Source organism: Streptomyces sp. NPDC006733 (assembly GCF_040636125.1).
Classification (GTDB): Bacteria; Actinomycetota; Actinomycetes; order Streptomycetales; family Streptomycetaceae; genus Actinacidiphila.
This window is the reverse complement of the sequence record NZ_JBEYJD010000062.1, coordinates 1-42,113: the sequence shown is the minus strand read 5'-3', so window position 1 is coordinate 42,113 and position 42,113 is coordinate 1. Positions and strand designations below refer to the sequence as shown.

Below are 42,113 nucleotides of genomic sequence, written 5' to 3'. Positions count from 1 at the left end.
CCTCTCCCCCGCCCCCCCGCCCGCCCCCCCCGCCGGCGGGGTGCGGGCGGGCGTCCGCGCGCCCCTCGCGGCGCCGGCCGCCCCCCCCGGGGGCGCCCCCGGGGTCGCGGAGCCCCCGAAGGCCCTGGCCGCGACCCTGCGCGACTACCAACTGCGCGGCCTGACCTGGCTGCACCGGATGACCTCCCTCGGCCTGGGCGCCTGCCTCGCCGACGACATGGGCCTGGGCAAGACCGTCACCCTGATCGCCCTCCACCTGCGCCGCCAGGAAGCGGACGCGAGCGCGGGACCGACGCTGGTGGTCTGCCCCGCGTCGCTGCTGGGCAACTGGGAGCGCGAGATCCGGCGCTTCGCACCCGACAGCGCGGTCCGCCGCTTCCACGGCCCCGGCCGCGATGTGGAGGGCCTGGACGCGGGCGCCGGCGGCGGCTTCGTGCTGACGACCTACGGGACGATGCGCCGTGACGCGGGCCGCCTGGCGCGGCAGCCGTGGGGGCTGCTGGTCGCCGACGAGGCGCAGCACGTGAAGAACCCGCACGCGCACACCGCGCAGGCGCTGCGCACGATCCCCTCGCGCGGGCGGGTCGCGCTGACCGGGACCCCGATCGAGAACAACCTGTCCGAGCTGTGGTCGCTGCTCGACTGGACCACCCCCGGCCTGCTCGGCACCCTCACCGCCTTCCGCGAGCGCTACGCCAAGGCCGTCGAGGGCGACCGTGACGAGCAGGCCGCCGCCCGGCTGACCGCGCTCGTCCGCCCCTTCCTGCTGCGCCGGCGCAAGTCCGACCCCGGCATCGCGCCGGAACTGCCGCCCAAGACCGAGACCGAGCAGCCGGTCCCCCTCACCAAGGAGCAGGTCTCCCTCTACGAGACGCTGGTGCGCGAACTCATGGCCGAGATCCAGGAGAAGGAGGGCATCGCGCGGCGCGGGCTGGTGATGAAGCTGCTCACCGGCCTCAAGCAGGTCTGCAACCACCCGGCGCAGTTCCTGAAGGAACCGGCGGGCGCGCGGCTGCCGGGCCGTTCGGGAAAGCTGGAACTGCTGGACGAACTGCTGGACACCGTCCTGGCCGAGGACGGATCGGTCCTGGTGTTCACCCAGTACGTCGCCATGGGCCGGCTGATCGAACGCCACCTGGCCGACCGCGGTGTGCCGAGCCTGTTCCTGCACGGGGGCACCACCGTCGCCCGCCGCCAGGAGATGGTCGACGCGTTCCAGGCCGGCGAGCGGAAGGTGCTGCTGCTGTCCCTGAAAGCGGCGGGCACCGGGCTGAACCTGACGCGGGCCGGCCACGTCGTGCACTACGACCGCTGGTGGAACCCGGCCGTGGAGGACCAGGCCACCGACCGCGCCTACCGCATCGGGCAGACCCAGCCCGTCCAGGTCCACAAGCTCATCGCCGAAGGGACCGTGGAGGACCGGATCGCCGAGATGCTCCGCCACAAGCGGGAACTGGCGGACTCGGTGCTCGGCTCCGGCGAGGCGGCGTTCAGCGAGCTGAGCGACAGCGAACTGGCCGAGCTGGTCACCCTGCGCGGGGCCGGACGATGAGCCGGCGCACCCCGCCCGGGCCGGGCACGACCCCCGCCCGCACCTTCGACGCCCTCCCGCCCACCCGGCGCAGCCGGGCGCCCTTCGCCGAGTCCTGGTGGGGCCACGAGTGGCTGCGCGCCCTGGAGGAGTCCTCGCTGGACAGCGGCCGTCTGCAGCGCGGCAGGACCTACGCGCGCGGTGGTGCGGTCGGCGCCGTCACCGTCGCCGCGGGCGCCGCCACCGCCCCCGTGCAGGGCAGCCGCCCGTCGCCCTACCGCTGCCGGGTGCGGGTCACGCAGCTGACGGCCCGGCAGTGGGACCGGCTCCTCGACATGATCGCCGAGCGGGCCGCGAACATCGCGGCGCTGCTCGACGGCGAGATGCCCGCGGCCCTCGCGGACGACGCGGCGGCGGCCGGCGTCCCGCTGCTGCCCGGCCCCCGGGACCTGGACCCCCAGTGCAGCTGCCCCGACTGGGGCTATCCCTGCAAGCACGCCGCCGCCCTGTGCTACCAGCTCGCCCGCCTCCTGGACCGCGACCCCTTCGTCCTGCTGCTCCTGCGCGGCCGCGGCGAGCAGGAGCTGATGGACGAACTCGGCCGCCGCAACTCCGCCCGCGCCGCCGTCGAAGCCGCGGCGAGCGCCGGTGCGGTCGTGGACGCACCCCCGGCCAGGACCGCCGATCCCGCCGCGGCCGCCTTCGCCGCCCGCACCGCGCTGCCGCCCCTGCCGCCGCCACCGCCCGTGCCCGAACGGCCCGGCCGCGGCCCCGCGCTGGTGGACACGGCCGTCCCCGCGCCCGGCGTGGACCCCGCCGGGCTCGAACTGCTCGCCGCCGACGCGGCGACGCGCGCCCACCACCTGCTCGCCGCGGCCCTCGGCGCCGGCCATGCCGACACCGCCCCACCCGCGCCGCTCACCGCATGGCAGGACGCCATCCGCCTCGCCGCCGCCCACCCCACCGCGGAGGTCCTCGACCGCATCGCGTCGGCCTGCGCCCGCACCCGCGACGAGGTCGCCGCCGCCGCCCGCGCCTGGCGGCACGGGGGCGCGGCGTCCCTGTCGGTCCTCGACGAGGCCTGGACCCCGCCCCCGGGGGTGCTGGCCCGGGCGCTCGCCGCCGTGCGCGAGGAGTGGCCCGAGGCCATCGCGCTGCCGCGGCTGCGCACCTGGCGCAACCGCTGGACCGTCGAAGGCCGCTTCGCCCAGGTCCGCTACGGCCGCGACGGCCGCTGGTATCCGTACACCAACGACGGCCGGACGTGGTGGCCGGCCGGGCCCCCCGACCCGGACCCGGCCGTCGTGCTGACGAGTCTGCTGCGCCCGGAGGCGGGCGCCCGCACCTGATCCCCAGCGGGACGGGCCGCTGTCAGGCAGCCGTCAGAGCGCCGCTCGCACGGTCTCGGCGAGGGCGGTGCCGAAGGCCGCCGAGCCGGCGGCGTTCGGGTGCAGGGGCAGCGCCGGGCTGCTGGGGACGAGGCCTTCGAGGTAGCGGGTTCCGGCGGGGGCGCAGCTGTCGTGTCCGGCGCTGAGGGGGGCGGTGTCGACGAACACCGCGTCGTGGGCGGCGGCCTGGGCGCGCAGCGCGTCGCCGAGCCTGTTGACGGAGCCCTGGATGTACGTCGCGTCACGGGCCCAGATCGGCTGGCGGGGGAAGCAGCCGCCGTCCTGGATGTAGCTGCCGTAGCCGACGACGAAGACCTTGGCGTGCGGGGCGCGGCGGTGGATCTCGTCGAGGGCCCGGCCCAGGGACGGAGCCCAGCGGTCGATGTCCGCCGCGATCTGGTCGCGCCCGCCGGCGGTCAGGCGGTCGGCGCAGCTGGTGCCGACGGGTTCGGGGAGCAGGTTCACGCAGCTGATCGCCCGGGTGACCAGATCGGTGTCGTTCCCGCCGATGGTGAGGCTGACGACGTCGGTGGTCTCCGACAGCGCCTGGTACTGGGGCGGCACGAGGCCGAACTGCCGGCCGCCGAAGTCGGTGACCTTGGCGCCGGAACAGCTCACGTCGGTGAGCCGGGCGCCCAGCGCCCGCGCCGCGACGTGCGGGTAGTTCGACAGCGAGCGCAGGCAGGCGAGGTTGGCCGGGTCGGGCTGCGGCACCAGGGGAGCGGCGGCGAAGGAGTCACCGAGGGCCACGTACTCCAGCGGCTGCGCCGACTGCGCCTGGGCGGGGCCCCAGGCACCGGCGGCTATCAGTCCGGCGCAGCCGAGGGCGGAGGCGAGGAGGCGGGAGAGCCATGTCATGCGAGCTCCAATGCTGGGAACGGAGGCCGGCGGCGCGACCGTGCGGCGGCCGCACACCGTCCTCCGTGTTACTGGCAGGTAAACCGTGGCATCATGCTCGCGCACGACGAATCGCCGGGAATACAGGACCGGAACCAGCCTCAGCGCGGAGAAGTTGTGACGGATGACAAAGGCCCCAGCACCCCGCGCAGCGCCGAACTGGACGTACCCGGGTGGCTGACGGCGAACCTTCCCCGCCTCATCAAGGCCGTGGTCCATGAGCTGACGGCACAGATCCCCGCCTACCAGACACTGCCCCGCGAGGAACTCGGCGGCGACATCAGCTACGTCGTCGGGCAGAACCTGCGCGCGTTCATCGCGGTGCTGCGCACCCGCTCCCTGCCGGACGAGGACGAACTCGCGCACCTGCGGGTCTCGGCGGCCCGCCGGGCGGAGGAGGGGGTCCCCGTCGAGGTCGTCCTGACCGCCTACCACCTGGGCGCGCAGAAGGTCTGGGAACTGCTCGCCGCCGAGGTCGGCCCCGAGGTCATCGCCCGCCTGCCCGAACTGCCCACCTTGATCCTGCGCTACCTGCAGCGGGTCGTCCCCGCGGTCGCGGCCGGCTACCTCGAGGCCCGCCAGACGATCCACGGCGAGGAGGACGCGGCCCGCCACACCCTGCTCTCCGCCCTGCTGAACGGCACGGACGCCGAGGAGACCGCGACCCGCCTGGGCCTGCAACTCCCGCCCGCCTACCTCGTCCTGGCGCTCGCGACGGGCACCCACCCGGACGAGACCACCGCCGGAGTCGACCCCGCCATCGCCGGCCGCCGCAAGGCCCGGCGCCTGCTGACCGAACTGGAGCGCCACACCCGCACGCAGATCCTCGCCGCCCTGACGGCCGACGGCGGCATCGCCCTCATCCCCTGGCCCGTCGCCCCGGACCACCTGACCGACGCCGACTGGCAGGGGCTCACCACCCTGGTGGCGGCCCTCAGCAGGTCCGTGGGCGCCGCCGTGACCGCGGGCGCGGTCTGCGCCGCACCGGCGGGCGTCGCGGAAGCGGCCTCACTGGCCCGCGAAGTCCTCACCATCGCGCAGGCCTTCGACCGGCCCCCCGGAGCCTACCGCCTGGACGACCTGCTGCTCGAATACCAGCTCTCCCGCCCCAGCCGCGCCCGCGACGGCCTCGCCGCCCTCCTCGACCCCCTCGCGGACAGCCCGGAGATCCTCCGGACCATCGACGCCTACCTGCGCCTGGGCAGCCGCCGCCCGGTGGCGGCGCATCTGCACATCCACCCCAACACCGTCGACTACCGCCTCCAGAAAGCCACCACGCTCACCGGCCTGGACCCCACCCGCCCGGCCGACATCACCCTCATCAAAGCCTCCCTCGCCGCCCGCCGCGACCGGCCCTGACCCCCACCACCGGAGCGGTCAGCCGGAACGCCGACGGGACAAGACCCTGCGCCCCCTCGTTCCGCTCACAGGGCGGTGGCAGGGTCCGCCGCCTCCTGCTGGGGTTGGTCATGCTGTGTCAGGGCGGGCCAGCGGATCTGGGTGGCGCATACGGCGACCAGGGCCGCCGAGGCGGCGACGGCTGCCATGCCCCAGGTCAGGTTGGTACCGCTCGCGATGAAGCCGATCACGGGCGGGCCGGCCAGCAGGCCGATCGTGCCCATCGCGGCGACCAGGGCCAGTGCGTCCGGGCCCTGGCGGGCGGCGGCGACGTAGACGCACGGCGTGACGGCCGCGACGCCCAGGCCCACGCAGGCGAAGCCCAGCAGGGCGGGGAGCACGCCGCCGGCCAGCAGGGCGACCGCCAGGCCGGTTCCCGCGAGGGCGCTGCCGGCCACGACGATCCGTCCGTCGCCCCAGCGGGCGCGCCAGCCGTCGGCGAAGATGCGGGCGAGCACCATCATTCCGGAGACCACGGCGATCCCCAGCGGTGTCACCTTCGGCCCGGCCTCGGCGATGTCCTTGAGGTAGAGGGACGACCAGTCGTTCATCGCGCCCTCGGTCACGGTGCCGAAGACCATGGCGAGGCCCATCCAGATGGTCACCCGGGACGGCAGGACCATCCGGCGCTTCGGCTTCTCCGCCTGCTCAGCCGGCTCCGCCACCGCGTCCGCCACCGCGTCCGTCTCGGGGACGGCCTCCGGCTGCTGGTCCTCGGTCAGCAGCCCGGACTGCGTCAGGCCCACCGCGAGCAGCAACAGCACCGTGGCCGCCACGAAGTGCACCGCCAGCGAGGACGTGAACAGGTTCACGCCGACGGCCAGCAGCGCCGCCGCGAGCGAGCCCGCGCTGAACGTGGCGTGGAACCGGGCCATCACCGTCCGCCCGTACGCGACCTCGAGCGCGGCCCCCTGGGCGTTCATCGCGACGTTGAGGAAGCCCACCGCCACGCCGTCCAGGCAGATGACGAGCAAGGTGACCGGGTAGTTCGGCGTCAGGGCCAGGACCAGCAGGATCAGGCCCAGGGCGAGGGCGGACACCAGCGCCAGCAGCCGGGAGCCCAGGCGCTTCATCGCCAGCGGGACCAGCGGGAAGGAGATGACCGCCCCCGCGCCGCCCGCCATCAGCAGCAGGCCGACCTGCGCCTCGCTCAGGTCGAGGTGCGTCTTCAGCGCGGGCAGCCGCGAGACCCAGGTGGCGTACTGGAACCCGAGGAAGAGGAACAGCGCGGCGATGGCCAACTGCGCTCTGCGGAAGGGGTCGTGCATGCGAAACATGAGTGGATCAGCCTACTTCGTCCGACGATGGAGATCCGCGCGGCGGATCCGCTGGGTACTTCTGTCCCGGTCCCGGTCCCGGTGTCCGGTTCCTGACCTGGGCCCGCTCCGCGGGGCCGCGTTACAGCGCCTTGGACATGTAGACGGCCTCCGTGCCGTAGCTCTCGGGAAGGCCGACCTCCGCCTGGGCGACCCAGCCGAGGCGGCGCCACAGCACGTGGCTGCGCTGGACGGCCACCATGGAGATCCGGTCGTACCCCTGCGCCCGTGCCTCCTGCTCGATCTGCCGCACGAACAGCGGTGTCAGGCCCCGGGCGCGGAGCGCCTCGGTGATCACGAAATCGTGCGCGTGCAGATTCGCGGACGCGTAGCCGGACGTCTCCGTCAGCGTGAGGTCCGGGCACCGGCCCGACGGGTAGGGAAGGGCCAGCAGGTAGCCCCCGAACTGCCCGGCGTGCTCCAGCACGAAGCAGGTGGCCGGCGAGACGCGGCCCCGGGAGCGCAGCACCTCCCGTCCTTCGGACAGGCCGCTCTCGGCGTAGGCGCGGGCCTCCAGCGCCACGACGTCGTCCCAGTCGGCTTCCTCCAGCCGGCGGAGGCGGACGGTGTCCCCAGTCAGGGTGTCTTCAGCCACGGTGTCGGTCATGGTCATGCCCTTCCGGAGGTCCGGCCGACGGCCCGGCTCGCCGTCACCAGCGGACGCCACGCGTCGATCAGCAGCGCGAAGTGCTCGATGTCGGCCTGGGCCCGGTCGAGCAGTTCCTGCCGCAGCGGCAGCAGGTGGTCGGCGAACTCGGCGTACTTGCCGCCCAGGTGCCGGTAGCAGCGGTCGATGGCGTCCAGCCGCCGGACGTTCTCCGCGCGGTCCGCACCGGCGGTCCGCCGGGCGAATCCGGCGATCGTGGCGGCGCGCACCCGGTGCTGCGGGTCGAGCAGCGCCGGGCCGGCCTCCTCCAGGTCGAAGTAGACGGGGTGGAGGTAGAGCATCGACAGCAGGAACTTCACGAACCGCAGCTGGTACGCGGTGAACCCGCTGCCGGTCCGCCGCTCCGGTGTGTAGAAGTTGACGATGTGGCGGTTGTGCACGACCGCGGGGAGCGGGGCGTGGCGGACGACGTGCAGGAGGAAGTAGTCGCTGCCGATGGTGTCGGTGGCGGGCGGCAGCGGGACGCGCTCGTACAGCTCGCGGTCGAAGCCGATGTTGCACATGTCCAGCCGCCAGATGTCCGGGACGTCCAGGACCGACCGGTCGACGCTGAACGGCTCGGTGCCCGCGCCGATGAACGACTCCTCGACCAGGCCCTGGACCTCCTCCTGCGGCCACTCGGGCGGGGCCCACAGGCTGACCACGTCACGGTAGACCGCGGGGTCGATCTCCTTGATCTCACCGACGTCGACCGACAGTTCCCCCACGAAGGAGCCGCCGACCATGGAGACCGGCTTGCGTCCGTGCACCGGGTCCAGGGCGTTCTCGGTGACGCCGTCGGCCGCCTCGGCGCCGGACCTGCCGAGGGACAGCAGCTCGTGGTGGATCGGGAAGACGGGCTCGCCGTCCAGGGTCTGGTAGCCGCTGTCCGAGTCCCGGCGGTGGATCGACGCGCAGCCCAGGGCGGCCGCGAGCAGGAAGGCCCGGTTGGTGCAGGCGCCGTAGGAGACGGCGTCCGGGAGCATCAGGTCGAGCAGCAGCTCGGGCTCCGCGTGGCCGGAGCGCCCGATCACCTCCCGCAGGAAGGCGCGCTGCCGCTCCTCGTCGAAGTGGTGCACGATCACGTTCGGCACGGCGGGGAGCACGTCGACGGCCTTGGCGTGGTCGGCGAACGTCGCGTCGTCGGAGGAGTCGAGGATCAGCAGGTGGACCTCGACGTCGAACCGCCCGGCGGCGTAGGCGGCCTCCGCGCCGATGTCGGCGATGGTCGCGGTGCAGGCGCGGTTGGTGGGGAGGGTGAGGCAGATCCTGCGCGGGCTGCCGGGGCCGCGGCTCACTGTCCGGACTCCGCTCCGTGCCAGGAGGTGAGGCCCAGCAGCTTCTCCCCGAGCTCGTCGAGTTCGGCGGTCTTGTAGCGGAGCGACTCGTGCGTGACGGCGTCGCCGACCAGGGTCCCGTTCCAGTCCGGGGTGGAGAGGTTCTCCCAGGAGCTGATCCGGGAGCGGCGTATCTGCTCGCTCTTCTCCAGTGCGGGCATCATCGAGAGGTACTGGACCGCCCGGACGCCGCGCTCGGAGGTGTTGCGGGCGACGCCGTGGGCCAGGGCGCCGTTCCAGATCAGCAGGTCGCCCGCGGCCAGCTCCGGCCGGACCACCGGGTACTCGTCCCGGTCGACGGCGGGCCGGATCGGGTCGCGGTCGGCCGGCTGGCCGAGCTTCCACTCGTCGAAGCGGCGGAACAGCTCGGGGTTGCACTGGAAGCCGCCGTGGTCGGCCTGGGTGTCGGTGAGCGCGATGATGCCCTGGACCCGCTGCGGGATCACGCTGAGGGTGCTGTCGATGTCCCAGTGGAGTTCGATGTCGAAGCCCGTCTCCGTGGGCTCGATGATGGCGCGGTCGCGGTTCTTGATGTTGGGCGGGTTGAGGTTGAGGCGGTCGAGGCTGACCCACAGCTCCTCGCAGTCCCAGACGTCGGCGAAGGCGTCGTAGACGCGCCGGCTCTGCCGGCTGTCCCAGAGCAGCTGGTGGTGGTACGCCTCGACGAAGCCGTAGACGTGCAGGTGGCGGTCGAGCTCGTCACGGTAGGGCCGCGGCTCGTACCAGGTCTCCGGGTCGTCGGGGTCGAGGTCCTGGAAGGCGAAGGCGAAGTCCAGCAGGCGCTGCGCGGACTCGGCGGGGATCGCCTCCTTGACCACGACGTAGCCGTAGGTCCGCCAGAAGGCGAAGTCCTCCTCGGAGAGCACGCGCAGGGGCTGCTCCTTCTCGAGGTCCCTGAGCGGGGTCGGCGCGAGGTACGTCTCGCCGTCCGCGCTGAAGTACGGGCGGCGCGAGGCGGCTCGGTGGAGGTACTGATCGTGGGCCGGCATGTGTGCACTCCAGAAAACCGGATGGGTGGGGAGGGGATGAGGGTGGGGGCATGCGTACTGCGGCTCCCCGGCCGCACGGGCGGCCGGCGGAGCGGGCACGCGGGGGTCAGGCCGGACGACTCGCCCCGTCGCCCGCCGGCGCGAGAGCCTGCGGCTCGCCGGCTGTCCAACCGCAGGGAAGCGGATCGAAGCCGTTGAACCCCTGCGTCATGTAACTGGTCGCGTAGGCACCGCTGGACAGGATCCACACCGGATCGCCGGAGGCGACCGCCCGCGGGACCCGCACGCGGCTGTGTCCCTGCGCGTAGGCGTCGTCGCTGTCGCAGCTGGGGCCGGCGACGACGGCCGGAACGTCCTCCCCGTCCGGGTGGGACGGAAAGACCAGCCGGTACTGCAGCTCGTCCATCTCGTACAGGCCGTTGAACTTCCCGCAGCTCAGATAGAGCCAGTACTCGCGCTCGCCGCCGAGCTGCCGGCGTGACGACAGCCGCAGCACGTGCGCCTTGATCGCGCCCTGGTCGGCGACCAGGTAGCGGCCCGGCTCCATGACGAAGTCCAGCGCGGATCCGGAGAGCTCGCGCAGCCGCTGCATGCCCTCGCGGATCACCAGGAACATCTTGTCCAGCGGCGGGTCGAGCGGGTTGCCGCGCCGGTCCAGGTAGCCGAGGGCGGGCAGGCCGCCGCCGAGGTTGACGTGGTCCAGCACGATCCCGCTGTGCCGCAGGTCCGCCATCACGTCGCCGATGCGCTCGAAGGCCTCGGCCCAGGCGTCGGTCGTCATCTGCTGCGAACCGACGTGCACCGACAGGCCGGACGGTGTCAGGCCCGCCGCCCGCGCGGCCTCCAGGACGAGCGGCGCGTCGTCGGCCGAGCAGCCGAACTTCCGGCTGAGCCCCCAGAGCGCGCCGTCCCCGCTGGTGGCCAGCCGGCAGAACACCCGGGAGCCGGGAGCGTGGGCGGCGATCGCGGCGACGTCCTCCAGGCTGTCCGTGGCGAAGTCCCGGATGCCCAGGCGGTACGCCTCGGCGATGTTCCGGTCGGACTTGACGGTGTTGCCGTAGTGGATCCGGTGGGCCGGCACGCCGGTCCTGACCGCCTGCGCGATCTCGTTGGGGCTCGCCGCGTCGAATCCGGCGCCGTGCGCCGCCAGGTGCGCCAGCACCTCGTCGACGGGGCACGCCTTCATGGCGAACCGGACGTCGATGCCGGGCAGTTCCTCGACCAGCGACCGGTACCGCGCGCCGATCCCGGCGAGGTCGTAGATGATCCGGTCCTCGGACTCGGCCGCGAGGGCGGCGCGCAGAGCCGCGCTGACCGGCGGGCCGGCCGGCCGGTGACCGTGGCCCGGGCTTACGTCCGATCTTGATATGTGTTGGCGTGCCATGTCTCTCTCCGCAGTTGGTTCAGGTTCTCGTTCAGTGCGAAGGCGGACATCTTCGCGAGTCCCCGGACCGACCGGACGGCAGCGACGGGCGCGGGTATCGGTCGGACGCGGTCATGCGGTCCTTCCAGAGTGGGATCGTGGAACGTGGGTCTTCGGCGGCGAGACGGATCGAGGGCACAGCAAATCCAGGGCCGACTGCCGATGTGGTGGTCAGATCGTGCTCATGCTCGTACGCGTGCTCATGTTCGTGTTGGTGCTCGTTCTTTGCGGTGCCCGTGACGATCGAAGAGCCGCGAACCGCACCCTCCGAGGGGTTGACACGCGCACGAACCCTGGCCCCAACATTGGACTAGACCACGTTTCGACGTCAACCCTTTGCGGTGGGCAACTCGGCTTGTTGGACGGCAATTTGAGCCCATGCGTTGCGTCGCGGCAAATATGTGACGCTGTGTGATGTCCGCTGGTCAGAAAGTTAGATCGATGGGTGCCACACGCACGAACGCCCCGGCGGGAAGCTCGGCTCGCTACGGGCCGAGCGAGCGGATCGCGCCGGGTTGCCGAGGCGTCGAGTCGTCAACATGGGAGGTGCCCTGTGCTGGCGCCATTCCGCTGCCACCAAGTAGCGCTTATCGCAAGGACTTTCAGGCCATTATTAGGTATTTCAAACTACTTAAGGCCATTTCGTGATCAAAACGTACAGTCGTGAGCAAATCACTGCCTAAGGTGTGGCTTGTCAGGCGGAGATCTTCTTCGGCTGCACAACGAAAGGCACCTCATGCGCTGTACGCGCACTACCGCCATTCACCAAACCCTCCTCGTCGCCGCGCTCGCTGTCGCCGGCCTCGTCGCTACCCCTGTCCTGGCCTCGGCATCGGCGCAGTCCGCCGGCAGCAGCGCTCGGACCCACATCAGCCTGGGCGTTCTCGGACTCCCCGGTGGCAACGGAACCAACGGCGTGGGAACCAACAGCGGCCTCGGCGGCCTGGGCGGTACCGGTGGCGCGGCCGGCGCCAACGGCAACGGCGGCAACGGCGGTAACGGCGGCAACGCCGACGGCAGTTCGAGCGTGGGCGGGGCCGGCGGTACGGGCGGCGCCGGCGGCGCCAACGGCAACGGCGGGGCCGGCGGCGCGGGAGGCGCGGCCACGCTCGGCGGCACGGGTGGCAAGGGCGGCGTAGGCGGGGTCGGCGACGCCGGGACCGGCATCGCCGGCGGCAAGGGCGGCAAGGGCGGAGCCTCCACAGCGGGAGGCGGCCACACGGGCGGCAAGGGCGGCGCCGGCGGCGCGGCCAGCCCGGTCTGCCCGGGCAAGCCCGGGGGCGACGGCACCGCGGCCACGTTCGGTGCCGACGGTACCATCGGTGCCACCGGCGCTGCGGGGAACACCACCCTGCCCTGCTGAGCACACCACATCACCGGCGACGGGCCCGTTTCCCATCCCTTCCGGGGTGGGGAACGGGCCCGTCGTCCGCGCGGCCTGCCGGCAGGCAGAGTCCGGTCACGACTCGGATGCGGGCACAAGCGTGGTGCTGCGCCCGGTCACCGGATCGGTCTCAGTGAGCGGATCCGTAGCCGCCCTGCGGTGCGCCCTGGCCCTGGTGGGCCGGAGGCTGGTCACCGTAGCCACCGCCGCCGTGTCCGCCGTGGTCGCCGCCATGGTGGCCGCTGTGGTCATCGCCCGGGTAACCGCCGCCGGTCTGGCCGCCGTTGTCACCACCCGGGTAGCCGCCGCCGGTGGTACCCGCCGTGGGACTGCCGGTGCTGCCCACCGTCGCGTTGCCCGTGGTTCCGGCGATGAGACCGCCGGGAGTGCCTCCGATGAGGCCACCGGTCAGGACCCCGCCGAGCAGACCGCCGCCGTTGGTGCCTCCCGAGGTGACCCCAGCGATCAAGCCGCCTGTCGAGCTTCCGGCGGTTGTGGTGCCACCGGTCGTCGTGCCACCGGTCGTCGTGCCGACGATCGTTCCACCGGTGATCACGCCGCCGGCGGTACTGCCCGCCGAGCACGTCGCCCGGGTGATCCTGTTGGTGTCCAGCGACACCGTGCCGTTGCGGGCCAAGGCCCGGCCGTCGATGCTCGCACCCGTGGTCGCGCTGATCGACGTCAGCGCCAGGATGGTGCCGACGAAGGTGGAGTTGGTACCGAGGGTGGCCGAACTTCCGACCTGCCAGAACACATTGCACGGCGCGGCACCGTTGATGAGGACGACCCGGCTCGCCGAAGCGGTCGTCAGACCCGAGCCGACCTGGAAGACCCAGACCGCATTCGGGTCGCCCTGGGCATCGAGGGTGAGAGTGCCGGTGAGGTTGAGTGTGGAGGACGCGGTGTAGACGCCCGGAACCAGGGTGAGGCCGCCGGCGTCCGGGGGAAGGGCGCTGTCCGTGGCCTGCCCGGCGGCATTGTTGTAGGCCGCGACCAAGTCGCTCTTTACTTGGAGTGCGACCCCGTCCGCGGAATGCTGGGTGCCGTTCACCTGGCCGGGCGGGAACCCGGTGATCGACGTACCCGGACTCACGCCGAGATCTCCGGTGATCACCGAAGGACCGGTATTGGTGACCGACTCGCCGGCCAGTACCGCGAAACTCTCCGCCGTTGCCAACGGCACGGGTGTGGCGGTGGCCTGGGCCGGGCTGGACGCCAGAGCGACCATGACCGCGGCCATGACCGCGGCGATCACCGTCGCGATCCAGGCGGAGATGATGCGTGCATTGGGAACTGCGGGGGCATTCGGTGTCATCGAGGGGCCAACTCCTTGGTGTGGTGGTGGCGCGATCGGTGCTCCTTTGCCAATGGGGGCGCCGACTTCTTTCATCGGCATATTACGGAGTCATGCGACGCATCAGGAATGGCATTTGGGTGACGTGGGAATGCGACTCGGGTGCATCTATTCTGCGATGAGAATATGAACTCTTTCGTGAAAGGGGACTTCGTGCGGGCGGATACCGCATCGCGGTATCCGCCCCCTGCCGTGCGCTGATCCGGACGCCGGGCCGTCCGGTCGGTGCGGCTGATCGCCGCGGTCGTCGTCAGCCGGTCCAGGTCCAGTCCGCGACCTCCGGCAGGTCCACCCCGTGTTCACGGATCCAGGCGTGGTGGCGCAGCCGGATGTCCTCCATGGCCTGGCGGACGGGGGCGGCGCGGACCGCGAGGCCCGGCACCCGGTCGATGACGTCCATGACCAGGCGGTAGCGGTCGAGGTCGTTGCGGACCACCATGTCGAAGGGCGTGGTGGTGGTGCCCTCCTCCTTGTAGCCGCGCACGTGCAGGTTCGCGTGTCCGGCCCGGCGGTAGGCCAGCCGGTGGATCAGCCACGGGTAGCCGTGGTAGGCGAAGACGACCGGCCGGTCGCGCGTGAACAGGGCGTCGTAGTCGGCGTCGGGCATGCCGTGCGGGTGCTCCTCCTGCGGCAGCAGCCGGGCCAGGTCGACCACGTTCACCAGCCGCACCCGCAGGTGCGGCAGGTGCTCGCGCAGCAGTTGCGCGGCGGCGAGGACCTCCAGCGTGGGCACGTCCCCCGCACACGCCAGCACCACATCGGGTTCGCCGGTGCCGTCCTCGGTGCCGGCCCACTCCCACACACCCGCGCCACGGGCGCAGTGCGCGCGGGCCTGGTCCAGGGCGAGCCAGTCGAAGCAGGGCTGCTTGCCGGCCACCACGACGTTGACGTAGTCACGGCTGCGCAGCACGTGGTCGGCCACCGCCAGCAGCGTGTTGGTGTCCGGCGGCAGGTAGACCCGCACGACTTCGGGGCTCTTGCTCAGGACGTGGTCGATGAAGCCGGGGTCCTGGTGCGAGAACCCGTTGTTGTCCTGCCGCCACACGTGGGAGGTGAGCAGGTAGTTCAGCGAGGCGATGGGGCGGCGCCACGGCAGCCGCCGGGTGACGCGCAGCCACTTGATGTGCTGGTTGACCATGGAGTCGACGATGTGGACGAACGCCTCGTAGCAGGAGAACAGGCCGTGCCGGCCGGTCAGCAGGTACCCCTCCAGCCACCCCTGGCAGGTGTGCTCGGAGAGGATCTCCATGACCCGGCCGTGCCGGTCCAGGTGTTCGTCGACCGGCAGGGTCTCGCCCTGCCAGGCCTTGCCGGTCGCCCGGTAGACGCTCTGCAGGCGGTTGGACGCGGTCTCGTCGGGGCCGACGAGGCGGAAGTCACGGCGGTCCGAGGTCGCCTCCATGATCGTCTCCAGCAGGTCGCCGAGGACGTGGGTGGGCTCGTGGAGACTCGCGCCGGGCTTGTCGACGGGAACGGCGTACCGCTCCAGGGCCGGGAGCGGCAGGTCGCGCAGCAGCAGCCCGCCGTTGGCGTGCGTGCTCGCGCCGAGTCGCTGTGCGTCGTCCGGCACGCACGCCAGCACCTGGTCGCGCGGGCGGCCGTGCTCGTCGAACAGCTCCTCCGGGCGGTACGACTTGAGCCACTCCTCCAACTGCCGCAGGTGCTCGGGGTTGTCCCGTACGCCGGACAGCGGCACCTGGTGCGCGCGCCAGGTGCCCTCCACCGGCAGCCCGTCGACCTCGGCCGGACCCGTCCAGCCCTTGGGGGTGCGCAGGACGATCACCGGCCACCGGGCGCGTTCGCCGATGCCCTCCTCACGGGCGGTGCGCTGGATGAGTGCGATGCGGTCCAGGGCGGAGTCCATCGCCCGGGCCATGGCATGGTGCACCTGCGCCGGGTCGTCCCCGGTGACGTGGATCGGCTCGTGGCCCAGTCCGTGCAGCAGGTCGTCGAGTTCGGGCTCGGGGATCCGGGCCAGCACGGCCGGGTTGGCGATCTTGTAGCCGTTCAGGTGGAGGATCGGCAGGACCGCCCCGTCGTGCACCGGGTCGAGGAACTTGTTGGAGTGCCATGAGGCCGCCAGCGGGCCCGTCTCGGCCTCCCCGTCGCCGATGACGCAGGCGACCAGCAGGTTCGGGTTGTCCAGGGCGGCGCCGTAGGCGTGGGAGAGCGAGTAGCCCAACTCGCCGCCCTCGTGGATCGATCCGGGGGTCTCCGGGGCCACGTGGCTGGGGACCCCGCCGGGGAACGAGAACTGCCGGAAGAGCTTGCCCATGCCCGCGGTGTCCCGGCCGATGTCGGGATACGTCTGGCTGTAGGTGCCCTCCAGCCAGGAGTTGGCCAGCACCGCCGGCCCCCCGTGGCCCGGCCCCCACACGCACAGCGCGTCCTGGGAACGTGCCTTGACGACCCGGTTGAGGTGGGTGTGGACGAGGTTCAGGCCGGGCGAGGTGCCCCAGTGGCCGAGCAGCCGGGGTTTGATGTGCTCCGGGAGCAGGGGTTCGGCGAGCAGCGGGTTGGCCATCAGGTAGATCTGGCCGACGGCCAGGTAGTTCGCAGCGCGCCAATGCGCGTCCAGCGCGGCCAGTTCGGCGGCCTCGAGGTAGGTGTCGGTGGGCGTTGCTGAGCTGGTGCCAGGCATGTGCGTCTCCTCCGCGGACGCCGAGGCGGCGTCGCCCTCAGCCTGGGGTGCGGCAGTACCGCACCTCTTGGGCCGATGAGGGACATTCGCAGGGCCGAACGGCCCTCACGCCCCTGCACCCCCGGTGAACGGGCAATCCGGCGCCCGTCGGGGCGGCCGTCACCGCCCCGACCGTCCGGGCCTGCTCCGCGTCACGGGGTCACCGTCGGTGTCCGGCCCCGTGCCGGCCCTCCTGGTCCAGGCGGTCCGGTCGGTCCAGGCGGTCCTGCGCCTGGGTGGCGATCACGGCGGCCTGGACCCGCCGTTCCACTCCCAGCTTGGCGAGCAGCCGTGAGATGTGGTTCTTGACGGTCTTCTCCGCGAGGAAGAGCCGCTGTCCGATCTGCCGGTTGGTCAGACCCTCGCCGACCAGGGCCAGGATCTGCCGCTCCCGGTCGGTCAGGGTGGGCAGTGCCACCAGTTCCCGCGCCGGTTCTGCCCCGCCGCGCAGGTTGGCCATCAGCCTGGCGGTGGCACTGGGGTCGAGCGTGGACTGCCCGGACGCGACGGTGCGGACGGCCGAGACGAGGTCGGAGCCGCGGATCTGCTTCAGCACGAACCCCGCGGCGCCGGCCATGATGGCGTCGAGGAGCGCCTCCTCGTCGTCGAAGGACGTGAGCATCAGACAGGCCAGGTCGGGCATCCGGGAGCGCAGCTCGCGGCAGACCGTCACGCCGTCACCGTCCGGCAGCCGCACGTCCAGCACGGCGACCTGGGGGCGCAGGGCGGGGACGCGGATGAGGGCGTGCTCCACGGTCCCGGCCTCGCCGATCACCGTGATGTCCGGTTCGTCGTCCAGCAGGTCGCGCACGCCGCGGCGCACCACTTCGTGGTCGTCGAGCAGAAAGACCGTGATCCCGGCCGTGGGGTCGGGATGGTCGCCGTCGGACATCAAGAGCTCCTGAATCCCGCGCCGGGATCCCCGTCCGACGGACAGGTCCCGGACCGCGTTCACCCGCCAGTGTGCCGCCGGCCGTGCGGCGGTGCCAGGGCCGGGTGGCCCTGATACCGATGGCGGCGCCGCCACCGCACACTTCCAGGGCCCCCGACCCCGCGTCCAGCAGGGGGCCGGCACATCCGGCCGGCGCCCGCGGGGGCCGTGCAGGCCCTGGGGAGTACGGTGGCAGAGCTGGAAAGGCAGGTGTCCGGCCTGTCGCCACGCACCTGGAGGCATATAGGTGGCTGACGCCGACGAGGGTCTCGCTCAATCCCCGCAGATGCGGATCGACGAACTCCTGGAGGAGCTGCAGTCCCGGCTGGACGTGGCACGCGGCACCCGGGACCAAGTGCGCAGCCTGCTGGAAGCGGTCCTCTCCGTCGGGCGCGAGCTGGATCTGGAGCAGGTGCTGCGCAACATCGTCGAGGCGGCCGCCGTGCTGGTGAAGGCCGAATACGCGGCGCTGGGGGTGATCGGTCCCGACGGCGAGCGGCTGGCCGAGTTCCTGACCGTCGGATTCACGCCCGAGCAGACCTCCGCGATCGGTGTGCAGCCCTCGGGCCACGGCATCCTGGGCCTGCTGATCCGTGAGCCGCACCCCCTGCGGCTGCCGCGCATCGCGGAGCACCCCGCGTCGCAGGGTTTTCCGCCGAACCATCCGCCGATGGACTCCTTCCTCGGCGTGCCGATCCGGGTGCGCGACCTCGTCTTCGGCAACCTGTACCTGACGGAGAAGCGCGGCGGCGGGCAGTTCGACGCGGAGGACGAGTCCGTCCTGGCCACGCTCGCGGTGGCCGCCGGTGTGGCGATCGACAACGCCCGGCTGTACGAGGAGTCCCGGCGGCGTGAGCGGTGGCTGCAGGCCACCGCGGAGGTCACCCGCACGCTCATGGCCGGCAGCCCGCGCAGCGCGGTCATCAGCCTCATCGCCGGACGCGCCCGTGAGATCACCGGTGCGGAGGTGGCCGTCGTCGCGCTCCCGGCCCCGGATCCGCGGATGCTGCGCATCGAGCTGGCCATCGGACGGGACGCGGCCGCGATCCGCGGTCTGACGATGCCGATCGAGGGGACGCTGGTGGGCGCGGCCTACACGGCAGGGAAGTCCCTGACCAGCGCGGACATCAACGTTGACGAGCGCACGACGGCCAAGGTGCCCCGCATCGCGGGGCTGGGGGCCGCCGTGGCGGTTCCCATCGGGATCGGGGACGGGCTGCGCGGAGTGCTGCTGCTGGCCCGCCGGTCCGGAGGGACAGCGTTCCTCGAGGACGAGATCGAGCCGCTGCAGGGGTTCGCCGGACAGGCGGCGGTCGCGATGGAGCTGGCCGAGCGCCGTACCGGCGCCGAGCAGATCGCACTGCTGGAGGACCGCGACCGGATCGCCCGCGACCTGCACGACCTTGCGATCCAGCGCCTGTTCGCCACCGGGATGACGTTGCAGAGCGCGGGCCGGTTCATCGAGCACCCCGAGGCCTCGGAACGGGTCCGGCGCGCCGTCGACGACCTGGACGAGACCATCAAGATCATCCGGTCGACCATCTTCGGCCTGCGGTCCCGCGAGACCGGTGCCGAACACACCTTGCGGGCCCGCGCGGTGCGGGGTGCCTCCGACGCCATCGCCGTCCTCGGCTTCACGCCCAGCGTGCGCCTGGAGGGGCTGCTGGACACCCAGGTGCCGCGGAACGTCGCCGACCAGGTGCTGGCGGTGCTGGCGGAGTCCCTGACCAACGTCGCGAAGCACGCGCACGCCACCCGGGTTCAGGTGGCCCTGGAGACCGACGGCCGGCAGGTCGTCCTCACGATCACCGACAACGGCGTCGGCCTGCCGGCGGAACGCAGCGGCAGCGGCCTGCCGAACCTGCGGGAGCGCGCCCTGCAACTGGGCGGCGGGATGGAGTTGGCCCGCCCTCCGGGCGGCGGGACCACTCTCGTCTGGCACGCACCGATACCGAGGGGGTAGCCGGCCCCGGTCGGATGGTCCCTCCGTCGCGGCCGCCGTTACGGCATGTCGGCGGGCGACACGTGCACCTGCTCCGACGGAACGTATCCGTTGCGGTCCACGACGCGCCCCGCGACGAGTTCGGGACCGATGCGGATGAAGACGCCGTCATCGGTCTCCAGCCAGGGCCGCGGCCCGTTCGACCGCAACCTCTCCTGCTGGACCGGGTTCGTGACCACGGACGCCCGGCCGGTGACCACGACGCTCCAGCCGGTGTGGCCGGCCTCGTCGAAGTGGTCCGCTTCGAAGGCGACCACCGCCCCCTGCACCGCACGCGCCATGTGCGAGGCAGCCGACGCCTGGAAGAGCACGGCGCCGTCCGCGTCCAGATGGAAGTGCACCGGCAGGATGGAGGGCAGGGCGTCCTCGGTGTAGATGACCCGCCCGAGCGTCGCCAGCGACAGCAGCCGCAGGCACTCCTGGCGATCCAGCTCCCGGAATCCGTTGTGTCGGTGCATCGTTCGTTCCTCAATACCGCCCATAAGTCATGGCCGGCCTCTCCGGCCGCGTGCGGTGGTAGGTGCGTTGCAGGGCTGTGAGCGCGAGCCGATCCCAGGCCGATCCCCGGCACGGGAATCGTCGCCCGGCGGATGCGCTCAGTCGTGCGGGACGACGGCGACGGGGGCGACGGCGTGGTGCAGTACCGCGTGGGTGACGGAGCCGATGTGGCCGCCGAGCGGTGAGGTGCGGGTGCGGCGGCCGACGACGAGCAGGTCCGTGCCGCGGGCGGAGTCCACCAGGTGGTGCGCGGCCCGGCCGATCACCGCCTGCGCCGTGACCTCCACGGCGGGGAACTTCTCCCGCCACGGGCGCAGGGCGTCCGCCAGTGCGGTCTTCTTCTGTTCGGCCAGTTCCCCGCCCACGTCCTGGCTCGCGGGGATGTCCTCGGTGCCGAAGGTGTAGTAGGCCGGGAGGTACCAGCCGTGGATGACGCGCAGCACGGCCTGCCGCTCGGCGGCTGCCGCGAACGCGAACGCGATCACCGCGTCGCTCGGCCGGTCCAGATCGAGGCCCAGCACGACATCACGGGGCGACGCTGCGGGCGGGGCCGAGGGCCGGGGCGGTTCACCGGCCGGCCGTGCGGCCCGGACCAGGACCACCGGCCGCGTGGCGCGCCCGACGACCCCCAGTGCGACCGAGCCGACCAGGAAGCTCGCGAAGGCGCTGAGCCCCTGGGACCCGATGACCAGCATCTCCGCGTCGGCGGCGGCCCCGAGGAGCCCGGCCACCGGCTCGTTGGCGATCTGTTCGCCGACGATCCGCAGATCGGGGTGGCGCAGCTGGATCCGCGCTTCGGCGTCGCGGAGCAGGCGGTCCCCCCAGTGCTCCTGCTGGCGGCCGGGGCTGCCCAGCGGGGTGTGGGGAATGGCGGCGTCGGGCTGCCGTGCGGCGGCATGGACGAGGCGGAGGGGCAGGCCGCGGCGTCGCGCTTCGGCGGCTGCCCAGTCCGCTGCGTCCGAGCTCGCGGCGGAGCCGTCCAGGCCGGCGGTGATGGTGGGGAACATGGCGGGGAGTCCTCTGTTCGGAGATGTACGTCCAACCTCCCGGCTTCCGGGCGGCGGAGGTAGGGCCGCAGGGCCCCCGGTGGGGCCGAACGGCCCCACCGGTGAGCGTCAGAGCATCCAGCGGTGGTCGCGGACCACCGGCAGCCGCGCCCAGACCCGTCCCAGGCCCCAGACGGTGCCGGCGGAGACGACGGCGAGTGCGATCATCACGGCCGCGTACAGCACGTGGTAGTCGACGAGCGGGTTGCTGGACATGCTCGGCGAGCCGTCGGACCCGTGCCGCGCGGGCGGCCACTCCGCCATCCACATCAGCGCCATCATGGCCGTGCCCGCGACAGCGGCGAACCGCAGCGCGACACCGGACATCAGGGCCGCCCCGATACTCAGCAGACCGAGCATGAACAGCCAGTCCGCCCAGCCGGCACCCGCCCAGGAGTGGAACGTGGACTGCAGGGGCCCCGCGTCGACCCCGCTGAGGAAGCCCTTCGTCGGCGAGCCGCCGTCGACCCACCCCTTGCCGGAGGCGGTCGCGTAACCCCAGCCGAACGCCTTGTCGAGGAAAGCCCACACGAAGACGAATCCGATCAGGACCCGGACCCCGGCGACGACCCGAGCACCGGTCGACGTGACCGCCAGGGCCTGCGAGGCGCCGGACACCGCGGCGGGGCCGGCCCGGTGGCGTGAGGGCAGGTGGAATCCGGCGCGCTGCTGCGGGTGCTCGTGGACTGCCATGGTGATGGCCATCCCTTCCGGGACTGGGGAGGAGTGACGCGGTCACCGCGCCGGGTCCCAATGTGCCGTCACCCGGACCAGGACCGTAGGGGCCCGCGGTCCCGACGACCGGGCCGAACGTCCCTACTTGCGCGCGACGCGGCGGGCGGTGTCCTCGCCGGAAGGCACCGACGGCGGAGCCTGATTGGTCTTCTCGGGAACGTCGCACCGCAGTCGACCGGATCGGAAGCGGACGATTCGCGCGCTACTGCGGGCTGACGCGGTGCGGGTGGGCCGAGTCGGCGGGGCAGGTGAAGATCCGCAGTGATCCCCAGCGCTCCACCGAGATCTGGGTGGGGATGTTGGCATCGAACTCGTCGACGACGGGCCGGTCCTCGATGGGGACCCAGCTGCGGCTGCCCCCGTCCAGCAACCCACCTTGAACGTCGCCGCAGGTCAGGGCATTCGGTGCGCCTCCGGGCCCGGTGTCCGGCACCGGACATACTGGCTGGCATGCGTATTGACTTTGATCCTGCGGATGTTGATCGGGCAGCTTTCTACAAGCTGCTGACCTCGGTGGTGGTGCCTCGGCCCATTGCCTGGGTGTCGACCGTCGCTGCGGACGGGACGGAGAATCTCGCGCCGCACAGCTTCTTCACCGTGTCCTGTGTCAGTCCGCCGGTGGTGCAGTTCACCTCGGTCGGGCGGAAGGACTCGTTGCGGAACGTGGAGGCGACGGGGGAGTTCGTGGTGAACTTCGCGCCGGAGCACCTGTTCGAGCAGATCAATGCGACGGCTACGGACTTTCCGGCCGGGGTGAGTGAGTTCGAGGCGGTGGGGATCGCCCGGGAGCCGAGTCTGCGGGTGAAGCCGCCGCGGGTGGCGGCGTCGCCGGTGGCGTTGGAGTGCGTGATGCACAGCACGCTGCGGATGGGGGATTCGACCGTGGTGTTCGGGCGGGTCGTGCACGCCGCGGTGTCCGAGGCGGTGCTGATCGACGGGCATCCTGAGGTGCGGAAGCTGCGGCCGTTGACGCGGTTGGGGAAGGACGAGTGGGGTGCGCTCGGGGAGGTGCTGGAGCTCTCGCGGATCCGGTACGCGGACTGGCCCGGCGCCGGCGGTTAGCCCGGATGGGCTGACGGCGCCCGCTCGCAGGGGTGACGGGGGCGGCCGGGGCCGGATGTCCGGTGGTCCTGGTAGTGGTATCGGCTGATAGTCGGATTTCCCGACCATGGAGCGCGCCGATGTCGAACCGCACCCGCCACCGAGCGCCGGCCGCAGCCGTCGCCCTGCTCGGAACCGTTGTTCTCACTGCCTGCGGCGGCGGTGCCGTCGCCGGGTCGCAGTCCGGACCCGCGTCGAGTCCGTCGGCCGGCGCCGTGCGGCAGCCGGCGGGGTTCACGCTCGTCGCCTCCGGGGACGTCCTGCCGCACGCCGCGATCATCCGGCAGGCCCAGGCGGACGCCGGAGGGACCGGGTACGACTTCCACAAGATGCTCGCGGGCGTCCAGCCGGTCGTCTCCACGGCGGATCTGTCGATCTGTCATATGGAGACGGTGTACGGCGGGAGGGGCGGCCCCTTCACCGGCTATCCGACGTTCAAGTCGCCGCCGCAGGTCGCCCAGGCGCTCAAGGACACCGGCTACGACACGTGTTCCACCGCCTCCAACCACACGCTCGACGACGGTGCCGACGGGATCCGGCACACGCTCGACGCCATGGACGCGGCCGGGGTCCGGCACGCCGGCTCGGCGCGCTCCGCCGCCGAGGCGCGCACGCCGACGCTGCTCAAGGCGGGCAGCGCCACCGTCGCGCAGCTCGCCTACTCCTACGACACCAACGGGTTCCCGCTGCCCGACGGACAGCCGTGGGCCGTCAACCTCATCGACCCGGAGCGGATCATCGCCGACGCCCGGGCCGCCAGGAAGGCCGGGGCGGACGTGGTGGTGGTCAGCCTGCACTGGGGGACCGAGTGGCAGGACGCCCCGGACGAGACGCAGCTGACCCTCGGCAAGCAGCTGACCGCCGCGCGGACCGGCGGGCGGCCGGACATCGATCTGATCCTCGGCACCCACGCCCACATCCCCCAGGCGTACGAGAAGGTCAACGGCACCTGGGTCGTCTACGGGATGGGCGACCAGGTCGCCGGGGAGATGTTCAACTACGACAACGAGCAGGACGCGCGCGGCAACATGGGGTCCATCGCCCGCTTCACGTTCGCCCCGCCCGCGACCGCCGGGCAGCGGTGGGAGGTGCGCAAGGCCGAGTTCGTTCCGCAGCTGATGGACCTCGGAGCGCCCTTCCGCGTCGTGGTCCTCAACGACGCCCTGCGGAAGAACCCCGGCCGGGCCGACTACGTCAGGGCCCGCGACCACATCCGCCGCATGGTCCTCAGCCGGGGCGCCGGGGCCGCGGGGCTCACGATGGTGCCGTGATCGCGGCGGCGGGTCAGTTGCCGGGGATTCCCGCCGCGCGGGCGATGACCCGGGCGGTGTGCGTTCCGGCGTCGACGGCGTGCTGTGCCGTACTGGGCAGGCAGCGCTGACGTGCCGGGTCGTACGCGGTCATGATGACGCCGGCGTGGTCGGTGGCGAGCTCGTCCAGGTGGACCGGCCAGCCGCGCTCCGCCAGGGCGTCCCGCAGCTCGCGTGACTGCTCGATGCCCACCGTCGGATCGTCGGTGCCGTGCACCAGATGGACGGGGATCGGCGGCACCGGGTCCGGGGCCGGGGCAGCGGACCGGGAAGCGACCTCGATCGGGACGGTGCCGGTGGTCGGCGCCGGCAACCGGTAGCCGCCGGCGATGCCCACGACGGCCGGCGGCCGCCAGCCGTCGAGCGCGGCGGGGTCGAGGGCGACGCCCAGCACCGCGTTGGCGCCCAGCGACCACCCCGCCAGCACCATCCGCTCGGGATCCCCGCCGAAGCGCGCCGCGTTCTCGCGGGCGAACGCCACCGACTCGGCCAGCTGCGTCCGGCCGCCGTCCGGGGCGTCGGGGCGCCAGTCCGGTACGAGGACGAGGACGCCGAGTCGCGCGGCGCCGCGGGCGAGCGGCGCGAGCACGTCCCGTTCCGCGCCGCCGCGGCCATGCCAGAGCAGGACCACGGGGGCGGGTGCGGGCGAGGACGGGGGGCGATGGACGTCCATGTGCTGGCGGTCGGCACCGTAGGTGAGGTCCGTTGCCGTCTCGATGTCCGTCGTCGCCATCGTCAGCTGCCCCTCGGTCGTCACCGCATGATCGTTTATGCCGCCCCACCGTACCCGGAACCTCCGTACCCGGAACCTCCGTCACCCCACTCACGTCGAAGCGGTACGCCGCCGGGGCGTGTCCAGGGAGGAACCGTCATGCGCAGCCGTGCCGCTCTCGCCAGATCCGTCGCCGTCCTGTTAGGTGTGTCGCTCGCCGTCGCGGGGTGCGGCACCGAGGGGGTACGGACCGCGCACGACACATCCCCCGGCAAGGAGTCCCCGGTGGCCGAGGGGGCCGGGAGCCCGGAGGGGGCGGCTGCCCGGAGGGCGGCTGAGGTGGCCAAGACGTGGAAGGGCTCGGCGGCGGAACGCGCGTGGCGCAACGGGTACCGGCCGCTCGACCAGGGAGTGTGGCTTCCGCCGGACGCGTTCCACAGCGGCGGGGACAAGGTCGCGTTCATGAGCGGTCACCTCGACCTCGCCACGCGACTCCCGGCGCCCGCCCCGGACGGTCAGCGGACGGCGGTGAGGTGGCCGGACGGATCGAAGGTCGCGTTGCCGCTGCTGAGCGCTCGTCAGGTGTTCGACGGGCTGGTGCGGGGCGAAGCCGGCTGCGAGGGCCCCGACTGTGACCGTCGGCTGCGGGTGACCGGGGCCAAGGCCGCCACCCATACGCTGATGACGAGCCGTGGCCGCGCCACCGTCCCCGTCTGGGAGTTCACGATCGAGGGCTACGCGCAGCCGTTCGTCTACGCGGCCGTGGCGTCCGGCAAACCGCCGGAGGGGTCGCAGGCGGACCGGCCCGCGCCCGAGATCAAGGGGTTGGCCGCCGGTGTGAGCTGGAACGGAATCTCCTCCGACGGCCTCGTCCTCAAGACCCGGGTGGCGCACGGGACGTGCGTCGACGTGCTGCCCGGCCGGGTCTACGAGACGGGGAACGCCGTCGTCCTCGTCGGTCGGGTGGGGCCCTGGAAGGTGCCGGGGGGAGGCGCGTGCGACGCGGCCCTGCGGATGACGCCCGCGCAGTTCCGGCTGTCGCACCCGCTGGGCGACCGGACCGTGCTCGACGCCACGACGGGGGACCCGCTCGCCCTGCAGGCGCTCGATCGATAGGCCATGGAGCAGAGAGTTCTCTGCAGATATTCCTTTGCAGAGAAGTCTCTGCGGTCTAGAGTGGCCGACATGGCCGATGACTCCGCACGTCCCACGCCCCCGCCGCAGCCCGATCCGGCGAAAGCCGTCCGGCACATCGACGCCCGCAGCCTGCGCGGGCTGGCGCACCCGCTGCGCATGCGGATGCTCGAACTGCTGAAGCTGGACGGGCCCGCCACCTCCACCCGCCTCGCCGAGCGGCTGGGCGAGAACACCGGCACCGTCAGCTGGCACCTGCGCCAGCTCGCCGAGCACGGTTTCATCGAGGAGGTCGTCGGGCGGGGCAGCAAGCGCGAGCGCTGGTGGCAGGCGGTCAACGAGCGGCGCACGCTCAACAGCACGGAGTTCCGCTACGACCCCGACACCCGGGGCGCGCTCTCCGTCTACATGCACGAGGTGGTGCAGCAGACGTTCTCCCGGGTCGCCGACTACCTCGCCGACGACTGGGAGGGCCCGTGGGAGGGCGTCGGTACCCTCTCCGACCGGACCGACCTGCGGATGACGCCCGCGCAACTGGAGGCGCTGAGCGCGGAGTTGCTGGCGGTCATCGACCGGCACGCCCCGGACCCCGACGCGGAGCCCGGCGAGGACGCGCTGCCCGTCATCATCCAGTTGCAGTCGTTCCCCCGTAAGGAACGGGGTGACTCGTGAACGCGGACGCGGAGACGGACACGGACCCGGCCACGGACGCCGGTCCGGATCGAGCCGCGGGAGAGCGGGTGTTGCGCGGTGACGAGATACCCGCCGGCAACGAGCGCGGCGGCCTGCTGCGCCGCCACCGTGACTTCCGGCTGCTGTGGTGCGGCGAGACGGCGGGCAAGTTCGGCGCCTCCGTCACCGGGGTGACGATGCCGCTGGCCGCCGTCACCGCGCTGCACGCCTCCACCTTCCAGGTCGGCCTGCTGACGGCCGCCACATGGCTGCCGTGGCTGGTCATCGGCCTCCCGGTCGGCGTCTGGGTGGACCGGATGCGCCGCCGCCCGATCATGCTGATCGCGGCGGCCGTCTCCCTGCTGCTCTACGTCAGCGTCCCGGTCGCCGTCTGGTGCGGCGTGCTGAGCGTCGGCCTGCTGCTCGCCGTCGCCCTGCTGACGGGGACGGCGATGGTCTTCTTCCAGACCGCGTACACGGCTTACCTCCCCAGCATCCTCGCCCCGGCCGACCAGCCCGAGGGCAACGCCAAGCTGCACGGCAGCGCGTCGGCGGCGCAGATCGTCGGGCTCGGATCCGGCGGGCTGATCGCCCAGGTGGCGGGCGCGGTCAACGGGATGTTCGCCAACGCCGGAACGTTCCTCGTCTCGTTGCTCTGCCTGTCGGGCATCCGGCACCGCGAACCCATCGTCGCCAGGGCCGAACGCCCGCCGCGTGCCCTGGTCAAGGAGGTCGGGGAAGGGCTCCGGCTGGCCACCCGCGACCCCTGGATCCGTACCCTGACGCTCTTCGGCGCGACGTCCAACCTCGCGCTGATGGGGTTCCAGTCGATCCTGGTCGTCTTCCTGGTGCGGGAGATCGGCGTGGGCTCCGGAACGGTCGGCGCGCTGATCGCGGCCGCCGGCAGCGGCGGGGTCGCCGGGGCGTTCGCCGCCCGGCGCGTCGCCGCCCGGGTCGGGACGGCGCGCGCCACGCTCCTGTTCGAGCTGGGCTTCGCGCTGTTCGCCCTGCTCATCCCGCTCACCGTCGGCGGCGCGGGAGTGCTGCTCTACGTGGCGGGCGGGTTCTGCGTCTCCGCCGGGGTGGTGGCGGGCAATGTCCTCAAGGCGAGTTTCCAGCAGAGCTACTGCCCGCCGGAACTGCTCGGCCGGCTCTCCGCCAGCACCTCGTTCATCAACTTCGGCACGATCCCGCTGGGCGCGCTGCTCGGGGGCACGCTGGGTACCGTGCTCGGTCTGCGCGCCGCCATGTGGATCACGACGGCCGGGGTGCCGCTCGCCGGTCTGATCCTGCTCTTCTCGCCGCTGCGCCGGGCCCGCGATCTGCCGACGTCCCCGGCGCCCGCGAACGGCCCCGGGCCGGTCAGTAGGTGAGGACCGCCCACACCAGCGCGCCGACGACGGCCGCCGCGTAGCCGCCGGACGCCGCGAGCACCGTCCGGTAGCGCGCGTGCGGGCTCCAGGACGTGAGCGTCAACAGCCGTGCCAGCACGGGCAGCACCAGGATGGCGTGCAGGCTGACGCCGTGCAGGGGCTTGACGGAGGCGGTGCTGCGGTAGCCGGCGGCCTGGTGGCCGGTGCGGGTCAGGACGACGCCGCGCGCGATCATCGCGGCGCCGGAGAGGAGTCCGACGAGCAGGATGGCGAAACCCGTCCGCAGCGCGAGCGGCATACCCGTCGGACCGGCCGGCCGTCGGGTGAAGGAGATGACGGCCAGCGCGGAGAGGATCACCACGAGCAGCGCGCCGCCGACGGCGAGCGACATGGACACCGCGGTGTTGACGGGCGACTCCATGTTGAAGTGCGACGGCACCCGGCGCCACGCCTGGAGCGTGATGCCGCCGACCTCCAGGACGCAGTCGGCCGCGAACAGGACGAGCAGCACGGCGCGGAGGCGCGCGCCCATGCGCAGGTACGACGTCACCCACGCGACCGCGATCAGCGTCAGGCCGAAGGAGAGCCCGAACGTGAACGGCTTGCGCCACGAGACCGGCCCCTCCCACGGGCCCCCGTCGACGAAGAACACCCCCAGATGCACCAGGCCGGAGACGACGAGCGCGGCGCCGGTCGCGTAGCAGAGCCGTTCGCTGCCTCGCGCGGCACGCCACATCTCACTCCGCCGTGCCGCGAGGGGCGCTTCCGTAGGTTCCATGCCCCAAGAGTCGTCAGCGGGCGGCCGGGTGTCGTCGTCCGGCCGAAGGCACCCGGTCTACGCCCGGGGGAGTACCGGGCGGAGCCGGGGCACGTTCGCGGTCTGCGGATACTCGATGACGGGTCGCATGCGGAAAGCATTGGCCCTGGGTCAGGGTTATGCGGCGCTCGCGCGTTCCGCGCGGCGCGCCGTCAGATAGGCGTCCCGGAGTTGGGCGAGTTCCTTGAGTTCTGCGGGTGTCCAGGATCGGTTGCCGTGCGCCTGAACATAGGCGCGCAGTCGATCATTCGCATGGGTCGAGAGGCTGCCGCGCATGCGATAAGACTATGGGCCCCGTGCTCCGATCGGAATCCAACGGTCAGGAACGGCATATGCGATCTCGGGACGGCCCTGGTATTCCCGCTCTACGCTCCGCGGTCCGCTCTTCGCCCTCCTGTTCGCGATTACGATGTGCCGCCACCTGGGCAGGATCACGGAGGGATCGTCCCGATGCGGCGTGATCGAGGACGTTCGAATTCCCGTGGGCGGGGGGCCGGACTCAAGAGTTCGAATAGTCGGCCCTCGCGAGTACGTATGTTCGGCGTGTAGTTCGTTCGTAGGAGCACGATGGCAACAGCGCAGTGGAATCAGTTGATGGATCACGTCATGGCGGTCCCGGAGCGGGCCTACGAGGGATGGAACAGCCGCGACGGCTGGGACAACCACACGGAATTCGGCCGGGAGTTCGGTGAGGACGGCTACTCGTGGTGCGTCATGTGGGAATGGGACATGTACCACGACATGGGGTTCGATTCGATCGTGCCCAAGGTCGACAATGTCTCGGCCTTCACCGCCTGGGCGCGGCAGCGCGGGCAGTGGAGCGAGTACCCGAGCATCGGCGCCTGGGTGAACCTCGGCAACGGCGCCCACACCGAGATGGTGACCGGCTTCGACGCCGTCAACATCCGTACCAAGGGCGGTAACTCGATCAAGGCGGGTGCGTCCGACAACGGTCAGGGCAACGGTGTCTGGTCGCACACCACCGCGCGCCGCTCGTCCCGCGTCGTCGGCTACTTCGCCCCGCGCTTCCCGGACGGCGTGTGCCCGCCCACCGCCGATCCAGCGGACCACCGTGGCGGCCGGGCCGTCGCCTCGTACCACTGCGCTCCGCAGTCGGCACCGGGCGCGCCCCCGTTCCCCGGGCGGCAGTACTTCGTCCTGGGCGCGACCAGCGACCACGCCCTGCACCTGCAGACGTGGCTGCAGCGCGGGGCCTGGGGGCCGCCGTACAAGGTCGGGCCCAGCCGGACCATGTCGCAGCTGGACCTGATCAAGGTCAAGGCGCTGCAGCAGCACTACCTCTCCGTGCTCGGCCCGGCCGACGGCCGCACCGGCCCCAGAACGTGGCAGTACGCGTACGAGGTCGCCTACGGCCTCCGGGCGAAGTGATCCGTGCGACGTGACCGGGTGGAATGGCCGCTCGGCTGCTGTTCGATAGAGTGCGAGGTGAGAGTGCCGGACCCGGCCTGCGGCGATGAGCCGGCGGGAGGGGTGGCACGGTTGCTGCGTACAGGAGACCGAGCACGTTGTCCGAGAACCGCGCACGTACGCCGGGCGCACAGCATGCGGGGCCCGTACAGCACGCGGGGCCCGCGCCGGAGCCCAGTGCCCTGCGGGCGGACTGCGGCAACTGCTTCGCGCTGTGCTGCGTCGTGCCGGCGTTCTCCGCCTCGGTCGACTTCGCGATCGACAAGAGCGCGGGTCAGGCCTGCCCCAACCTGCAGCAGGACTCCCGCTGCGGCATCCACACCCGCCTGCGGGACAAGGGCTTCCGCGGCTGCACCGTCTACGACTGCTTCGGCGCCGGGCAGCAGGTCTCGCAGGTCACCTTCGGCGGCCAGGACTGGCGGCAGGCACCGCGCACGGCGCAGCAGATGTTCCGGGTCTTCCCCGTCATGCGGGACCTGCACGAGCTGCTGTGGTACCTGACCGAGGCGCTGACGCTGCGGCCGGCCCGCTCCCTGCACGCCGAGCTCGACGCCGCGCTGCGCGAGACCGAGCGCCTCACCTGGTACAACCCCGAGCTCCTCATGGAGCTGGACGTGCCGGCCCACCGGCGCGACGTCAACGCCCTGCTGCTGCGTGCCAGTGAACTCGTCCGGGCCGGGGTCGGGGGCAGGAAGAAGGACCGCAGGGGAGCCGATCTCATCGGCGCCAAGCTGAAGGGCGCCGACCTGCGGGGGGCCAACCTGCGTGGGGCGTACCTCATCGGTGCGGAGCTGGCGGGCGCCGACCTGCGGATGGCCGACGTGATCGGCGCCGACTTCCGGGACGCCGACCTGCGCGGTGCCGACCTCACCGGGGCCGTGTTCCTCATCCAGTCGCAACTGGACGCGGCGCGCGGGGATGCCGCGACGAAGCTGCCGCCCGCGCTGCGTCACCCCGAGCGCTGGTAGACCCGGCGGGACCTGTGCGCCCGACAGGTCCCGCCGGTCCCCCCGGTCCCGCAGTTCGTGCAGGTCCCGCTCGCGCTAGCCGGTGACGTCGAGAGCGGTGCCGTAGAGCCGGTTGACCTTCAACCGGATGACCAGCCGCTGTTCCGCGACGAGTTGCGCCAGAAAGGGCTCGTCGTCCGCCAGGCGGGCCGAGGCCGGCAGCATGGAGAGCAGCTCGCGCCCGACGGCGTCGCCCGCCACGGTCGTGATCTCCGAGACCTCGGCGTCGCCCTCCGCGACGGCGAACGACCAGTGGTCCTCGCTGGAGACGTGCAGCGCGGCCCTCGGGTCGTTCCTGAGCTGGCGCACCTTGACCCGGTCGGCGGTGGTCGAGAAGCGGACGATCCGCGCCTGCGGGTCCCAGTGGTAGAGCATGGTCGTCAGATGCGGGTGCCCGCTGCGCTTGATACTGGCCAGGATCCCGAACTGGTGCGCCGCCAGCAGGGCGGAGAGCTCGTCGTCGGTCAGCACCCGCGGGGCCGGGCCGCTGTTCTCGTCGGTCATGGGATCTCCCCAACTCGTCGCGTACGGAGGCTCGTCGTGGGGAGGCTGTGTGGTCCAGACCTCCCTTGATCAGCTCAACGAGCGGCACGCGTCAAGGATGTGCCGCGGGCGCGGGGACCGTCAAAGCGCGGGGCTGTGAGGCAGCAGCCCCGTAGGCAGCAGTTCCGCACCCGGAGGCCCCGCACACAGAAGCCGCCCGTACCGGCATGCGGTACGGGCGGCGGACGGTCGTCGGGTGCGGGGCGGCCGGTGAACGGCGGGCCCGGCGGGAAGGTCAGCCGCTATGCGGCTTTCCGGTAGTGGGCGCGCTGCGCAGCCAGGAACGCGGACCGCAGGCGCTCGAGCTCGGCGAGCTCGGCCGGGGTCCAGGCACGGGAGCCGTGCGCGTGAAGGTAGGCGCGGAGGGCGTCGTTCGCCTCGGCGACGGGTGTTGCTTGCATACCAAACAGGTTACGGGGCGCCGGAGGGCGGCTACGACCAATGCGGGCAGAACGGCGTGTGCGAAGGGTCACGCTGCGAAAGGGAAGCCGGTCGGCGCGTCGCCTGGCCCTCGGGGGGCCGGGCGACGCGGACCGGCGGGCTCCGGTCGGGCGGCGCGGCACGCACGGCGCTGCTCCCGGCGTTACTCGAAGACGGCCGCCCGGGCGTCCACCACACCGGTCGCCACCAGCGCGAAGAGCACGATGCCGAGGACGACGCGGTAGATGACGAACGGCATGAAGCTCTTGGTGGAGATGTACCGCATGAACCAGGCGATGACGGCGTACCCGACGGCGAACGCGATGACCGTGGCGAGGATCGTCGGCCCCCAGGCGAGATGTGAGTCACCTCCGACGTCCTTGAGCTCGAAGACCCCCGATGCCAGGACCGCGGGGATGGCGAGCAGGAAGGAGTACCGGGCGGCGGCTTCGCGGGTGTAGCCGAGGAAGAGGCCGCCGCTGATGGTGGCGCCGGAGCGGGAGACGCCGGGGACCAGGGCCATCGCCTGGCAGAGGCCGTAGATCAGGCCGTCGCGGGTGGTGAGGTCGTGCAGCGTCTTGCGCGGCGGCGCCGCGCGGTGCCGGCCGCCCTGGTCGGCGCCGCCGCGGGCGGCGAGGCGGTCGGCGGTGCCGAGGACCAGGCCCATGACGATCAGAGTGGTGGCGATCAGGCGCAGGTCGCGGAAGGGGCCGTTGATGGCGTCCTGGAAGAGCAGCCCGAGTACGCCGATGGGGATGCTGCCGACGATCACCAGCCAGCCCATGCGGGCATCGGGCTCGGCGCGCAGCCGCCGGTCGACCAGCGAGCGGGCCCAGGTGGAGATGATCCGGCCGATGTCCTTGCGGAAGTAGAGGATGACCGCGGTCTCGGTGCCGATCTGGGTGATCGCGGTGAAGGCGGCGCCGGGGTCGTGCCAGCCCGCGAAGGCCGCGGTCAGGCGCAGGTGCGCGCTGGAGGAGATGGGGAGGAACTCGGTCAGCCCCTGGACGAGGCCGAGAATGATGGATTCGAACCAGCTCATGAGCGGTGGCACAGGTCCTTGTGATCGTCGGGCGGTGGAAGGCGGCGTGCGAACGTCAGCCGGACGACCTGGAGTTCCGGGAGCGGCGGGCGCGGGCGGCGACCAGGGTGGCGACCACGCCGGTCAGCGCGATGAACCCCATGGCCAGCAGGAAGGCCGGTGAGGTCGGCGACGACGCGCGGCTGCCCGCTATGACGTAGGCGGCCGTGTTGGGGATGCTGCCGAGCGCGGTGGCCAGCAGGAACGGGCCCAGGCGCATGTGCGAGACGGCCGCGGAGTAGTTGGCGGCGGCGAACGGGACGCCGGGGAAGAGCCGGATCGCGAGCATGCTGCGGAAGCCGTGCCGGCTCAACTGCCGGTCCACCGAAGTGATCAGACGCCCGCGCAGCAGGGGTCGGAGCGCGTCGCGGCCCAGGAGGCGGCCCACGCAGAACGACAGCCCGGCGCCCAGCACGGTGCCGGCCAGCGAGGAGACCAGCCCGCCCTGAGTCCCGAACAGGGCGCCCGCCGCCACGTTGAGCAGCGGGCGGGGCACGAACGCGAACGCGCACACCCCGTACGCGGCCCCGAAGAGCGCCACCGCGGCGGCGCCCGACAACTGGGGCCAGCCGTCCATGATCAGGTGCTGCGGCTGCCAGAGCAGGACGGCCGTGGCGGCGCCGACGAGCAGCGCGACCAGCAGGGCCAGCCGCGCCCACGGCGATCGCAGCGCACGGGCGCACCGTACGGCGGGGCCGTCGGGCGTGGGGAGGCGGTCGAGCATCAAAGGAGCCTAACCGAGACCGTCGAACAACCGGAGCGGGCGGGCGCCCGTCCCCGCTCCGCCGCCGGCACCGCGCGGCCCGCGACGCGGGGACCACGGGTGCCCCGGTCGTCGGGCGAGCGGCCGGTCCTGCAAAGCGGGGGCGCACGGCGGTCGCACGGGGGCGTGGCGCGGATCGGGGCTACCGGCCGGTACGGCCCGTGCGACCGCGTACTCGGCTCTGGCGCGACGCGGCCGGAACGCAGGCGACGCACCATGGCGCAGGAGCACCAGGGACCGCACCGGTTCCCGTGCCGCGGTGCCGGCGCGGAGGTTCTGGAGCGCCGGCGTCCGTATCCCTTTCCCGTTCGCGGCAACCGGCCGACGGATACTGATCGCAGGGAATTCGCCTTGGGTCGGCATTCCGGGGGGTGAGAAATCGGTGAACACCCGCGCCAAGCAGGTTTCTCTTGCCATGGTCGCAACAGTGGTGGCCTGTTGCTCGTGCGTCGCGCTCAGCCTGCTGCTCGTTCACATTCCATGGCTGCAGAGCGAGAACAGCAGCAACGCGGGTCAGGCGCTCGGTGCCGCCTCGGCGGTGAGTTCGACCGCGGTGCTCGTCTACATGGCCGGGGCCATCCGCGTGCAGCACCGCGAGGTGGAGCTGCACCGGGAGGCGCTGCGCACCCAGCAGGACGCCCTGCAGGAGCAGTGCCAGGTCAGCGGGCGGGCCAACGGTGAACTCCACCGCACGTCGGAGGCGCTGATGCGGGGCCTGCACATGTCGCTGCACCGGATGGCGATGGACGATCCCGACCTGGCGGTCACCTGGCCGTCCTACAGCGCCGACGGATCGGATCTGCGGAACAAGCAGTACCTGTACATGAACCAGGTGCTCTCCCTGCACCTGTTGGCCTACGAGACCGGCTACACCACGGCGCAGATCGAGGGATCCTTCCAGCACCTGTTCGCCAGCCGGCTCTGGCGCGAGTTCTGGGAGAGCCTGCGCGTCTCGCGGGCCCAGGAGATTCCGCCGGGCACGGCCGAGGCGGAATTCTCCGAGATAGTCGAGCGCGCGTACGTGGCGGCCCTCACCACGATTCCGCTGCGGAGGAACGGATAGGGCCGGGGGCGAGCGTCCGCCCGCCCCCGGCCCGCGTCCGCCCGCTATTCCTCGGGAATGTCCCGCCGGGCCCTGACGAGCACGTCGCGCGGAATCACCACGACGTGCTCCTGGGGTCCCACGCCCGCGTCGGCCGGCAGCAGACCGCGGAGCCGCTCGGTCATCGCCTCCCCGATGACGGCGAAATCACCCGTGCTCAGCTCGAAGACATCCGGGCAGTTGGTCTCGTTCAGGCATCCCCGAACCTGTGGCGAATCGCCCAGGCGCCGCACAACATTCACTGCGTGACCACTCCGACTAAATAGATAGGGGCATGACATGTCACTGCTGGTGCGCCGTGCCGCGCTCCTGGAGCCCGGCACGAATTGGTGAAAGCTACCGCATGATTACCGTGCGTGGCCGAGCGTTGGCGAGAACGACGCGCCCTGTAGGCGAAGCCGCAGCCCCGTGGACGAAAACCGTTCGACGTCCGGGTGACCCGTGGCGGATCATCGGCTCCATGAACCGGTACGCCTTCGCAGCTACGTCCGCAGTCGCGGACGCGCTGGAGGCTGCCCTCGCTTCGTTCCTCGACGGCGCCCGACGCTGACCCTCCCCGGACATTCCGGCGGACCCCGCAGGGGGAGGGTCGGTCCGGCCCAGGGGGTCCCCGTGTTCCCGTGCGCGAGCACCACACCGTGGTGCGTCGCGCGGAATTCCGAGGAAGAAGCGAACCACCCATGTCCAAGACGGCATACGTGCGCACCAAGCCGCACCTCAACATCGGCACGATGGGCCACGTCGACCACGGCAAGACGACGCTGACCGCCGCGATCACCAAGGTGCTCGCGGAGCGCGGGACCGGCACCTTCGTGCCGTTCGACCGGATCGACCGGGCGCCGGAGGAGGCCGCCCGCGGGATCACGATCACCATCTCGCACGTCGAGTACGAGACCGCCACCCGCCACTACGCGCACGTCGACATGCCCGGGCACGCCGACTACGTGAAGAACATGATCACCGGCGCCGCCCAGCTCGACGGGGCGATCCTGGTCGTCTCGGCGCTCGACGGCGTGATGCCGCAGACCGCCGAGCACGTGCTGCTCGCCCGCCAGGTGGGCGTCGAGCACATCGTCGTGGCCCTCAACAAGGCCGACGCCGGGGACCCCGAGCTGACCGACCTGGTCGAGCTGGAGGTGCGCGAGCTGCTCAGCGCGCACGGGTACCCGGGGGAGTCCGCCGCGGTGGTGCGGGTGTCGGGGCTGCGGGCGCTGGAGGGCGACCCGCGCTGGACGGCGGCGGTCGGCGAGCTGCTCGACGCCGTCGACACCCGGGTGCCGATGCCGGTGCGCTACACCGACGCGCCGTTCCTGCTGTCGGTGGAGAACGTGCTGACCATCACCGGTCGCGGCACCGTCGTCACGGGCGCCGTCGAGCGCGGCACCGTGCGGGTCGGCGACCGGGTCGAGGTCCTCGGCGCGGACACCGCCTCGGTGGTGACCGGACTGGAGACCTTCGGCAAGCCGATGGAGTCCGCGCAGGCGGGCGACAACGTCGCGCTGCTGCTGCGCGGGGTGCAGCGGGACACCGTGCGGCGCGGGCACATCGTGGCGGCGCCGGGCAGCGTGACGCAGAGCACCCGGTTCACCGCGCGGGTGTACGTGGTGCCGGCCGCCGAGGGCGGCCGCCGCACCCCGGTCGCCACCGGCTACCGGCCGCAGTTCTACATCCGCACCGCGGACGTGGTCGGGGACGTCGACCTCGGCGCGGCCGGGGTGGCGCTGCCGGGTGACACCGCCGAGATGACGGTGGAGCTGGGCAGGCCCGTACCGCTCGAGGTCGGGCTCGGCTTCGCGATCCGCGAGGGCGGCCGGACGGTCGGCGCGGGGACCGTCACCGCCGTCGCCGGCTGACCGGCTTCGGCTGACCGGCTCCGGCTGCCGGTGACGGTCGGCGGTCCGTCCGGATCCGTGTCCTCCGCGCCATCGGGTGCGGGGGGCACGGCCCGTCGTCTGTTCGTCGCGCGGCGCACACGGCACACTGCTGGTCAACTGTTCCCAGGAGCCGCCCCGGCCGCGGCCCCCGTGGCGAGAGGATCCTGGGCATGAAGGGCACAGCGCTGGTACTGGGCGGCGGCGGACTGACCGGCATCGGATGGGAGATCGGCATGATCGCCGGTCTCGCGGAGGCCGGGGTGGACCTCGGCACGGCCGATCTGGTCGTCGGCACCTCGGCGGGCTCCATCGTCGGGGCGCAGCTGACCTCCGGCCGGCTGGGCGTCGAGGAGCTGTACGAGCGCCAGCTCGTCGACCCGAGCGGGGAGGCCGTCGCCCGCATCAGCGGCCGGCTCATCTCCCGGTACGTCTGGGCCGCGGCCCGCTCGCAGGACACGCAGGCCTACCTGATGCGCATGGGCCACATCGCGCGGACCGCGCGCACCGCCCCCGAGGCGGAGCGGCGCGCGGCCATCGCCGGGCGGCTGGTCTCGCACGACTGGCCGGACCGGCGGCTGCTGGTCACGGCGGTGGACGCGGAGAACGGCGAGTTCACCGTCTTCGACAGCGACGCGGGCATCGGGGTCGTCGACGCGGTGAGCGCCAGCTGCGCCGTACCCGGCGTCTGGCCGCCGATCACCGCCGCAGGGCGGCGCTGGATCGACGGGGGCGTGCGGTCCAGCGCCAACGCCGATCTCGCGGAGGGCTACGAGCGGGTGGTGGTCCTCGCGCCGATCGCCCGCGGCGGCGGCCCGGTCCCGGCGCCCCGGACGCAGGTCGCGGCGCTGGCGGCGGCGGGCGCGCAGGTGGTGCTGATCACCCCGAACCGGGCGTCGCGGACCGCGTTCGGGCGCAACGTGCTCGATCCCTCCCGGCGGGCCGGCGCCGCACGGGCCGGCCGCGCGCAGAGCGCGGTGCACGCCGAACAGGTCCGCAACGTCTGGTCCGGCTGATCCGTTCGGCCGGCCTGTCCCTCGTCCGACCCGTCCGACCCGTCCGACCCGTCCGTCCGGCCGCTTCGCACGCCCGTCCGGTTCGCGGCGGTGCCTGTGCGGCGTCCGGCTTGGGACAATGGCACCGTGGATCCAGAACCGATACCGGTGACCCGTGCCGTCGACTTCGGCACCGCCAAGCTGCTGCCCGACGTGGACCGGGCGCGGGCCTGGCTGCTCACCGTGGACGGCGCCCCCCAGTCCTACGTGGACCTCGACGACCCCGCCCACATGGAGTTCGAGTACGTGCGGCGGCTGGACCACGCCGTGGAGGCGGTTTTCGACGAGGGCCGTCCGCTGGACGTGGTGCATCTCGGCGGGGGTGCGCTGACCCTGCCGCGCCGGCTGTCGGTGACCCGGCCCGGGTCGCGGCAGGACGTGGTGGAGGCCGACCGGGGGCTGGTGGCGCTGGTCGCCGAGCGCCTGCCGGTGGACGATCCGGCGGTCGTGGTGCACACCGACGACGCGCGCGGCTGGCTGGAGCGGGCGGCGCCGGACAGCGCCGACGTCCTGGTCGCGGACGTGTTCGGCGGCTCGCGGGTGCCGGCCCATCTGACGACGGTGGAGTTCCTGCGCTCGGCCGCGTCCGTGGTGCGGTCGAAGGGCGGTCTGTATCTGGCCAATCTCGCCGACGCCGCGCCGTTCGCGTTCCTCGGCTCGCAGATCGCCACCGCCCGCGAGGTCTTCGAGCACCTGTGCGTGATCGCGGAGCCGGGGATGCTGCGCGGCCGGCGCTTCGGCAACGCCGTGCTGCTCGGTTCGCACGACCCGCTGCCGCTGGACCGGCTCGCCCGGCTGACGGCGGCCGACGCGTTCCCCGCCCGGGTCGTCGACGGGGACGCCCTCGCGCGCCTCGCGGCCGGGGCGTCGCCGGTCTACGACGCCACGGCGGTGCCGTCACCGGAGCCGCCGGACGGTGCCTTCACCGTCGGCTGAGCCGGCTGGGACAGCCCGGCGGCGGTGACAGCGCCGGGCAGCGGCGACGCTCCCGGGATCGGCGCGGCGCCGGGGACGGCCGCCGCCGACTCCACGACCGCGGAGGTCTCGCGGCGCGTCAGTCCGCGGACCTCGGGCACCAGCAGCACGGCGCCGGTGAGCAGCACGACGAGCCCGGAACAGCCCCACAGGGCGGTGGACCGGCCGAGCGTGTTCATGGCGGGGCCCGCGAGCGCCGTGGCGACCGGCACCATGGCCACCGAGCCGAACCAGTCGTACGAGGAGACCCGCGACAGCTTGTCGCCGGGGATCTCCTGGTGCAGGGCGAGCATCCAGCCGACCCCGAAGACCTCCACCGCCACACCGGTCGCGAACATCAGCGCCGCCAGCGCGGCCGCGGGCACCACCAGGGCCAGGGCGGCGGGCGGCAGTGCCATCGCGAAGACGCAGAGCGTGCCGGCCAGCAGCATGCGGCGCGGCTTCCAGCGCATCATCAGCACGCCGCCGCCCACCGTGCCCGCGCCGAACGCCGCCAGCGCCAGCCCCCAGGGACCGGCGCCGCCGAGGCGGTCCTCCGAGACCAGCGGCCCGTAGACCGCCTCGGAGGCGGTGAAGACCGCGTTGACGACGGCGAACTGCACGACGATGCCCCACAGCCAGCGGCGCGAGACGAACTCGCGCCAGCCCTCGCGCAGGTCGCGCAGCATGCCGCCGCCGGGCTCGGAGCGCAGGTTCCGGGTGCCGGTGAGGAACGCGCGCAGCACCGCCGCGACCGCGAACGCGGCCGCGTCGACGGCGAGGACCCAGCCGGGGCCGATGGCGGCGACCAGGGCGCCGCCCAGCGCCGCGCCGCCGATGTTCGCCCCGTTCATGCCCACCCGGAAGACCGAGAAGGCCTTGTTGGCGTGGGCCGGGTCGACGGTCGCCAGCAGCATCCCCTCGGAGGCGGGGGAGAAGAACGCGTGCGCGGTGCCGCCGACCGCGGTGAGCGCGGCCATCTGCCACAGCTGCGCGTGCCCGGAGATCACCAGGGTGGCGAAGACCGCCTGCGAGGCGCAGTTGAGCACGTTGGCCGCGACCATCACCTGGTTGCGGGGCAGCCGGTCGGCGAGCGCTCCGCCGATGAGCAGGAAGACCACCAGCGGCAGCGTGCGGGAGGCGGCGACCAGGCCGACGTCGGTGGCGCTGCCGCCGGACTCGATGACCGCGAAGGCCGCCGCGATGAGGGCCCCGGAGTTGCCGAGGCTGGTGATGACCGACGCCGCGGTGAGCAGCTGGAAGTTGCGTCCGGCCCAGGAGGGCAGCCGGGGCCGGCGGCCGGGGGAGCGGGGTGCGGCGGCAGAGGTCACCTGGCGACTATCGCGGCCCGTCCGCCGCGGTGCCACCGGATTTCGGCGGTGGGCCCGTGCGGCCCACCGCCGTCGGCTCAACTCTTCTTCTTCAGCTCGCGGATGCTGCCCATGATGGTGGTGATGGTCGCGTCCGGCACGCCGTCGGTGACGCCCGCACCGCGGTCGGCGTAGAGCACCCACACGGTCAGGGCCTTGGTGGAGTCCACCCAGGCGACCGTGTAGACGACGCCGTCGGAGGAGCACTTGTCCTTCTTGGGCACGTTCTTGGCGGTCGCGGAGGAGGCGAAGCCGGTGATGCCGTGCGTGTTGCTGAACGGCTTGGCGGGGGTCTTGGCGACGGTGACCTTGCCGTCCTCCTGGTACCCCCAGTACGCCCAGGACTCGGCCTGGACCTCAGCGGCCTCCTGGACGCTCTTGGCGCCGTTGGCGCCCTTGGTCCCCACCGCGGCACGGTCGCTCGTACCGCACCAGTTCTCCTTGTAGAACGCGGGCGCGCCCATGGTGACGGCGGGCTTGCCCTTGTCCTCGAAGCCGATGAGGGTGCCCTCGCTGGCCAGTGTCCAGTTGGCGGGCACGTCGAAGGCGACGTTGCGCTCGGTGCGCCGGACGACCTGCCAGCCCGGGACGACCGGCTTGACCTCGAAGTCGGCCGGGTTGCCGCGCGAGTCGTCGCCGGTCCCGCCGGCGGCGGCCGCCGCGCTGTTCGAGGGGGTGGGAGTGGGCGTCGGCGTGGCGCTCTGCGAGACCGTCGGGCTCTTGGTCGGCTCGGCGGCCTTGTCGTCCTTGTCGTCGCCCATCAGGTACACGCCACCGACGACCACGGCCGCGATCACCGCCACGGCGGCGACGATGGACACGATCACCGTCGTGTTCCTGCGGTTGCCGGGCGGCGGGCCGCCGGGGCCGGGGCCGCCGGGCATGGTGGGCGGACCCCACTGCGGAGGCTGGCCGGGCGGCGGCGCGGGCTGCTGGTACTGCGGCTGCTGCGGCGCCTGCTGCGGATAGCCGTAGCCGGGGGTCTGGTACGGGGACGGCGTCTGGTAGGGCGACGGCGCCTGGTACGGCGGTTGCTGGTTCGGGTCCTGCGGGTACTGGCCCTGAGGGTGCTGCTGTCCCCCGGGCTGCTGCTCTCCTGGCCACATGGCCAGAAACACTAGGGGGTGGGGGCGCGCGGTTCCACGCCGCCCCTCGTTACTGGTCGGTAGTTCGCGCTGGGCGCCGTACGAACACCCTGGGCGGAGTGGCTACTCACTGGTAACATCCAGGCATGTCCGAGACCCTGCCTTCGACCGGCGAACTGCTTGCGGCCACTGTGCCCATGGTCCGCACCCTGAACCTGCAGTTCGGGGAGACCAGCGCGGAGCGTGCCGTCGTCACGCTCCCCGACCAGCCCGACTTCCACAACCACGTCGGCGGCCCGCACGCCGGCGCCATGTTCACCCTGGCCGAGTCCGCCAGCGGCGCGATCGTGCTGAGCGCCTTCGGCGACCAGCTCTCCCGCGCCGTGCCGCTCGCGGTGCGCGCGGAGATCGGCTACGCGAAGCTCGCGATGGGCGCGGTCACGGCCACCGCCGAGCTCGGCCGCCCCGCCGCGGAGGTCGTCGCCGAACTCGACGCCGGCGAGCGCCCCGAGTTCCCCGTCCGCGTCACGATCCGCCGCGAGGACGGCGCGGTCACCGGCGAGATGAGCATCATCTGGACGCTGCGCCTCAACCGCTGACCACTGACCGCCGTCGGGCCTCGGTCGCGCGGGCGGCGACACCCCGCACCCCCTCCGGGCGCGGCCGTCCTCTCCGGCAACGGCGCCGGCAACAACTGATCCCACCCCGCTCGAAAGCTCTGGCCGCCGGTTTCCACCGGCGGCCAGAGCCGTTTTCGGAG

40 protein-coding genes are annotated in these 42,113 nt (G+C 72.5%); 17 read left to right on the top strand and 23 right to left on the bottom strand.

What is annotated here, in order from left to right:
- Both ABZ721_RS36340 and ABZ721_RS36335 read left to right on the top strand, forming a co-directional pair.
- Nucleotides 1-1,552: DEAD/DEAH box helicase (locus tag ABZ721_RS36340; protein WP_358793067.1), on the top strand; the 1,552-nt coding region annotated here is incomplete at its 5' end.
- Nucleotides 1,549-2,880, top strand: a complete 1,332-nt coding sequence (locus tag ABZ721_RS36335; protein WP_358793066.1) for an SWIM zinc finger family protein — start codon at nt 1,549-1,551, stop codon at nt 2,878-2,880. The genes ABZ721_RS36340 and ABZ721_RS36335, both read left to right, overlap by 4 nt.
- Nucleotides 2,881-2,913: 33 nt before the next feature.
- Here ABZ721_RS36335 and ABZ721_RS36330 read toward each other — a convergent pair whose 3' ends face one another.
- Nucleotides 2,914-3,777 (bottom strand): SGNH/GDSL hydrolase family protein, encoded by an 864-nt coding sequence (locus tag ABZ721_RS36330; protein ID WP_358793065.1) that lies wholly within the window; start codon nt 3,775-3,777, stop codon nt 2,914-2,916.
- A 156-nt stretch (nt 3,778-3,933) separates the two neighbouring features.
- Between ABZ721_RS36330 and ABZ721_RS36325 the strand changes: the two genes are divergently transcribed.
- Nucleotides 3,934-5,175 carry a helix-turn-helix domain-containing protein gene (locus ABZ721_RS36325; protein WP_358793064.1) on the top strand — a complete coding sequence of 414 codons (1,242 nt, stop codon included), beginning with the start codon at nt 3,934-3,936 and terminating at the stop codon, nt 5,173-5,175.
- A 65-nt stretch (nt 5,176-5,240) separates the two neighbouring features.
- On the opposite strand, the gene ABZ721_RS36320 is transcribed toward ABZ721_RS36325, so the two are convergent.
- From ABZ721_RS36320 to ABZ721_RS36300, 5 genes are all read right to left on the bottom strand, one after another.
- Nucleotides 5,241-6,491, bottom strand: coding sequence for an MFS transporter (locus tag ABZ721_RS36320; protein WP_358793063.1), 1,251 nt, complete (start codon nt 6,489-6,491; stop codon nt 5,241-5,243).
- A gap of 121 nt (nt 6,492-6,612) precedes the next feature.
- On the bottom strand, nt 6,613-7,125 hold the full coding sequence (locus tag ABZ721_RS36315; protein WP_358793062.1) for a GNAT family N-acetyltransferase: 513 nt from the start codon (nt 7,123-7,125) through the stop codon (nt 6,613-6,615).
- A gap of 14 nt (nt 7,126-7,139) precedes the next feature.
- On the bottom strand, nt 7,140-8,474 hold the full coding sequence (locus ABZ721_RS36310) for a DUF6271 family protein (RefSeq protein WP_358793061.1): 1,335 nt from the start codon (nt 8,472-8,474) through the stop codon (nt 7,140-7,142).
- Nucleotides 8,471-9,502: a phytanoyl-CoA dioxygenase family protein gene (locus tag ABZ721_RS36305; protein ID WP_358793060.1), complete on the bottom strand. Its 1,032-nt coding sequence runs from the start codon at nt 9,500-9,502 to the stop codon at nt 8,471-8,473. Before ABZ721_RS36305 ends, ABZ721_RS36310 begins: the two co-directional genes overlap by 4 nt.
- A 106-nt stretch (nt 9,503-9,608) precedes the next feature.
- Nucleotides 9,609-10,886, bottom strand: coding sequence for a type III PLP-dependent enzyme (locus ABZ721_RS36300; protein ID WP_358793059.1), 1,278 nt, complete (start codon nt 10,884-10,886; stop codon nt 9,609-9,611).
- Nucleotides 10,887-11,841: 955 nt separating this feature from the next.
- On the opposite strand from ABZ721_RS36300, the gene ABZ721_RS36295 reads away from it, so the two are divergent.
- Nucleotides 11,842-12,288 (top strand): hypothetical protein, encoded by a 447-nt coding sequence (locus ABZ721_RS36295; RefSeq protein ID WP_358793058.1) that lies wholly within the window; start codon nt 11,842-11,844, stop codon nt 12,286-12,288.
- 151 nt (nt 12,289-12,439) lie between these two features.
- On the opposite strand, the gene ABZ721_RS36290 is transcribed toward ABZ721_RS36295, so the two are convergent.
- The 3 genes from ABZ721_RS36290 to ABZ721_RS36280 form a co-directional block, all read right to left on the bottom strand.
- Nucleotides 12,440-13,624 carry an ice-binding family protein gene (locus ABZ721_RS36290; protein WP_358793057.1) on the bottom strand — a complete coding sequence of 395 codons (1,185 nt, stop codon included), beginning with the start codon at nt 13,622-13,624 and terminating at the stop codon, nt 12,440-12,442.
- Between the two features lie 289 nt (nt 13,625-13,913).
- Complete coding sequence (locus tag ABZ721_RS36285) at nt 13,914-16,304, bottom strand: phosphoketolase family protein (protein ID WP_358793056.1); 2,391 nt, start codon at nt 16,302-16,304, stop codon at nt 13,914-13,916.
- A gap of 199 nt (nt 16,305-16,503) precedes the next feature.
- The gene (locus ABZ721_RS36280) at nt 16,504-17,235 is read right to left on the bottom strand and encodes a response regulator transcription factor (RefSeq protein ID WP_358793055.1); all 732 of its coding nucleotides are present in this window, start codon (nt 17,233-17,235) and stop codon (nt 16,504-16,506) included.
- 325 nt (nt 17,236-17,560) lie between these two features.
- Between ABZ721_RS36280 and ABZ721_RS36275 the strand changes: the two genes are divergently transcribed.
- On the top strand, nt 17,561-19,237 hold the full coding sequence (locus tag ABZ721_RS36275; RefSeq protein WP_358793071.1) for a GAF domain-containing sensor histidine kinase: 1,677 nt from the start codon (nt 17,561-17,563) through the stop codon (nt 19,235-19,237).
- Between the two features lie 38 nt (nt 19,238-19,275).
- On the opposite strand, the gene ABZ721_RS36270 is transcribed toward ABZ721_RS36275, so the two are convergent.
- The 4 genes from ABZ721_RS36270 to ABZ721_RS36255 form a co-directional block, all read right to left on the bottom strand.
- Nucleotides 19,276-19,734 carry a pyridoxamine 5'-phosphate oxidase family protein gene (locus ABZ721_RS36270; RefSeq protein WP_358793054.1) on the bottom strand — a complete coding sequence of 153 codons (459 nt, stop codon included), beginning with the start codon at nt 19,732-19,734 and terminating at the stop codon, nt 19,276-19,278.
- Between the two features lie 138 nt (nt 19,735-19,872).
- Entirely contained in the window at nt 19,873-20,781 is a 909-nt protein-coding gene (locus ABZ721_RS36265) for a universal stress protein (RefSeq protein WP_358793053.1), read from the bottom strand.
- Nucleotides 20,782-20,889: 108 nt separating this feature from the next.
- Complete coding sequence (locus ABZ721_RS36260) at nt 20,890-21,513, bottom strand: hypothetical protein (protein ID WP_358793052.1); 624 nt, start codon at nt 21,511-21,513, stop codon at nt 20,890-20,892.
- Between the two features lie 244 nt (nt 21,514-21,757).
- Entirely contained in the window at nt 21,758-21,925 is a 168-nt protein-coding gene (locus tag ABZ721_RS36255) for a hypothetical protein (RefSeq protein WP_358793051.1), read from the bottom strand.
- A gap of 80 nt (nt 21,926-22,005) precedes the next feature.
- On the opposite strand from ABZ721_RS36255, the gene ABZ721_RS36250 reads away from it, so the two are divergent.
- Both ABZ721_RS36250 and ABZ721_RS36245 read left to right on the top strand, forming a co-directional pair.
- On the top strand, nt 22,006-22,617 hold the full coding sequence (locus tag ABZ721_RS36250; protein WP_358793050.1) for a flavin reductase family protein: 612 nt from the start codon (nt 22,006-22,008) through the stop codon (nt 22,615-22,617).
- 119 nt (nt 22,618-22,736) lie between these two features.
- Complete coding sequence (locus ABZ721_RS36245) at nt 22,737-23,927, top strand: CapA family protein (RefSeq protein WP_358793049.1); 1,191 nt, start codon at nt 22,737-22,739, stop codon at nt 23,925-23,927.
- Nucleotides 23,928-23,940: 13 nt separating this feature from the next.
- On the opposite strand, the gene ABZ721_RS36240 is transcribed toward ABZ721_RS36245, so the two are convergent.
- A complete protein-coding gene (locus ABZ721_RS36240; protein WP_358793048.1) occupies nt 23,941-24,723 on the bottom strand; it encodes an alpha/beta hydrolase in 783 nt (260 codons plus the stop codon).
- Between the two features lie 294 nt (nt 24,724-25,017).
- On the opposite strand from ABZ721_RS36240, the gene ABZ721_RS36235 reads away from it, so the two are divergent.
- From ABZ721_RS36235 to ABZ721_RS36225, 3 genes are all read left to right on the top strand, one after another.
- Complete coding sequence (locus ABZ721_RS36235) at nt 25,018-25,794, top strand: hypothetical protein (RefSeq protein ID WP_358793047.1); 777 nt, start codon at nt 25,018-25,020, stop codon at nt 25,792-25,794.
- Between the two features lie 69 nt (nt 25,795-25,863).
- On the top strand, nt 25,864-26,484 hold the full coding sequence (locus tag ABZ721_RS36230; RefSeq protein WP_358793046.1) for a helix-turn-helix domain-containing protein: 621 nt from the start codon (nt 25,864-25,866) through the stop codon (nt 26,482-26,484).
- A gap of 68 nt (nt 26,485-26,552) precedes the next feature.
- Nucleotides 26,553-27,857 carry an MFS transporter gene (locus ABZ721_RS36225; protein ID WP_358793070.1) on the top strand — a complete coding sequence of 435 codons (1,305 nt, stop codon included), beginning with the start codon at nt 26,553-26,555 and terminating at the stop codon, nt 27,855-27,857.
- On the opposite strand, the gene ABZ721_RS36220 is transcribed toward ABZ721_RS36225, so the two are convergent.
- Together ABZ721_RS36220 and ABZ721_RS36215 are read right to left on the bottom strand one after the other, a co-directional pair.
- Nucleotides 27,847-28,593: a hypothetical protein gene (locus ABZ721_RS36220; RefSeq protein WP_358793069.1), complete on the bottom strand. Its 747-nt coding sequence runs from the start codon at nt 28,591-28,593 to the stop codon at nt 27,847-27,849. The two genes, ABZ721_RS36225 and ABZ721_RS36220, sit on opposite strands and share 11 nt — an antisense overlap.
- A gap of 198 nt (nt 28,594-28,791) precedes the next feature.
- Nucleotides 28,792-28,950: a hypothetical protein gene (locus ABZ721_RS36215; RefSeq protein WP_358793045.1), complete on the bottom strand. Its 159-nt coding sequence runs from the start codon at nt 28,948-28,950 to the stop codon at nt 28,792-28,794.
- A gap of 318 nt (nt 28,951-29,268) precedes the next feature.
- On the opposite strand from ABZ721_RS36215, the gene ABZ721_RS36210 reads away from it, so the two are divergent.
- Both ABZ721_RS36210 and ABZ721_RS36205 read left to right on the top strand, forming a co-directional pair.
- Nucleotides 29,269-30,063 carry a hypothetical protein gene (locus ABZ721_RS36210; protein ID WP_358793044.1) on the top strand — a complete coding sequence of 265 codons (795 nt, stop codon included), beginning with the start codon at nt 29,269-29,271 and terminating at the stop codon, nt 30,061-30,063.
- Nucleotides 30,064-30,284: 221 nt separating this feature from the next.
- Nucleotides 30,285-31,070 carry a pentapeptide repeat-containing protein gene (locus ABZ721_RS36205; protein ID WP_358793068.1) on the top strand — a complete coding sequence of 262 codons (786 nt, stop codon included), beginning with the start codon at nt 30,285-30,287 and terminating at the stop codon, nt 31,068-31,070.
- A 75-nt stretch (nt 31,071-31,145) separates the two neighbouring features.
- On the opposite strand, the gene ABZ721_RS36200 is transcribed toward ABZ721_RS36205, so the two are convergent.
- From ABZ721_RS36200 to ABZ721_RS36185, 4 genes are all read right to left on the bottom strand, one after another.
- Nucleotides 31,146-31,613, bottom strand: a complete 468-nt coding sequence (locus ABZ721_RS36200) for a PPOX class F420-dependent oxidoreductase (RefSeq protein WP_358793043.1) — start codon at nt 31,611-31,613, stop codon at nt 31,146-31,148.
- A gap of 281 nt (nt 31,614-31,894) precedes the next feature.
- Complete coding sequence (locus ABZ721_RS36195; protein WP_269276199.1) at nt 31,895-32,053, bottom strand: hypothetical protein; 159 nt, start codon at nt 32,051-32,053, stop codon at nt 31,895-31,897.
- A 182-nt stretch (nt 32,054-32,235) separates the two neighbouring features.
- The gene (locus ABZ721_RS36190) at nt 32,236-33,114 is read right to left on the bottom strand and encodes an undecaprenyl-diphosphate phosphatase (RefSeq protein WP_358793042.1); all 879 of its coding nucleotides are present in this window, start codon (nt 33,112-33,114) and stop codon (nt 32,236-32,238) included.
- Nucleotides 33,115-33,169: 55 nt separating this feature from the next.
- Nucleotides 33,170-33,877, bottom strand: coding sequence for a TVP38/TMEM64 family protein (locus ABZ721_RS36185; RefSeq protein ID WP_358793041.1), 708 nt, complete (start codon nt 33,875-33,877; stop codon nt 33,170-33,172).
- Between the two features lie 454 nt (nt 33,878-34,331).
- Here ABZ721_RS36185 and ABZ721_RS36180 point away from each other — a divergent pair, with 454 nt between their 5' ends.
- The gene (locus ABZ721_RS36180) at nt 34,332-34,979 is read left to right on the top strand and encodes a DUF6082 family protein (RefSeq protein WP_358793040.1); all 648 of its coding nucleotides are present in this window, start codon (nt 34,332-34,334) and stop codon (nt 34,977-34,979) included.
- Nucleotides 34,980-35,023: 44 nt separating this feature from the next.
- Here the strand turns inward: ABZ721_RS36180 and ABZ721_RS36175 are convergent, their stop codons facing one another.
- A complete protein-coding gene (locus ABZ721_RS36175) occupies nt 35,024-35,260 on the bottom strand; it encodes a hypothetical protein (protein ID WP_358793039.1) in 237 nt (78 codons plus the stop codon).
- 438 nt (nt 35,261-35,698) lie between these two features.
- Between ABZ721_RS36175 and tuf the strand changes: the two genes are divergently transcribed.
- The 3 genes from tuf (at nt 35,699) to ABZ721_RS36160 (ending at nt 38,880) form a co-directional block, all read left to right on the top strand.
- On the top strand, nt 35,699-36,871 hold the full coding sequence (gene tuf / locus ABZ721_RS36170; RefSeq protein ID WP_358793038.1) for an elongation factor Tu: 1,173 nt from the start codon (nt 35,699-35,701) through the stop codon (nt 36,869-36,871).
- A 191-nt stretch (nt 36,872-37,062) separates the two neighbouring features.
- On the top strand, nt 37,063-37,905 hold the full coding sequence (locus ABZ721_RS36165; RefSeq protein WP_358793037.1) for a patatin-like phospholipase family protein: 843 nt from the start codon (nt 37,063-37,065) through the stop codon (nt 37,903-37,905).
- Between the two features lie 126 nt (nt 37,906-38,031).
- Entirely contained in the window at nt 38,032-38,880 is an 849-nt protein-coding gene (locus ABZ721_RS36160) for a fused MFS/spermidine synthase (protein WP_358793036.1), read from the top strand.
- On the opposite strand, the gene ABZ721_RS36155 is transcribed toward ABZ721_RS36160, so the two are convergent.
- Together ABZ721_RS36155 and ABZ721_RS36150 are read right to left on the bottom strand one after the other, a co-directional pair.
- Nucleotides 38,820-40,229, bottom strand: a complete 1,410-nt coding sequence (locus ABZ721_RS36155; protein WP_358793035.1) for an MFS transporter — start codon at nt 40,227-40,229, stop codon at nt 38,820-38,822. The two genes, ABZ721_RS36160 and ABZ721_RS36155, sit on opposite strands and share 61 nt — an antisense overlap.
- A gap of 77 nt (nt 40,230-40,306) precedes the next feature.
- On the bottom strand, nt 40,307-41,374 hold the full coding sequence (locus ABZ721_RS36150) for a hypothetical protein (protein WP_358793034.1): 1,068 nt from the start codon (nt 41,372-41,374) through the stop codon (nt 40,307-40,309).
- Nucleotides 41,375-41,499: 125 nt separating this feature from the next.
- Here ABZ721_RS36150 and ABZ721_RS36145 point away from each other — a divergent pair, with 125 nt between their 5' ends.
- Nucleotides 41,500-41,952 (top strand): DUF4442 domain-containing protein, encoded by a 453-nt coding sequence (locus ABZ721_RS36145; RefSeq protein WP_358793033.1) that lies wholly within the window; start codon nt 41,500-41,502, stop codon nt 41,950-41,952.
- Nucleotides 41,953-42,113 lie beyond the last annotated feature (161 nt).

What these genes read in the sequence shown, in the direction of transcription:
- ABZ721_RS36195 (WP_269276199.1), bottom strand. Translation starts at nt 32,053, where the DNA reads ATGCAAGCAACACCCGTCGCCGAGGCGAACGACGCCCTCCGCGCCTAC.
- ABZ721_RS36320 (WP_358793063.1), bottom strand. Translation starts at nt 6,491, where the DNA reads ATGTTTCGCATGCACGACCCCTTCCGCAGAGCGCAGTTGGCCATCGCC.
- ABZ721_RS36250 (WP_358793050.1), top strand. Translation starts at nt 22,006, where the DNA reads ATGCGTATTGACTTTGATCCTGCGGATGTTGATCGGGCAGCTTTCTAC.
- ABZ721_RS36335 (WP_358793066.1), top strand. Translation starts at nt 1,549, where the DNA reads ATGAGCCGGCGCACCCCGCCCGGGCCGGGCACGACCCCCGCCCGCACC.
- ABZ721_RS36210 (WP_358793044.1), top strand. Translation starts at nt 29,269, where the DNA reads ATGGATCACGTCATGGCGGTCCCGGAGCGGGCCTACGAGGGATGGAAC.
- ABZ721_RS36165 (WP_358793037.1), top strand. Translation starts at nt 37,063, where the DNA reads ATGAAGGGCACAGCGCTGGTACTGGGCGGCGGCGGACTGACCGGCATC.
- ABZ721_RS36330 (WP_358793065.1), bottom strand. Translation starts at nt 3,777, where the DNA reads ATGACATGGCTCTCCCGCCTCCTCGCCTCCGCCCTCGGCTGCGCCGGA.
- ABZ721_RS36245 (WP_358793049.1), top strand. Translation starts at nt 22,737, where the DNA reads ATGTCGAACCGCACCCGCCACCGAGCGCCGGCCGCAGCCGTCGCCCTG.
- ABZ721_RS36270 (WP_358793054.1), bottom strand. Translation starts at nt 19,734, where the DNA reads ATGCACCGACACAACGGATTCCGGGAGCTGGATCGCCAGGAGTGCCTG.
- ABZ721_RS36285 (WP_358793056.1), bottom strand. Translation starts at nt 16,304, where the DNA reads ATGCCTGGCACCAGCTCAGCAACGCCCACCGACACCTACCTCGAGGCC.
- ABZ721_RS36275 (WP_358793071.1), top strand. Translation starts at nt 17,561, where the DNA reads ATGCGGATCGACGAACTCCTGGAGGAGCTGCAGTCCCGGCTGGACGTG.
- ABZ721_RS36200 (WP_358793043.1), bottom strand. Translation starts at nt 31,613, where the DNA reads ATGACCGACGAGAACAGCGGCCCGGCCCCGCGGGTGCTGACCGACGAC.
- ABZ721_RS36260 (WP_358793052.1), bottom strand. Translation starts at nt 21,513, where the DNA reads ATGGCAGTCCACGAGCACCCGCAGCAGCGCGCCGGATTCCACCTGCCC.
- ABZ721_RS36150 (WP_358793034.1), bottom strand. Translation starts at nt 41,374, where the DNA reads ATGTGGCCAGGAGAGCAGCAGCCCGGGGGACAGCAGCACCCTCAGGGC.
- ABZ721_RS36290 (WP_358793057.1), bottom strand. Translation starts at nt 13,624, where the DNA reads ATGACACCGAATGCCCCCGCAGTTCCCAATGCACGCATCATCTCCGCC.
- ABZ721_RS36265 (WP_358793053.1), bottom strand. Translation starts at nt 20,781, where the DNA reads ATGTTCCCCACCATCACCGCCGGCCTGGACGGCTCCGCCGCGAGCTCG.
- ABZ721_RS36215 (WP_358793045.1), bottom strand. Translation starts at nt 28,950, where the DNA reads ATGCGCGGCAGCCTCTCGACCCATGCGAATGATCGACTGCGCGCCTAT.
- ABZ721_RS36180 (WP_358793040.1), top strand. Translation starts at nt 34,332, where the DNA reads ATGGTCGCAACAGTGGTGGCCTGTTGCTCGTGCGTCGCGCTCAGCCTG.
- ABZ721_RS36230 (WP_358793046.1), top strand. Translation starts at nt 25,864, where the DNA reads ATGGCCGATGACTCCGCACGTCCCACGCCCCCGCCGCAGCCCGATCCG.
- ABZ721_RS36185 (WP_358793041.1), bottom strand. Translation starts at nt 33,877, where the DNA reads ATGCTCGACCGCCTCCCCACGCCCGACGGCCCCGCCGTACGGTGCGCC.
- ABZ721_RS36145 (WP_358793033.1), top strand. Translation starts at nt 41,500, where the DNA reads ATGTCCGAGACCCTGCCTTCGACCGGCGAACTGCTTGCGGCCACTGTG.
- ABZ721_RS36305 (WP_358793060.1), bottom strand. Translation starts at nt 9,502, where the DNA reads ATGCCGGCCCACGATCAGTACCTCCACCGAGCCGCCTCGCGCCGCCCG.
- ABZ721_RS36220 (WP_358793069.1), bottom strand. Translation starts at nt 28,593, where the DNA reads ATGTGGCGTGCCGCGCGAGGCAGCGAACGGCTCTGCTACGCGACCGGC.
- tuf (WP_358793038.1), top strand. Translation starts at nt 35,699, where the DNA reads ATGTCCAAGACGGCATACGTGCGCACCAAGCCGCACCTCAACATCGGC.
- ABZ721_RS36280 (WP_358793055.1), bottom strand. Translation starts at nt 17,235, where the DNA reads ATGTCCGACGGCGACCATCCCGACCCCACGGCCGGGATCACGGTCTTT.
- ABZ721_RS36300 (WP_358793059.1), bottom strand. Translation starts at nt 10,886, where the DNA reads ATGGCACGCCAACACATATCAAGATCGGACGTAAGCCCGGGCCACGGT.
- ABZ721_RS36190 (WP_358793042.1), bottom strand. Translation starts at nt 33,114, where the DNA reads ATGAGCTGGTTCGAATCCATCATTCTCGGCCTCGTCCAGGGGCTGACC.